Below are 56,048 nucleotides of genomic sequence, written 5' to 3'. Positions count from 1 at the left end.
TATATTACGCTTTCCTCCTGCAGAGTCAACCTCTATTTCAGAAGTTTTTCTCCGGCGGCGCAGTCTCCTGTGCCTCTCAGCCCGTCATCCCGTTGCCGGTGTTCCGTGTCGATGGAGGCGCATTATAGGGAGTTTCCGCAGGCTGACAAGTGTTTCTTCGAATTAATTTACTGAGCGCATCTTTTTTAAACGAACGGCTTAAAAAGAGACGTTTCATGGCCGAATAACGCACAAAAACAGCGATCAAACGTTGTAAAGAGACCTGCCGTTGCAGATTACGGGTGCTATTATTTTGCTTCTTCTCGCAGGATAACCCCAGGAAGGACACTCAATGATAAAATCCTCGCGCAGCATGGCCGGTTTGCCATGGATAGCGGCTATGGCCTTTTTCATGCAGTCACTCGACGCCACTATACTGAATACCGCCCTGCCCGCTATCGCCACCAGCCTTGACCGTTCTCCCCTGGCCATGCAATCCGCCGTCATCAGTTACACCCTCACTGTCGCTATGCTGATTCCGGTCAGCGGCTGGCTCGCCGATCGCTTCGGCACGCGCAAGGTATTTATCATTGCGGTTTCGCTGTTCACCCTCGGCTCGCTGGCTTGTGCGCTCTCACCGACGCTTTCGGTGCTGGTCATATCGCGAATCGTACAGGGCGTGGGTGGCGCAATGATGATGCCGGTCGCACGCCTTGCGCTGCTACGCGCCTATCCGCGCAGTGAATTGCTGCCAGTACTCAATTTCGTCACCATGCCAGGATTAGTTGGCCCAATATTGGGCCCCATGCTGGGCGGTGTGCTGGTAACCTACGCGACGTGGCACTGGATCTTCCTGATTAATATCCCGATAGGCATTCTCGGCATTATCTACGCACGCAAATATATGCCGGACTTCACTACACCCAAGCGCCGCTTCGACTTTTTCGGCTTCATATTATTCGGGACTGGACTGGTGATGATTTCAATTGGGATTGAGCTGTTCGGTGAGCGGATTGTTTCTGCCTGGCTGGCGGGCGGGATATTACTCAGCGGGATCGTGCTTTTGCTCCTCTATATAGTACATGCCCGGAATCACCCTTCACCGTTGATCAATCTGCCGATGTTTAAAACCCGGACATTCTCAGTCGGCATCGTCGGCAATATTGCCTCTCGTCTCGGCACCGGCTGTGTGCCCTTTTTGATGCCGCTCATGTTGCAGGTCGGGTTTGGCTTTTCTGCGATTATCGCAGGCTGCATGATGGCGCCAACCGCCATTGGTTCAATACTGGCGAAGTCAACGGTGACACAACTGCTGCGCTGGCTGGGCTATCGCCGTCTGCTGGTCGGCATTACCGCCATTATCGGCATCCTGATCGCCAGCTTCTCTCTGCAGTCACCCGCTGAAAGCATCTTTGTACTCTTGCTTCCACTGTTTGTTCTCGGTATGGCGATGTCTACGCAGTTCACCGCCATGAACACCATTACTCTGGCCGATCTGGATGATGATAACGCCAGCGGGGGTAATAGCGTGCTGGCAGTGACGCAGCAGTTAGCGATCAGTTTTGGTGTGGCCGTCAGCGCGGCGGTGCTGCGCTTCTATCAGGAGTTTGAAACCAGCACCATTTCACAGTTCCATGCCACGTTTCTGACCATGGGTGTTGTTACCGTGCTTTCGGCACTGACTTTTATGCTGCTGAAAAACGGCGATGGACGTAATCTGATCAGTAATCGCGACAAGAAGAAAAAGCGCTAAACCGAACCTCGCACCACCAGTTCCGGCGTCAGCACCAGCGTTTGCTGGCTGGCGTCGGGATCGCTGAGACGATGAATTAATGTATCTATCGCCAGTTCGCCCAGTGCATCTTTGGGCTGATGAATAGTACTCAGTGGCGGAGTGAGATAGCGCGCCAGTTCAATATCGTCATACCCCATGACCGCCATTTGCTGCGGAACCTGCATGCCAGCCTGATAGAGGGCATGATAAACGCCGACAGCCATCGCATCGTTACTGGTGAATACCGCTTCCGGCAGCGTTTCCAGCGCCAGCAACTCGATCATCCCGTTGTAGCCACCCTGGAATTCAAAGTCACCATTCACGATATAGCCAGGCAAAATCTCCAGCCCACTCTTAGTCATGGCGTTGCGATAACCTTCGAGCCGCATACGGGCCGGAGTTTTATCCTGAGGACCGGCTATACAGGCGATACGGGTATAACCGCTGTCGATAAGATGCTGAGTGGCCAGCTCGCCGCCCAGCAGCGCATTATCCTGAATGATGTCACCGCGCCCCTCAAATGGTGCCCAGTCCATCATCACCGCAGGTATAGAGGGATAACGATTCAGGATGTCTGCCGACGGCAGATGACTTTCAGTACACATGATCAGCAAACCATCGACACGCTTCTGCATCAGCGTTTCCAGGCTGCGATTCATCCGCTCCTCATCTCCCGCCGTATTACAGAGAATCAGGCTGTAGCCACGCTGATAGCAGCTCTCCTCCACGCCCCGCACCACTTCGGCATAAAAAGGGTTACTGCTGGTAGTCAGCAGCATACCGATAGTGTGCGTCTGATTAATTTTCAGACTGCGTGCCAGTGCAGAAGGAGCATAGTTAAGATGACGTATAGCCTGCTCAACTTTTTCCCGCACGCCTTCACTGACAAAGCGATTGTTATTAATGACGTGCGAGACAGTGGAGGTAGAGACGCCCGCGAGCCGAGCGACATCTTTCATGGTACTCAAGCGCTTAACCCTGCTGCAGCAAAAATTCATCGATCTCCGCGCGCCACGGCACGGAGGGCTGTGCACCTGAACGCGTAACGGCAATCGCGGCGGCGGCATGGGCAAATCGCACCGCGTCATACATCGGCTTCTGTTCCAGTCTTGCGGTAATAAAGGCACCGTTAAAGGTGTCGCCTGCCGCAATGGTATCAATAGCTTTAACGCTGAAGCCTGCAATACGCTGACCGTCTCCCTGCTCGCTCAACCAGACACCGCGGCGACCCAGCGTAATCAGTACCGTGCCGATGCCTTTCGCATGCAGTGCTGCCGCCGCGCGGGCCGCATCTTCATCATTGTTAACCGCAATGCCGGTCAGACTCTCCGCTTCCGTTTCATTCGGAGTAATAATATCGATCAGCGCCAGCAACTCATCGGAGAGAGGGGTGGCAGGTGCCGGATTGAGAATAACCTGCGTCTGATGCTGTCGGGCAAATGTCGCGGCGGCCAGCACGCTCTCCAGCGGTGATTCCAGCTGCATTAAAAGTGCATCGGCACCGGCAATGACCGGCTGATGACGCGCCACGCAATCAGGCGTTAGCGCCGCGTTTGCACCGGAGTAGATGCCGATAGTGTTCTCACCGTCACCGTTGACGAAAATCATCGCCACACCGGTCGACTCGCCTTCAACCACTTCTACAGGCGTGGTATCAATATTGTCCTGTGTGAGCTGCTCACGAATACGTTCGCCAATGTCGTCAGCGCCCACACAGCCTATAAAGGCGATATCGGCACCCGCACGACCCGCGGCGACCGCCTGATTCGCGCCTTTACCGCCAAACGCAACCTGATAATTCTGCCCGATCACCGTTTCACCGGGACGAGGGAAGTGCGCCAGATTAAGGATGTGGTCAGCGTTAATGCTGCCAAGAACGGCCAGTTTTGCGTTTTTGCTCATTAGGGGAGTCCGGAATAAGTGCGCCACCGGGAGGGTGGCGCGGTGCCCTGCTTTTCTTTGAGTTATTGAGTGACCAGCTTCAGGTCGACCGGATTGATCGCCTTCACTTTTTCACCCTTCAGCACTTTATCAGCGGTGTCCACGCCGATCATGCCAATTTTGTCTGGCATCTGTGCCACGGTCGCAGACAGTTTGCCAGCTTCTACGGCTTTCACGCCATCAGCAGTGCCGTCAAAACCAACCACGATCACACCTGTTTTTCCGGCGGTCTGCAGCGCACGCAGTGCACCCAGCGCCATTTCGTCGTTCTGAGCGAATACCGCCTGAACATCCGGATGCGCCTGCAGCAGGTTCTGCATGACGTTCAGACCTTTGGTACGGTCAAAGTCAGCAGGCTGGCTGGCGAGGATCTGGAATTTATGCGCATCAGCGGCCTGTTTGAAGCCCTCGCCACGTTCGCGGGCAGCAGAGGTGCCGGCAATGCCCTGCAGCTCAATAATTTTGGCATTTTCGCCGACTTTTTTGGCGATAAAATCACCGGCCATTTTACCGCCGAAACGGTTATCGGAAGCGACGTGGCTGACCACGGTGCCCTGTGCCGCAACACGATCCAGCGTGATGACAGGAATGTTCGCCTGGTTAGCCATCTTGACTGCGTTACCTACGGCATCAGAGTCAGTCGGGTTGATCAGCAGTAGCTTAGTACCGCGAACGGTCAGATCCTGCACGTTCGCCAGCTCTTTAGCCGGGTTGTTCTGTGAATCCAGCACCACCAGGTTATAACCCAGTTTGTCCGCTTCTTTCTGAGCACCCTCTTTCAGAGAAACAAAGAACGGGTTGTTCAGGGTTGAAACCACCAGCGCGATGGTATCTTTTGCCATAGCGCTGGTACTGAGCGTTGCGCCGAGGATCATGGCCAGTGCGGTTAACTTTTTCATCTTATTATCCTGTGTAAGGTCAGAGTTATTTACTGCTTTTATTATCCACCAGCACCGCCAGCAGGATGACTACCGCTTTAACGATCATCTGGTAGTACGAAGAGACGCCCATCAGGTTCAGGCCGTTGTTCAGGAAGCCGAGGATCAGCGCGCCAATCAGGGTGCCGAAAATACGGCCTTTACCGCCAGCCAGACTGGTTCCGCCTAACACGACCGCAGCAATCGCATCCAGCTCATAGCCGGTACCCGCCGTCGGCTGTGCTGATGAGAGACGCGCCACTTCAATGGTGCCCGCCAGCGCCGCCAGCATGCCGCTCAGTGAATAGACGATGATTTTGACGCGATTCACATTGATGCCTGAGAGACGCGTTGCCGCTTCGTTACCGCCAAGCGCATAGATATAGCGACCCAGACGCGTGTGCTGCAGCATGTACCAGGCGGCGACAAAGACCAGCGCCATCAGCCAGACCGGCGCAGGGATACCCAGCGGGCGACCAATACCAAACCAGCCCAGCAGATCGGCATTGGCACTGAAGCCGGTGTTAATCGGGCTGCCGTCGGTGTAGACCATGGTGACACCGCGCAGCAGCAGCATCATGACTAGCGTGGCGATAAAGGCCTGAACCTTACCGCGCGCCACAATGGTGCCGGTCAGGGCACCGATTGCCGCACCCAGCGCCAGCGAAGCCGCTACCGCGACCAGTGCATTGACTTCCATGCCCACCAGCGATGCACCGACCGCACCGGTCAGGGCCAGCAGCGATCCCACAGAGAGGTCAATACCGGAAGTCAGGATCACCAGCGTCATCCCGACCGCCATAATGGCGTTGACCGAGGTCTGCTGCAGAATGTTGAACAGGTTCGCCACGGTAAAGAAGTTCGGGCTCTGGCTGGCCACTACGGCAATCAGCACCACCAGCGCAATCAGCGACTTCTGTTCCAGTAGCCAGCTTTTGCTAAACCAGCGACGGCTGGCCGGTAAAGTTTGGGTCGTCATACCACTAAATCCTCGCTGTGTTGCTTGCCTACGGCGGCTGCCATCAGGCTCTCCTGAGTGGCGTCTTCTCGGGTAAATTCGCCGCTGATACGGCCTTCATGCATCACCAGAATCCTGTCGCTCATACCCAGCACTTCCGGCATTTCCGAGGAGACCAGGATGATGCTCAGCCCTTCGGCTTTAAACTGGTTAATCAGTTGGTAGATCTCTTTCTTCGCACCGACATCCACACCGCGGGTCGGTTCGTCCAGAATCAGCACGTTAGGGCGGGTCATCAGACCGCGGGCAATCGCCACTTTCTGCTGGTTGCCGCCTGAAAGCAGGCCAATCGGCTGCTCCATAGAAGGGGTTTTCACGTTGAACAGCCGGATAAAATCGCCTACCGCCAGCTGCTCTGCTGCATGTTTCAGCGTGCCGCTGCCGTGACTGAAATAGCCTAACGCCGTCAGCGACATGTTCTCTTTCACTGACATGCCCAGCACCAGACCATCACGCTTACGATCTTCCGAGATATAGACGATACCGTTAGCCAGTCCATCCTGTGGCGAACGCGTCACCACTTCCCGGCCATTGAGCCACATTGCGCCTTCACGACGCGGCAGGGCGCCGTAGAGTACCTTCATCAGTTCAGTACGGCCTGCGCCCATCAGGCCCGAAATGCCAAGGATTTCACCTTTGCGCAGAGTGAAGCTGACGTTCTCCACGCCCGGCCCGCTGACGTTTTCCACTTTGAGCCGCACGTCGCCGGGCGCCTGATTAAGATGTGGATATTGATCTTCCAGCTTGCGTCCGACCATCATCTCGATCAGGCTCTCTTCGGTCAGCTCGCTGACCGGACGTTCAGCAATAAACTGACCGTCGCGGAATACGGTGACGTCATCGCAGATCTCAAAGATCTCTTTCATGCGATGCGAGATATAGACGATGCCGCAGCCCTGCGCTTTCAGTTCGTTGATCACCCGGAACAGCGACAGCGTTTCGGTATCCGTCAGCGCATCGGTCGGCTCATCCATGATGATGACCTGCGACTCAAAGCTCAGCACTTTGGCGATTTCGACCATCTGCTGATCGCCAATCGACAAATCGCCAACCAGCTTGTGGCTGTTGAAGCGCAGATTGAGCCTTTTAAGCAGCGCATCGGCTTCGGCATACATACGCGGCCACTGGATACGGCCAAAACGACCCACATATTCGCGACCGAGAAAAATATTTTCCGCCACGGTTAACTGAGGGATCAGGTTCAGCTCCTGATGGATGATGCCAATACCCGCTTCCTGAGACGCTTTCGGTCCACTGAAACGGGTCTCTTTACCGAGCCAGCGCAGCGTACCGGCATCATATTGATAGATCCCGGTCAGCACTTTCATCATGGTGGACTTGCCTGCGCCGTTCTCGCCCACCAGCGCCATCACGCGTCCTGCACGGACATTCAGCGACGCACCCTTCAGGGCTTTCACGCCCGGAAAGGATTTTTCAATGCCGTCGAGTTGCAGTAAAGGTTGCATAGCGGCCTCAGAAGGTCACACCGGCGCTGAGGATGACATTCGCAAATGGAGAGCACTCTCCGCTGCGAATGACCGCCTGACTACGCTGCGTTTGTTGTTTGAATTTTTCATGACTGGTGTAGCTGATGGTGATGCTATTCCCCTGGTGCTGTTGCAAGGCTTCGAGCACGGCGACGAGCGCGCTATGAAGGTGCGGATTATGCTGCTTAATCTCCTCCGCGATCAGGGCACTCTCTACCTGCATCTCCAGTGCGACAGCATTCACCACCTGCATAAAATCGGGCGTACCCGGCGTAAGCGCTAAGTCGATGCGTCGCGGTCCGGCCGGAATGGGCAAGCCAGCATCGGCAATCGTCAGCGTATCCGTGTGTCCCAGGCGGGCAATCACATGAGAGAGTTCTGCGTTTAAAAGGCGACCTTTTTTCATCTTTTCACTCCATAGCGAAACGTTTCGCTGTCTGAAGTGTATGAAAAGCCCCCATCAACTCAACCGGCAAAGAAGAAATCTGTGATCGCTATCGAAACGTTTCGCTCACGCGGGGAGAAATTTGCATTAAGGCGGGGAATGGGACGAAAAAAGGGCCGCGAATGCGGCCCTGAAGTAAACGATTAAGGCAGTTTCTTAACCTGCTTAACGTCCATCTCAATGCTGTTGAAATCTTTGTCCAGTTCACCCGTCAGCTCAACGTTATCTTTGGGCGTGATCGTCTGGCCGTTCCAGTGCTTGTGGTCAATTTCGACCTTCATGGTGCCGGTCTGGTCGCGGAACAGATAATCTTCCTTGCCGATCTGTTTTTCCAGCTTGCCGCGCACGGTGATCCAGCTGTCATCTTTCATCTCTTCAGCCTGCTTCACGGTCACCACACTGGTGTTATCGGCACTGAAGCCGCCCTGACCGGATGCTGACGGCGTCTGTGCGGCCGGCGCACTGGGATCAACAAATCCGCCCTGCTGTGCAGCGAAAACCGGGGCGGAAGCCAGCATAACGACGGCCAGAATTGCAGCGTGCTTTTTCATGGTGTACCCCTTTCTCAGTGGTGTTTTCGGTTTGAATACGCCCAGTTGACCACAGAGTTCTTAACAGCTTCTTAAGCGTGAAAAATAAGCCATTTTCGCCGAAATCAGCTGTACAGGGAGGAAGTTGCTTCGTATAAAGCGCTATCAGAACAGGGAGACGTAATGCGTATTTTACTGATTGAAGACGATCGCTTAATTGGCGACGGTATCAAAGCGGGACTGAGTAAACTGGGCTTCAGCGTTGACTGGTTTACCTCTGGTGAGTCGGGCTTTAACGCGCTGGAGGCCGCGCCCTGGGATGCGGTGATTCTGGACCTTTCTCTGCCTGAGCGGGATGGGCTCGATATCCTGCGGCAGTGGCGGCAGCTGGGCAAAGATGTACCGGTACTGATACTGACTGCCCGCGATGCGCTCGATCAGCGGGTTGAAGGCCTGCAGATGGGAGCCGATGATTATCTGTGTAAACCCTTTGCCTTAACCGAAGTGGCCGCGCGCTTACAGGCGCTGATCCGCCGCCGTCATGGTCAACTGCAGCCCGAACTCCGTCACGGTAACGTGGTGCTGATCCCCGGCAGCCATAGCGTCATGCGCGATGGCGAAGCGATCGAGTTAAAAAGCCGTGAACTGGCGCTGCTGGAACTCTTTATGCGCAACCCAGGACGGGTGCTGACGCGCAGCCAGCTGGAAGAGAAGCTCTACAACTGGGACGCCGATGTCTCCAGCAATGCGGTAGAGGTCCACATTCATCATCTGCGTAAAAAACTGGGCAGCGCGTTTATCCGCACGCTGCACGGCGTCGGCTATACCCTGGGAGCCGCTGAATGCGATCAATGAGCCTGTTTCTGCGGCTGGGTATCGGTTTTGTGCTGCTGCTCGGGCTCTGCTGGGCCAGCGCCAGCCTGAGTGCCTGGCATCAGACCCGTGAAACCCTTGATGAGCTGTTTGATACCCAGCAGATGCTGCTGGCCAAGCGCCTGCTGACGCTTGATTTCTCTTCGCTGGATAACACCACGCTGCCCCGAACCAAAGCGATGCTGCGCCACCATCGTGGGGAGCAGGATGACGATGCCCTGGCCTTTGCTGTTTTTACCCGTGACGGCAGGCAGGTGATGAATGATGGCGATAATGGCCGCTATCTGCCGTTTGAGGCGGACTATCAGGGATTTCATGAGGGTCAGCTCACCAATGATGACGATCGCTGGCGGTTTGTCTGGCTGACCACGCCGGATCAGAAATTCCGGGTAGTCGTCGGTCAGGAGTCGGAATACCGCGACGACATGACGCAGGATCTGATGAAAGCCAGTATGCTGCCCTGGCTGATCGCACTGCCGTTTATGCTGCTGTTGCTCATCGGCCTGGTCTGGTCTGAACTGCGGCCATTGAAAACGCTGGCACAGCAGCTGGCGCAGCGCGCGCCCGATGACGATACGCCGCTGCAGGCAGACCGCGTGCCGAAAGAGGTACAGCCGCTGATGATTGCGCTTAATGGCCTTTTCAGCCGTATCAGCGCCATGATGCAGCGTGAACGGCGCTTTACCTCCGATGCCGCGCATGAGCTGCGCAGTCCGCTGGCCGCGCTGCAGGTGCAAAGCGAAGTGATCCAGCTGACTGCGGATGACGAAGTGATGCGAACCCATGCGCTGCAACAACTGGATGCCGGCATTGTCCGCGCCACGCGGCTGGTGGATCAACTGCTGACGCTCTCGCGGGTTGAAGCTGATGATGCACGCAGCGCCTTCGAACCGGTGGCGCTGAAACGCACGGTGCAGGAGACACTCGCCGCACAATTGCCGCTGGCGGATAAAACCGGTGTCACGTTGCGGCTGCACGCTGAGGCCGATCCACAAATTCAGGGCCATCCGCTGTTGCTGTCGCTGCTGGTGCGGAATCTGCTGGATAACGCCATTCGCTATACGCCTGCGGGCAGCGAAGTCGATGTGCGACTACAGGCAAACAGCCTGTCGGTGGAGGATAACGGCGAGGGTCTGAGTGCTGCCGACCTGCAACGGCTCGGTGAGCGTTTCTGGCGACCGCCAGGTCAGGAGAAGAGTGGGAGCGGGCTGGGATTATCGATAGTGCGTAATATTGCCCAACTGCACGGGATGCAGATTACGTTCAGCCAGCGACCCGGTGGCGGCTTGTGCGTCACGCTACGCTGGGCAGCGCCCACCCCGTAAGGCGGGCGCTGCCGATCAAATCTCGACCTGAGTGCCCAGCTCAATAACCCGGTTTGGCGGGATCTCAAACTGGTCTGGCGCACGGAGCGCATTGCGCTGCAGCGCCAGGAAGAGTTTGCCGCGCAGGCGCAGATACCACGGCCGCTTGCCGATGATCAGCGACTCATGCGACATAAAGAACGAGGTCTCCATCATGCGACAGTTGAGTCCTTCCAGCCCGCAACGATGGAAGATCTCCTCAACGTTTGGCGTTTCACGCCAGCCGTAGCTTGCCACCACCCGCCAGAAGGTCGGCGACAGCTGCTCAATAGTGACACGACGCACGTTGTGCACGTAAGGCGCATCTTCAGTGCGCAACGTCAACAGCACGACCCGCTCATGCAACACTTTGTTATGCTTAAGGTTGTGCAGCATGGCAAACGGAATCACATTCAGGGCACGCGACATATAGACCGCTGTGCCCGGTACGCGAACCGGCGGCGATTTCTCCAGCGACGCGATCATTGCCTCCAGGGAGTTACCATGTTCGTGCATGCGGCGCAGCAGACGGAAACGTTCGCTTTTCCACGTCGTCATAATGATAAACATCACCAGGCCGAGACAGAGCGGCAGCCAGCCACCAGAGAAAATTTTCACCAAATTGGCGGTAAACAACGGCACGTCAATGCAAAGCATCAGCACCAGGATGACGGCGACCGCCAGCTTATTCCAGTGCCAGTTTTTAACCGCCACGGTGCAGGAGAGCATCGCCGTCAGCACCATAGTGCCGGTCACCGCAATACCGTAAGCCGCAGCCAGATTGCTTGAATGCTCAAAGCTGATAATCACAATCAGCACGGCGAAATAGAGCACCCAGTTGATCACCGGAATATAGATCTGGCCCGATTCGCGCTCAGAAGTGTGGATGATACGCATCCCCGGCAGATAGCCCAGTCGCACCGCCTGACGCGTCAGCGAGAAGACGCCAGAGATGACCGCCTGTGAAGCGATAACGGTGGCCAGCGTTGCCAGAATCAGCATCGGGATCAGCGCCCAGTCCGGGGCCAGCAGGAAGAAGGGGTTTTTAATTGCTTTAGGATCGCTGAGTAACAGCGCGCCCTGGCCAAAGTAGTTCAGCACCAGCGACGGCAGCACCACTGAGAACCAGGCCAGTCGAATCGGCACTTTACCAAAGTGACCCATATCGGCATAGAGCGCCTCAACCCCGGTAATCGCCAGCACGACTGCACCGAGGGCGAAGAACGAAACAGACTTATAGTGCAGGAAGAATTCAACCGCATAGGCAGGATTCAGCGCATGCAGCACGTCCGGGTTTCGCATGATGCCCATAACCCCCAGGATCGCCAGCACCAGAAACCAGACCAGCATTACCGGCGCGAAGAGTTTACCCACCATACCGGTGCCATGCTTCTGAATGGCAAACAGCAGCGTCAGTACGGCAATCGACATCGGCACAATAAAGGGATCCAGCGACGGCGCAGCAATCTCAAGGCCCTCAATGGCGGACATCACCGAAATGGCTGGCGTGATCACCACCTCTCCATAGAAGAAGCTGCCGCCAATCAGGCCCATGATCACCAGCACCGCCGTGGCGCGTGCACCGGTATGGCGGCCAGCCAGCGACATCAGGGTCAGTATTCCGCCTTCCCCGGCGTTGTCGGCGCGCATCACATAACTGATGTACTTCAGTGAGACCACCAGCACCAGCAGCCAGAAAATCAGCGACAGAAAGCCAAATACCGCTTCCCGCTCAACGCCGAAACCAAACTGTCCGGAGAGACATTCACGCAAGGTATACAGCGGACTGGTGCCGATATCCCCGTAAACAACACCAATAGCGGCCAGCGTTAATCCGCGAAGTGACTGCTTATTATCCGAGCTCATAGAGTTATCTTTTGTTGGAGTCTAAGAGGTGCAAAAACCCCTCGCTCAGGCCATCAAAAAGCGCACAGTATGCACGGTTTAACAGAAATTCCTATACCCGCTTCGCCTCGCGGTCAGGGTAACGGGGTCATTTCAAGACGATAAATTGTCATCCAGCACCACTTTTAAAACAGGCAAACCTTCTGAAACAAAAAAGCTGACAGCTATCAACGCTTTCACGCATGATGATCTATAGAGTAAGGCGCTTGCTTAAGCGCGGCGGCCCGACGATCGTAAGGACATTGATGTGATTATGGCTCAACCCCATCTTTTGGCAGAAAGAATTTCTCGCCTTAGCAATACGTTAGAAAAAGGATTATATGAACGGCACCATGCCATTCGCCTTTGCCTGCTGGCGGCGCTGAGCGGTGAAAGCGTGTTCCTGCTGGGACCGCCGGGCATCGCCAAGAGCCTGATTGCCCGCCGCCTTAAATATGCCTTTCAGCACGCCCGCGCCTTTGAATATCTGATGACCCGTTTCTCCACGCCGGAAGAGGTGTTTGGCCCGCTCTCCATTCAGGCACTCAAAGATGAAGGACGCTACCAGCGCCTCACTAAAGGGTATCTGCCCGACGCCGAGATTGTTTTTCTGGATGAGATCTGGAAAGCCGGTCCGGCGATTCTGAATACCCTGCTGACCGCTATCAATGAACGCCGTTTCCGCAATGGTGACAGCGAAGAGACCATCCCGATGCGGCTGCTGGTTACCGCTTCCAACGAACTGCCGGAAGCGGATAGCGGCCTTGAAGCGCTTTATGATCGAATGCTGATCCGCCTGTGGCTGGATAACGTGCATGAGAAGCAGAATTTTCGCAGCATGCTGACCCACCAGCAGGATGAACATACCAATCCCGTCGCGGAATCCCTGCGCATCAGTGATGAAGAGTATGCGCAGTGGCAGCTCGGCATCAGCCAGGTCAGCCTGCCCGATGCCGTCTTTGAGCTGATTTATCAGCTGCGTCAGCAACTGGAGAGCCAGCCTGCTGCACCTTATATTTCCGATCGTCGCTGGAAAAAAGCCATTCATCTGCTGCAGGCCAGCGCTTTCTACAGCGGTCGCAATACCATTGCCCCGATAGATCTGATCCTGCTGAAAGATTGCCTCTGGCACGACGTCGCGTCCATGCAGCTGCTGGAGCGAGAAATCGATCAGCTGATGACGCAGCATGCCTGGCAGCAGCAGCCGATGCTGCTGAAACTGCAGCAGATCAAAGCGCGTCGCCTGGCTCTGCAGCAACAGCAGAGCATCGCGCAGGCGATCACCCTGGAAAAACACAGCGGCATGTTCAGCCGCAAACCCCATTACGATCTGCCGGAAAGCTTTACCGATGAGCAACTGACGCTGATGCTGCAAAAGCCGCTGATGCTGCACGACATGCAGGTGACCCACCTGGTGATTGCGCGTGATGCCCTGAATCAGTGGCTACAGAAAGGCGGCGAGGTTCGCGGCAAGCTTAATGGGATTGGCTTTGCGCAAAGCCTGGATTTACAGGTGGATGCGCAGCACTGCCTGACTATCCGTGATGTCAGCCTGCAATCGTCGCGTCTGACCCTGCCTGGCCTCAGCAACAGCGAGCCGTTGCCCGGTGAGATCACCGATGCGCTGGATGCACTGGAGAGTGAACTGCGGTCACAGCGTCATCTGTTCAGCCAGCACCAGCGTTGCCTGTTTATCAGTGATGACTGGCTGGCGCGCATTGAAATCAGCCTGCAGGATGTGGCGGAACAGCTGAAACAGGCGCGTAAATGATCCCACTGGAGACGCTCAGCACACTGCTCTCCGTGGGTGAAACCGAACTGATTGAAGAGCTGATTATTGCCCTGCTGGCGTCTCCACAGCTGGCGCTGTTTTTTGAAAAGTTTCCCGGGCTGAAAAAAGCGCTGTTGCGCGAGGTGCCACGCTGGCGAGCGGAGATCAACGCTGAGCTCAAAACCACACCGGTTCCGGCCACGCTGGCCGAAGAGTTTCAGCTGTTCCAGCGGGTGCAACTTCTCAGCGATCGTGAATTCAGCCACCAGCTGAATGCCACGCTTCAGGCGCTTGAAAGCCTGCCTTCCCCTTTTCTGGATGAAGCCAACCGGCTACTGCTGCACACCGATACCAGCCATCTCAGCAGCGCGCAGCACCAGCTTTTTCTACAACGCTGGCGGCTCAGCCTGACCTTACAGACGCTGACGCTGAATCAGGATTTGCTGGAGCAGCAGCGCGAACGCCTGCTGGCGGAACTGCAGCAGCGCATGGCGCTGAGCGGTCAGCTGGCACCCATTCTCGGTGACGATGATGAAGCCGCCGCTGGCCGGCTGTGGGACATGAGCAAAGCGTCACTGCAGCCTGGTGACTATCAGCTGATGCTGCAATATGGCGACTTTCTGGCGCAGCAACCGGAGCTACTGAAGCTGGCCCAGCAACTGGGTCGCAGTCGCGAAGCAAAATCGGTGCCGTCAAAGGATGCCCCAATGGAAGCTTTTCATCATCTGGTGCAGGAGCCTGCCTCCGTGCCGGAGGAGGTCAGCGGCATTCATCAGAGCGATGACGTGCTGCGTCTGCTGCCACCGGAGTTAGCTGCGCTGAGTATCAGTGAACTGGAGCTGGAGTTTTACCGGCGGCTGGTAGAGAAACGGCTGCTGACCTACAAGCTGCAGGGCGATGCCTGGCATGAAAAGGTCACTATGCGTCCGGCCAGCCACCAGCAGCATGAAGAGCAGCCGCGCGGGCCGTTTATCGTCTGCGTCGATACCTCCGGTTCGATGGGGGGCTTCAACGAGCGCTGCGCCAAAGCATTCTGTCTGGCACTGCTGAAAGTTGCACTGGCCGATCGCCGTCGCTGCTACATCATGCTGTTTGCGCATGAGGTGATTGGCTATGAGCTGACCGGTGATGACGGACTGGAACAGGCGATTCGCTTTCTGAGCCAGCGTTTCCGTGGCGGCACCGATCTGGCCGCCTGCCTCTCTTCCGTTGTGACCCGAATGGAAGGCGCACTGTGGGAGGAAGCCGATGCGGTGATCGTTTCCGATTTTATTGCCCAGCGTCTGCCGGAAGAGGTGATCGGGACCATCAAAACGCGTCAGCGAAATAATCAGCAACGTTTTCACGCCGTGGCGATGTCGGCCCACGGGAAACCAGGCATTCTGCGCATCTTCGACCATATCTGGCGTTTCGATACCGGCATGAAAAGCCGTCTGCTGCGTCACTGGCGGCGTTAAGTCATCGGGCAGAAATGCACATTTGCTATAGTGAATTACCGTTTCACTTACTCAGCAATCTGGAGCTCCCTGTGACGCTTGCTCAACCTCATCGCGATCTGCCTGCGCCGACGCGAACGCTACTGCTCTCCGGCCATAACATTGAACAAAAACGTGCCGAATTGCTGGCCTATTTTCAGCAGACCTGGGAACAGTATGAAAGTCTGTTTACCTGTCTGGCCGATCCCCAGGCCTGGTTTACCAAAGCCATTCCGCTGCGCCATCCTTTAATCTTCTATTTTGGCCACACCGCTACCTTCTACATCAATAAGCTGATGGCCGGACGCCTTATCGACGCGCGTCTGGACGATCGTATCGAAGCGATGATGGCGATTGGTGTGGATGAGATGAGCTGGGACGATCTCAACGACAGCCACTATGACTGGCCCACTGTTGAAGAAGTCCGCGAATACCGCGGGCGCGTTAAAGCGCTGGTCAGCGATCTGATCCAGACCCTGCCGCTGACTCTGCCGATCACCTGGGAGAGTCCGGCCTGGGTGATCCTGATGGGCATTGAGCATGAGCGTATTCATCTGGAAACGTCCAGCGTGCTCATCCGCCAGTTACCGGTTGAATGGGTCAGACCGCAGGCCGCATGGCCGGTCTGTCCGATGGCGCGCCACCAGCGCGAAGCTGTTCCGGCCAATGCCCTGCTGCCGATGCCAGGCGGCACCGTCACGCTGGGTAAAACCGACGATACCTACGGCTGGGATAATGAATATGGCCGTCAGCAGATCGCGCTGCAGCCGTTCAAGGCGAGCAAAATGCTGGTCAGCAACGCAGAATTTCTGGCGTTCGTTGAGGCGGGCGGTTATCAGGATGCCCGCTGGTGGGATGATGAAGGCTGGGGCTGGTGTCAGTTTGCCAAAGCGGAGATGCCCACCTTCTGGGTCGGCACGCCAGCGATGCCCGATCAGCTTAAACTGCGTCTGATGTGTGAAGAAGTGGCGATGCCGTGGGACTGGCCTGCCGAGGTCAATCAGCTTGAAGCGGCGGCCTTCTGCCGCTGGAAAGCGGAACAGACCGGCATGAGCGTTCAGCTCCCGTGTGAAGCGGAGTGGGCTCAGCTGCGCGAGCAGGTTGCGGGCGATCAGCCGGACTGGGAGCAGACACCGGGCAACATTAACCTGGCGTACTGGGCGTCCTCTTCACCGGTCGATCTCTTCGCCCAGGGCGACTTCTTCGATATCGTCGGTAACGTCTGGCAGTGGACGACCACGCCGACCAACGGCTTTGAAGGTTTTAAAGTCCACCCGCTTTACGATGATTTCTCTACCCCGACCTTTGATGGCAAACATTCGCTGATCAAAGGCGGTAGCTGGATATCGACCGGCAACGAAGCGCTGAAATCGGCACGCTATGCGTTCCGCCGCCACTTCTTCCAGCATGCCGGTTTCCGCTACGTGGTTTCCAGCCATCAGGAAACCATGGCGCTGAACCCGTATGAATCTGACGCCATGGTGTCGCAATACCTCGACTTCCAGTATGGCCCGCGCTATTTCGGCGTGGATAACTATGCCGAAAGCCTGGTAAACCTCGCGCTGAACTACACCACGGCACGCGGCGAGGCACTGGATATTGGCTGTGCCACCGGACGCGCCAGTTTTGAACTGGCTCGCCACTTTGAACGTGTCACCGGCATGGACTACTCGGCGCGCTTCATTGATGTAGCGCTTCAGCTGGCCAGCGGCGAAGACTTCCGTTATCTCCTGCCACAGGAAGGCGAGCTGGTGGAGTATCGCCAGGTTCGCCTGAAAGATTTCGCGCTGGAGAGCGAACTGGCGCAGCGGATTCAGTTTGTTCAGGGCGACGCCTGTAACCTGAAGCCACAGCCTGGCCGATACGATCTGGTGCTCGCCTCCAACCTGATTGATCGCCTGCGTCAGCCCGCGCGCTTCCTGCGGGATGTCACGCCGATGCTGCGTCAGGGCGGCATCCTGCTGCTCTCATCGCCTTATACCTGGCTTGAAGATTTCACGCCGAAGGAGAACTGGCTGGGCGGCGTGCGTGAGAATGGTGAGGCACTGACGACGCTGCAGGCACTGCAACGTCTGCTGGCAGCCGACTTCGAGCTGGTCGATGATCCACAGGATAAACCCTTTGTGATCCGCGAAACGGCCCGCAAGTTCCAGCACACACTGGCGCAGGTTACCGTCTGGCGTAAACGCTAAGTGAACCGGCAGCGGCGTCCGTCGCTGCCGGTAGTTGCCTGAACCGTTATTTTGCTGCACATTCACCCTTGTTTACTTAAAGCAGACCAATAACGAGGATGGCCATGGCCGAACATCTGCAGCTCGATAACCTGGATCGCGGCATTCTGAATGCCCTGCTCGACAATGCGCGCACTGCTTACGCCGAGCTGGCAAAACAGTTTAACGTCAGCCCCGGCACCATTCATGTCCGCGTGGAGAAGATGAAGCAGGCGGGCATTATCCTGGGCACCCGGGTTGATATCGATCCGCGCCAGCTGGGGTTTGATGTCTGCTGTTTTATCGGCATTATCCTTAAAAGCGCGCGTGACTATCCGGCTGCGCTGAGCAAACTGGATGCGCTGGATGAAGTGGTTGAAGCCTGGTACACCACCGGCCACTACAGCATCTTTATTAAGGTGATGTGCCGATCCATTGATGCCCTGCAACAGGTGCTGATCAACAAGATCCAGACCATCGATGAAATTCAGTCGACGGAAACGCTGATCTCGTTGCAAAACCCCATCATGCGCACTATCAAGCCCTGATCCTTCTCCGCCTTGTGCATAATCTTATCCCTGACGAATGTGGCGGCTGGCAACGGCTGCGTTCGCTTCTCTTAATCTATTAACCCTGTTGTCCACAGGTGGATCACCGCTTGATCACAGCGTACAATGCTCGCCTTAATGTCCGGGAGAGCAAGATGGCCGATATCACCTTAATCAGTGGCAGTACTCTGGGTAGCGCAGAGTATGTGGCTGAACATCTGGAAGAAAAATTACAGGAAGCGGGTTTCTCAACGCAGATGCTGCATGGCCCGGAGCTGGATGAAGTGCCACATGAGGGTATCTGGCTGGTGGTCTGTTCAACTCATGGTGCAGGCGATATTCCCGATAACCTGCTGCCGCTGTTCGAAGCCATCCGTGACAGCCAGCCCGATCTCTCTCAGGTTCGTTTTGGGGCAATAGGCCTCGGCAATCATGAATATGATCTCTTTTGTGGTGCGATCCGCCAGATTGAAGCACAACTGATTGCTCTGGGAGCCCAGCAGATCGGCGATCGTCTGGAGATTGACGTGCTGGAGCATGAGATCCCTGAAGATCCGGCGGAAGCCTGGCTGGAAAGCTGGAAAAAGGCGATCTGAAGGGGGCTGGGGATCGCGAAATAGTGATGATCCCCAGTGGAAGATGCTGATTTTATCCTTTTCCGCTCGTTTATTTTGTGGATAACTACCCTATTTTACTGCGTATAACCGGTAGTTATCCAAGGAATAACCGTAGAACGATTTTTGAGCTGTGGATAACGTGCCATTTTGATCCCAGCTTATACGGATCAGGATCACCGATCACTCACAGCTAGTGATCCTCGTCATCCTGTTGTTTCTGTTCTGCTTCTGGCACATATCCACAGACAGGCGGGATCCTAATAAGAGATCTAACAGAAAGATCATATACAGATCTAAGATCCTTTCTTTTAAAACCGGACGATCCCGCGACTTTCACCCCAGACGGAATTTGAGTAGAATCCACGCCCCAGGACGACGATCCTGCAAGTTCATCAACCGAGGTACCACTTCATGTTTTATCAGGATCCTTTTGACGTCATCGTAATTGGTGGTGGTCATGCGGGCACCGAAGCCGCAATGGCGGCAGCCCGAATGGGTCAGCAAACCCTGTTACTCACCCATAACATTGATACGCTTGGACAAATGTCCTGTAACCCGGCGATTGGTGGGATTGGCAAAGGACATTTGGTGAAGGAAGTGGATGCCCTGGGTGGTCTGATGGCCAGTGCGATTGACCAGGCGGGTATCCAGTTCAGGATACTAAACGCCAGCAAAGGTCCGGCAGTACGGGCCACCCGTGCTCAGGCAGATCGCGTGCTTTATCGGCAGGCGGTGCGTACGGCACTGGAGAATCAGCCTAATCTGATGATCTTCCAGCAGGCGGTCGACGATCTTATCGTGGAAAACGATCGTGTGGTGGGTGCCGTCACCCAGATGGGACTGAAGTTCCGCGCGAAAACCGTCGTGCTTACCGTCGGCACTTTCCTTGACGGCAAAATTCATATCGGTCTGGATAATTACAGTGGCGGTCGCGCTGGCGATCCCCCGTCCATTCCGCTGGCAAAACGACTGCGTGCGCTGCCGCTGCGGGTAAACCGCCTCAAGACCGGTACGCCACCGCGTATCGATGCGCGCACCATCGATTTTTCAGTGCTTAGCCCGCAGCACGGTGATCACCCGATGCCGGTTTTCTCGTTTATGGGTAATGCGTCTCAGCATCCGCAGCAGGTACCGTGCTGGATCACGCATACCAACGAGAAAACCCATGAGGTTATCCGTAATAACCTGGATCGCAGCCCGATGTATGCCGGGATCATCGAGGGGATCGGTCCACGCTACTGCCCGTCGATCGAAGACAAAGTGATGCGCTTTGCCGATCGTAACTCGCATCAGATCTTCCTGGAGCCGGAAGGGCTGACCAGTAATGAGATCTACCCGAACGGTATCTCGACCAGTCTGCCATTTGACGTACAGATTCAGATCGTCCGTTCCATGCAGGGCATGGAGAATGCGAAGATCGTGCGTCCGGGCTATGCCATCGAGTATGACTTCTTCGATCCACGCGATCTCAAACCGACGCTGGAGAGCAAATTTATTCACGGCCTGTTCTTTGCCGGCCAGATCAACGGCACAACCGGCTACGAAGAAGCGGCTGCGCAGGGGATGCTGGCAGGGCTGAACGCCGCCCGTCAGTCTGCCGATAAAGAGGGCTGGGCACCGCGTCGTGACCAGGCTTATCTGGGCGTGCTGGTGGATGATCTCTGCACACTCGGTACCAAAGAGCCGTACCGGATGTTTACCTCCCGTGCTGAATACCGCCTGATGCTGCGCGAAGACAATGCCGACCTGCGTCTGACCGAAACTGGTCGTGAACTGGGTCTGGTGGATGATGCGCGCTGGGCGCGTTTCAATCAGAAGCTGGAAGCGATTGAACAGGAGCGTCAGCGCCTGCGCGATATCTGGGTTCATCCGAAGTCAGAGCATGTGACGGAAGTGAACACGGTACTCAGCGCACCGCTGACGAAAGAAGCGAGCGGCGAAGATTTGCTGCGCCGTCCTGAGCTGACCTATCTGAAGCTGATGACGCTGGATGCCTTTGGTCCGGCACTGGCTGATGAGCAGGCCGCTGAGCAGGTTGAGATTCAGGTTAAATATGAAGGTTATATCGCGCGTCAGCAGGAAGAGATCGATCGCCAGCTGCGTAACGAGAACACACTGTTACCGGTGGAGCTTGATTATCGCCAGGTGAACGGCCTCTCAAATGAGGTGATCGCCAAGCTGAACGATCACAAACCGAGTTCGATTGGTCAGGCGACGCGTATCTCCGGCATCACCCCGGCGGCCATCTCAATTCTGCTTATCTATCTGAAAAAACAGGGTCTGCTGCGTAAAAGCGCCTGATCTGAAATGGGGCGAGGTGACTTGCCCCCGCTGAATGGACTTATGCTGTGATTAACTCACTCACGTCGCTGCTAAAGGCAGCCGGTATTTCCCTCTCCGATCAACAAAAACAGCAGCTGGTTGCCTATGTCGGCCTGCTGGATAAGTGGAACAAAGCCTACAATCTGACATCCGTGCGCGATCCGCAGCAGATGCTGGTTCGCCATATCCTCGACAGCATCGTGGTGGCGCCGCATCTGAAAGGCTCGCGTTTCATTGATGTGGGAACCGGGCCAGGACTGCCTGGCATTCCGCTGGCTATCGTGATGCCCGACGCGCACTTTACGCTGCTCGACAGCCTGGGCAAGCGGGTACGTTTCCTGCGTCAGGTTCAGCATGAGTTAGGACTCACTAACATTGCTCCGGTCCAGAGCCGGGTTGAGGCGTTTCCGGCTGAGCCGCCGTTTGATGGTGTCGTCAGCCGTGCATTTGCCTCGCTGACCGACATGGTGAACTGGTGTCACCATCTGCCTGGCGGGGAAGGGCGCTTTTATGCGCTCAAAGGTGTCCGCCCGGACGATGAAATAGCTGAGTTACCGGCCGGCTATGTCTCCGATGCAGTGATAAAGCTGCAGGTGCCTCAGCTGGAAGGTGACCGTCATCTGGTCATTATTCGTCATCAGTAGCCCTCTGGTTTGCAGGGATTTAACGTTTCTCTGCCAGGGTTTTAATCAGGGTGTAGATGAAAAAAGTGCAGATGATGCGTTATCAATAAAAGATTTTGATTAAGCCCAGGCTGAGCGAAGGTTAAAAACGGAGACGGAAATTATCCGAAAAGCTCTGTTACATTTAACGTTTAATTCACATTCGGTTATCAGAAATATCACTTGTATAGGCGGGTTGTGGAATAAAAGTAGTCACGCCGGAAAATATATCGTGGTAATAACTTTGCGTACGTAATATCAATTTCACGATTCTCATGCACAGTTCGATGTCAATAGCGTGTTTTCTGTGAAAATAGTCCTGCCTGCCCATTTTTGTAATTTTAATTTTATGATTTTAAAGGTTTAATTTTTTTTGCAGATTGTTCTTAAATAGGCCACAGATAAAACTCAATGTCGTGTAAGTGCTTATTATGTGATCTAAAGCACGCTTTAAAAGCAAGATGCGAGTGAATTTTCAGTCAGATTCGGGTGAATCTCTGCAGGGTAATCTTTGGAAAAATAGCCCTTCGGAAAGAAATTTAAATAATTGTTCACCTTTTCGCTACTTACCGATTGAAATCGCAGGTGCGGCCCGTATAATTTGCACGGCTTTTGCTGCTTGACTCAACTGCGCAAAGGCAGTCTTATACGACACGCGACATACCCCTAACGGGGCAGGAGAGTATCAGCGTCATGTCAGTGTCTCTTTACAGTGTAAAATTCGCCCGAACGGTGCTGATGATTCAGCTGGTGACGATAGTCATCATCGGCGGACTCTTTGCTGTTAAAGATGTCACCTGGGGTGTCTCTGCTCTTGCTGGCGGAGCGGCAGCCTGGCTGCCAAACGTATTGTTTTTGTTTTTAGCCTGGCGCCTGCAGGGGCAACCCCCCGCTTCGGGACGAGTCGCGTGGAGCTTCGCTTTAGGTGAAATTGCTAAAGTGTTTGCGACCATCATTTTGCTCATTGTGGCGTTGGGTCTGTTCGGGGCGGTCTTCTGGCCGGTCGGAATAACCTGGTTATCGGTGCTGGTGGTTCAAATGCTGGCACCGGCGGTAATTAACAACAAAGGGTAAGAGGCATCATGGCTGCAGGAGAAATCTCTACTCCGCAAGAGTACATTGGTCACCACCTGACTCATCTTCAGTTGGACCTGCGTACCTTCGAGTTAGTGAATCCGCACGACGTTCCCGCGACGTTCTGGGTATTAAATATCGATTCCATGTTTTTCTCTATGGTGCTGGGAATCATCTTCCTGGTGTTGTTCCGTAGCGTGGCGAAGTCTGCTACCAGCGGTGTACCAGGGAAAATGCAGGCGGCTATCGAACTGGTTGTCGGTTTCGTTGATAGTAACGTGCGCGACATGTATCACGGTAAGAGCAAACTTATCGCCCCGCTGGCTCTGACAATTTTTGTCTGGGTCTTCCTGATGAACTTCATGGATCTGCTGCCAATCGACCTGCTGCCATATATTGGTGAGCACGTATTGGGGTTACCGGCGCTGCGCGTCGTACCATCTGCAGACGTGAACATCACGCTATCTATGGCGTTGGGCGTATTTATTTTGATTCTGTTCTACAGCATCAAAATGAAAGGCATTGGCGGCTTCACGAAAGAGCTGACGCTGCAGCCTTTTAACCACCCGATCTTCATCCCGATCAACCTGATTCTGGAAGGTGTAAGCCTTCTGTCTAAGCCTGTGTCACTGGGTTTACGACTGTTCGGTAACATGTATGCGGGTGAACTGATCTTTATCCTTATTGCCGGTCTGTTGCCGTGGTGGTCGCAGTGGGTGCTGAATGTGCCGTGGGCCATTTTCCACATCCTGATCATTTCGCTACAGGCTTTCATTTTCATGGTCCTCACGATTGTCTATCTGTCGATGGCATCTGAAGAGCATTGATTTTTTTCTCAACACTACTTTCCCTCTTGATTCCGGGTTGCAGCGTACTCCGCTGAAGCCCGGAAGATGAAGGGAGCATTTAACTGAAACAAACTGGAGACTGTCATGGAAAACCTGAATATGGATCTGCTGTACATGGCTGCCGCTGTGATGATGGGCCTGGCGGCAATCGGTGCTGCGATCGGTATCGGCATCCTCGGAGGAAAATTCCTGGAAGGCGCTGCTCGTCAGCCTGACCTGATTCCTCTGCTGCGTACGCAGTTCTTTGTTGTAATGGGTCTGGTGGATGCAATCCCGATGATCGCTGTTGGTCTGGGTCTGTACGTGATGTTTGCTGTCGCCTAAAGCCCTGTGTTCACTCAGCGCACAATGTGCAGGGGTGAACGGATTCTGCCGCTTATCACAACGATAACGGCAGAAAAGTTAAATACTCAATCTAGAGGCATTGTGCTGTGAACATTAATGCAACAATCCTCGGCCAGGCTATCGCGTTCATCCTGTTTGTCGCGTTCTGCATGAAGTACGTATGGCCGCCGCTCATGGCTGCTATCGAAAAGCGCCAGAAAGAAATTGCTGAAGGCCTTGCTTCTGCTGAACGTGCAAAGAAAGATTTGGATCTCGCGCAGGCTAATGCGACCGACCAGCTGAAAAAAGCCAAAGAAGACGCTCAGGTCATTATCGAGCAAGCGAACAAGCGTCGCGCGCAGATTCTGGACGAAGCGAAAACCGAAGCTGAAAACGAACGTAATCGCATCGTGACACAAGCGCAGGCTGAAATTGATGCCGAACGTAAACGTGCACGTGAAGAACTGCGTAAGCAGGTTGCGTTGCTGGCTATGGCTGGCGCCGAGAAGATCATCGAACGCTCCGTGGATGAAGCTGCTAACAGCGACATCGTTGATAAACTGGTCGCTGAACTGTAAGGAGGGAGGGGCTGATGTCTGATCTGATTACTGTAGCTCGCCCCTACGCCAAAGCAGCTTTTGACTTTGCTGTTGAGCATCAAAGTATAGAACGCTGGCAACAGATGCTGGCGTTTGCCGCAGAAGTGGCTCGCAATGAACAGATGGCTGATCTTCTCTCCGGTGCATTAGCACCTGAAGCGCTGGCAGCGTCGTTTAACGCAGTCTGTGGTGATCAACTGGATGAACCCGCGCAGAACCTGATTAAGGTGATGGCGGAAAACGGACGTTTGACAGCGCTTCCGGCTGTACTGGCCCAATACATCGAACTGCGTGACGCTCATGAAGCCACCGCTGAAGTTGATGTTATCTCCGCCAGTACGCTGAGTGACGACCAGCTGAATAAAATCAGCGCCGCGATGGAAAAACGTCTGTCACGCAAAGTTAAGCTGAATTGCAAAATTGATAAGTCTGTGATGGCAGGCGTGATCATCCGTTCGGGTGATCTGGTTATTGATGGCAGCGTACGCGGCCGTCTTGACCGTCTGGCTGACGTCTTGCAGTCTTAAGGGGACTGGAGCATATGCAACTGAATTCCACCGAAATCAGCGAACTGATCAAGCAGCGCATTGCTCAGTTCAATGTCGTGAGTGAAGCTCACAACGAAGGTACGATTGTTTCTGTAAGTGACGGTATCATCCGCGTACACGGCCTGGCCGATGTCATGCAGGGTGAGATGATTGCCCTGCCGGGTAACCGTTACGCTATCGCCCTGAACCTCGAGCGTGACTCGGTTGGTGCAGTGGTGATGGGTCCTTACGCTGACCTCGCCGAAGGCATGAAGGTTAAGTGTACTGGCCGCATTCTTGAAGTACCGGTAGGCCGCGGCCTGCTGGGCCGCGTTGTGAACACCCTGGGTGCGCCAATCGACGGTAAAGGCGCAATCGACAACGACGGTTTCTCACCAGTCGAAGTGATTGCACCTGGCGTTATCGATCGTCAGTCAGTCGACCAGCCGGTTCAGACCGGTTATAAGTCGGTCGATGCGATGATTCCAATCGGCCGTGGCCAGCGTGAGCTGATCATCGGTGACCGTCAGACCGGTAAAACCGCGATGGCGATCGATGCGATCATCAACCAGCGCGATTCAGGCATCAAGTGTGTCTACGTTGCGATTGGTCAGAAAGCCTCAACCATCTCTAACGTGGTTCGTAAGCTGGAAGAGCATGGCGCACTGCAGAACACCATCGTTGTTGTGGCGTCTGCTTCTGAATCAGCTGCACTGCAGTATCTCTCTCCGTACGCAGGTTGTGCGATGGGCGAATACTTCCGTGACCGTGGTGAAGATGCGCTGATCGTATACGATGACCTCTCCAAACAGGCTATCGCTTACCGTCAAATCTCTCTGCTGCTGCGCCGTCCACCAGGCCGTGAAGCGTTCCCTGGCGACGTGTTCTATCTCCACTCCCGTCTGCTGGAACGTGCATCACGCGTAAGCGCTGATTATGTAGAACGTTTCACTAATGGCGCAGTGACAGGTAAAACCGGTTCACTGACCGCGCTGCCGATCATCGAAACTCAGGCGGGCGACGTTTCTGCGTTCGTTCCGACCAACGTAATCTCGATTACTGATGGTCAGATCTTCCTGGAATCGAACCTGTTTAACTCCGGTATTCGTCCGGCCGTTAACCCAGGTATTTCGGTATCCCGCGTAGGTGGTGCTGCACAGACCAAGATCATCAAGAAACTGTCCGGTGGTATCCGTACCGCGCTGGCACAGTATCGTGAACTGGCGGCGTTCTCGCAGTTCGCCTCTGATCTGGATGATGCTACCCGCAAACAGCTGAGCCACGGTCAGAAAGTGACCGAGCTGCTGAAGCAGAAACAGTATGCGCCGATGTCTGTCGCGCAGCAGGGTCTGGTTCTGTTCGCTGCAGAGCGTGGCTACCTGAACGACGTTGAACTGGCAAAAATTGGCAGCTTCGAAGCTGCACTGCTGGCCTTCGCCGATCGCGACCACGCTGAGCTGATGGCTGAAATCAACCAGTCGGGTAACTTTAACAACGATATCGAAGCGAAGCTGAAAGGCCTGATCGATACGTTTAAAGCAACCCAGTCCTGGTAATGTCTGGCGGCTTGTCTGAAAAGGCAGGCCGCAAGGCTTTGAGGAGAAGCTAATGGCCGGCGCAAAAGAGATACGAAGCAAGATTGGAAGCGTGAAAAACACGCAGAAGATCACCAAAGCGATGGAAATGGTCGCCGCCTCCAAGATGCGTAAAACGCAGGAACGCATGGCGGCCAGCCGTCCGTATGCAGACACCATGCGCAAAGTGATTGGTCACCTTGCGTTGGGTAATCTGGAATACAAGCACCCTTACCTGGAACAGCGCGACGTCAAGCGCGTCGGCTACCTGGTCGTTTCTACAGACCGCGGGCTTTGTGGTGGTTTGAACATTAACCTGTTCAAAAAATTACTGGCGGATATGAAGTCCTGGTCCGATAAAGGCGTGCAGAGCGATCTGTCGATTATCGGTTCAAAAGGGGCGTCATTCTTCAGTGCTGTGGGTGGCAACATTGTGGCGCAAGTCAGCGGCATGGGCGATAAACCTGCCCTGTCTGATCTGATTGGCCCGGTAAAAGTGATGTTGCAGGCTTATGATGAAGGCCGCATCGACAAACTGATGATCGTCAGTAACAAATTCAATAACACCATGTCTCAGACTCCGACCATCACCCAACTGCTGCCGTTAGCGCCAGCGGAAGGTGAAGAAGAGATGAAGGCGAAGACCTGGGATTACCTGTACGAACCCGATCCGAAAGCGCTGCTGGATACCCTGCTGCGCCGTTATGTCGAATCGCAGGTTTATCAGGGTGTGGTGGAAAATCTGGCCAGTGAGCAGGCTGCACGTATGGTGGCGATGAAAGCCGCAACCGACAACGGCGGAAATCTGATCAAAGAGCTGCAGTTGGTATACAACAAAGCTCGTCAGGCCAGCATCACCCAGGAACTTACCGAGATCGTCTCGGGGGCCTCCGCGGTTTAACCAGGTTTGGAATTAGGTAGAGGATTCAAGATGGCAACTGGAAAGATTGTCCAGATTATCGGCGCCGTTGTTGACGTCGAATTCCCTCAGGACGCGGTACCGCAAGTGTACAGCGCCCTCGAGGTAATGAATGGTGATGCGCGTCTGGTGTTGGAAGTACAGCAGCAGCTCGGCGGCGGCGTAGTGCGTACCATCGCAATGGGTACGTCTGACGGCCTGAAGCGTGGTCTGAATGTCAACGACCTGCAGAAACCGATTCAGGTTCCGGTCGGTAAAGCGACCCTGGGCCGTATCATGAACGTTCTCGGCGAGCCTATCGACATGAAAGGCGAGCTGAAAGAAGAAGATGGCAGCGCAGTAGAGATCGCCTCTATTCACCGCGCAGCGCCTTCTTATGAAGATCAGTCTAACTCGCAGGAACTGCTGGAAACCGGTATCAAGGTTATCGACCTGATGTGTCCGTTTGCCAAAGGCGGTAAAGTGGGTCTGTTCGGTGGTGCGGGTGTCGGTAAAACCGTCAACATGATGGAACTGATCCGTAACATCGCAGCTGAACACTCAGGTTACTCTGTGTTTGCTGGTGTGGGTGAGCGTACTCGTGAGGGTAACGACTTCTACCACGAAATGACTGACTCAAACGTTATCGATAAAGTTGCTCTGGTCTATGGCCAGATGAACGAGCCGCCGGGTAACCGTCTGCGCGTCGCACTGACCGGTCTGACCATGGCGGAAAAATTCCGTGATGAAGGCCGCGACGTTCTGCTGTTCATCGATAACATCTACCGTTACACCCTGGCCGGTACAGAAGTTTCTGCACTGCTGGGTCGTATGCCATCTGCGGTAGGTTACCAGCCAACGCTGGCAGAAGAGATGGGTGTGTTGCAGGAGCGTATTACCTCCACCAAGACCGGTTCAATCACTTCCGTACAGGCCGTTTACGTCCCTGCGGATGACCTGACTGACCCGTCACCAGCAACCACCTTTGCGCACTTAGACTCAACGGTAACGCTGAGCCGTCAGATCGCCTCTCTGGGTATCTACCCGGCCGTTGACCCGCTGGACTCTACCAGCCGTCAGCTGGATCCGCTGGTTGTCGGTCAGGAGCACTATGATGTTGCACGTGGCGTTCAGTCACTGCTGCAGCGTTATCAGGAACTGAAAGACATCATCGCCATCCTCGGTATGGATGAGCTGTCTGAAGAAGACAAACTGCTGGTGGCACGTGCGCGTAAGATTCAGCGCTTCCTGTCTCAGCCGTTCTTCGTTGCGGAAGTATTCACCGGTTCACCGGGTAAATACGTTACGCTGAAAGACACTATCCGTGGCTTTAAAGGCATCATGGAAGGTGAGTTTGACCACCTGCCAGAGCAGGCCTTCTACATGGTTGGTGCCATCGAAGAAGCCGTGGAAAAAGCGAAGAAACTGTAATAACGGTTTCCCGGGAGGAAGATTATGGCTATGACTTATCACCTGGATGTGGTCAGCGCAGAGGAGCAGTTGTTCTCTGGTCTGGTACAGAAAATTCAGGTGTCAGGTAGCGAAGGTGAACTGGGGATTTTCCCTGGCCATGCGCCGCTGCTGACTGCCATTAAGCCTGGAATGATCCGTATCGTGAAACAGCACGGCGAAGAGGAGTATATCTACCTCTCTGGCGGCGTGCTGGAAGTGCAACCGGGCAGCAGCACCGTTCTGGCCGATACCGCGATTCGCGGTACCGATCTGGACGAAGCGCGTGCTCTGGAAGCAAAACGCAAAGCAGAAGAGCACATGAACAGCAGCCACGGCGACGTGGACTACGCTCAGGCCTCTGCCGAGCTGGCGAAAGCCATTGCTAAACTGCGCGTGATCGAACTGACCAAAAAAGCGATGTAATCCAGCTTTATGCGTCACGAAATGCCAGCCCTCGGGCTGGCATTTTTTTTGCCTGTGGCGGCCAATCTGTCCGTCCGCCTAATTTCGGCCTGAGAAAAATGTAGTAATCTCAACCCCAAACCGTTTTACTTTCACCCGTAAAAATTCACTCAGGATAGTTATGTCTAACAGTGCGATGAGTGTGGTGATTCTTGCTGCTGGCAAGGGCACCCGTATGTATTCCGATCTGCCTAAAGTTCTGCATACGCTGGCAGGCAAACCGATGGTTCAGCACGTCATTGATGCCGCCAAAGGGCTGGGCGCACAGCAGGTACATCTGGTTTATGGTCACGGTGGCGACCGCCTGAAAGCGACCCTTACCGACAGCACGCTTAACTGGGTGCTGCAGGCTGAGCAGCTCGGCACCGGCCATGCGATGCAGCAGGCCGCGCCTGCCTTCGCCGATGATGAAGATATCATGATGCTCTATGGCGACGTGCCGCTAATCACTCAGGCGACATTACAGCGTCTGCGTGAAGCAAAACCGCAGGGCGGCATTGGCTTACTCACCGTGGTACTGGATGACCCGACCGGCTATGGCCGCATTGTGCGCGAGAACGACACCATCACCGGCATTATCGAACAGAAAGATGCCACCCCGGCGCAGCTCACCATTAAAGAGATCAACACTGGTATTCTGATCGCCAACGGCGGCGATTTAAAACGCTGGCTGTCACAGCTCACCAACAACAATGCACAGGGTGAGTATTACATCACCGATATTATCGCGCTGGCGCATCAGGAAGGTCGGGTAATCAACGCAGTCCATCCGGCACGCATCAGCGAAACCGATGGCGTAAATAACCGTCTGCAGCTGGCGACATTAGAACGCACTTACCAGGCTGAACAGGCGGAAAAACTGCTGCTGGCCGGCGTGATGCTGCGCGATCCGGCACGGTTTGATTTACGCGGGACGCTGACGCATGGACGGGATGTCGAAATCGACACCAACGTCATTATTGAAGGCCAGGTCACGCTAGGCTCGCGCGTCAAAATCGGCGCGGGCTGCATTATCAGAAACAGCGTGATTGGCGATGACTGTGAAATCAGCCCCTATACGGTGATCGAGGATGCTCATCTTTCCACCGCCTGCACCGTCGGACCCTTTGCCCGTCTGCGTCCTGGCAGCGAGCTGGCGCACGCCGCTCACGTGGGAAACTTCGTCGAAATGAAGAAAGCGCGTCTCGGCAAGGGATCGAAAGCGGGTCACCTCTCTTATCTGGGTGATGCGGAGATTGGCGACAACGTGAACATCGGTGCAGGCACGATTACCTGCAACTATGATGGCGCGAATAAATTCAAAACCGTGATTGGCGATGACGTATTTGTCGGCTCAGATACGCAGCTGGTGGCCCCGGTCAGCGTCGCGGCAGGCGCTACCATTGCGGCAGGCACCACCCTCATGAAAGATGTGACCGAAGCCGGTCTGGTCTATAACCGTAAAGAACAGAATCACAAAGCGGACTGGCAGCGTCCGGTGAAGAAAAAATAAATTTTTAACGGCCCGCTTTATGCGGGCCGATGCAGTGCAGTGCCAAAACTATAATCCCCACTCTCTACAAGGCTCGGGGAACCGGCAAAGCCGGATATCAGGTCGCATGACAACAGAAGTGGCGAAAAGCCATGTAGTCAGGAAAACATCATTATGTGTGGAATTGTTGGTGCAGTAGCACAACGCGATATCGCAGAGATTCTGCTGGAAGGTCTGCGTCGTCTTGAATATCGCGGATATGATTCGGCCGGTCTGGCCGTGGTCGATCGTCAGGGGCACGTCACGCGCCTGCGGCGGTTAGGGAAAGTGCAGAAACTGGCGGAAGCTGCTGAACAGCAGCCGCTGATTGGTGGCACCGGTATCGCGCACACGCGCTGGGCAACCCATGGCGAGCCGTCGGAAGCGAATGCGCATCCGCACGTCTCAGAGCACATCATCATCGTGCACAACGGCATCATTGAAAACCATGAGCCGCTGCGCGCTGAGCTGATTGAACGCGGCTACGTCTTTGTCTCTGAAACCGACACCGAAGTGGTGGCGCATCTGGTTCACTGGGAGCAGAAGCAGGGCGGTTCGCTGCGCGAAGTCGTATTGCGCGTAATCCCACAGCTGCGCGGTGCCTATGGCATGGTCATCATGGACAGCCGCGATCCGTCACTGCTGGTGGCCGCCCGTTCCGGCAGCCCGCTGGTGATTGGCCGTGGCATGGGTGAAAACTTTATCGCCTCAGATCAGCTGGCTCTGCTGCCGGTGACCCGCCGGTTCATCTATCTGGAAGAGGGTGATATCGCCGAGATCAGCCGTCGTGATGTCACGGTAATCGACCGTGAAGGCAACACCGTGACGCGTGCTGAAATCGAGTCGAACCTGCAATATGATGCCGGTGACAAAGGCATTTACCGTCATTACATGCAGAAAGAGATCTACGAACAGCCGATGGCGCTGAAAAGCACTCTGAGCGGTCGGTTCAGCCAGGGACAGGTTGACCTCAGCGAGCTGGGCGCGGGCGCTGAAGCGATGCTGAGTCAGGTGGAGCATATCCAGATTATCGCCTGCGGCACCTCTTATAATTCCGGCATGGTGTCACGCTACTGGTTTGAGTCGCTGGCAAATATCCCCTGTGACGTGGAGATCGCCTCTGAGTTCCGCTATCGCAAGTCAGCGGTGCGCAAAAACAGCCTGCTGATCACCCTGTCGCAGTCGGGTGAAACGGCGGATACCCTGGCAGCACTGCGTCTCTCGAAAGAGCTGGGCTACCTGGGGTCGCTGGCCGTCTGTAACGTGGCGGGTTCGTCACTGGTGCGGGAATCTGACCTGGCACTGATGACCAAAGCGGGCACCGAAATCGGCGTCGCCTCTACCAAAGCGTTTACCACCCAGTTAGCGGTGCTGCTGATGCTGGTGGCGAAACTGGGACGTCTGAAAGGCATGTCTGTTGAGACTGAGCATGAGATCGTTCATGCCCTGCAGGCGTTGCCGAACCGGATTGAGCAGATGCTGGCGCAGGATAAGCTGATTGAGAATCTGGCAGAAGGCTTCTCTGACAAGCATCACGCGCTGTTCCTGGGTCGTGGCGATCAATACCCGATTGCCATGGAAGGGGCGCTGAAGCTCAAGGAGATCTCCTACATTCATGCGGAGGCTTACGCCGCAGGCGAGCTGAAACATGGCCCGCTGGCGCTGATTGATGCGGACATGCCGGTGATCGTAGTGGCACCTAACAACGAACTGCTGGAGAAGCTCAAATCCAACATCGAAGAGGTGCGTGCACGCGGCGGTCTGCTCTATGTGTTCGCCGATCAGGATGCAGGCTTTAGCGACAGTGACGGGATGAAGATTATCCCGTTGCCGCATGTCGAAGAGGTGATTGCGCCGATCTTCTACACCGTGCCGTTGCAGTTACTCTCCTATCATGTCGCCCTGATCAAAGGCACCGACGTCGATCAGCCACGCAACCTGGCAAAATCGGTTACCGTGGAATAACCTGGTGGGCCCCGTCGCGGGCCCACTTCATTCTGGCCATCTGTCATATAACTGTCACATTTCGTACATTTCACTGTCATCAAACTGTCCTATTTTCCCTCCTGCAGCAATCACAGACTCTTACTAAAACGGCCCCTAGCCTGACTTTTCTCCCCTGGAGGGAATATGACACTGATGCGTAGCACCGTAGCCCGAATCCTCGCCACCACCTTCGCTGTAAGCGCGGTATCTGCTTTTGCGGCCACCGATCTCACTGGTGCAGGCGGGACGTTCCCGGCGCCGGTTTATGCCAAGTGGGCAGCAGAATATCAGCAAGCCACCGGTAGCAAAATTAACTACCAGGGCATCGGTTCATCTGGCGGCGTAAAACAGATCATCGCCAAAACCGTTGATTTCGGTGCGTCCGATGCGCCAATGAAAGATGAAGATCTGCAGAAAAATGGCCTTTTCCAGTTCCCTACCGTGATCGGTGGTGTGGTACTGGCGGTTAACCTGCCAGGCATCAAGTCAGGCCAGCTGACGCTGGATGGTAAAACCGTCGGTGATATCTACCTCGGCACCATCAAAAAGTGGAACGACCCGGCGATCGCCAGACTCAACCCGGGCGTAAAACTGCCAGAGACCAACATCAACGTGGTGCGTCGTGCTGATGGTTCAGGCACCTCATTCGTCTTCACCAGTTACCTGGCGAAAGTGAACCCGGACTGGAACAGCAAAATTGGTAAAGGTAATACCGTTAACTGGCCGGTGGGTCTGGGCGGTAAAGGCAACGACGGCGTCGCCGCGTTTGTTCAGCGTCTGCCGGGTTCTATCGGCTACGTGGAATATGCCTACGCCAAACAGAACAACCTGACCTACACCAAACTGGTCGATGCCGATGGTAAAGCGGTTGCACCAAGCGAGACCAGCTTCAGTAATGCCGCGAAAGGCGCTGACTGGAGCAAGTCTTTTGCGCAGGATCTGACCTTCCAGAAGGGCGCGGATGCCTGGCCAATCTCCTCAACCACCTTCATTCTGATCTATAAAGATCAGGCGAATGCGGCTAAGGGCGCTGAAGTGCTGAAGTTCTTCGACTGGGCTTACAAAAGCGGCAGCAAAACCGCCACAGCGCTGGATTATGCTGCGCTGCCAGAGAGCGTGACCGAGCAGATTCGCGCCGCCTGGAAAGCCAATATCAAAGACAGTTCTGGTAAAGCGCTTTATCAGTAATTGACCGACCCTGGCCGGACAGCGGTCCGGTCAGACCCAGCGGGCGGCTCATGCCGCCCTGATAACTTCTGAAGACTGAGACTTCTATGGCTGCAACGAAGCCGGCATTCAAAGCCCCAGGCAAACAAGGTGACAGAATTTTTGGCGCGCTGGTCAGGCTGGCTGCGCTGATTGTGCTGTTACTGATGGGCGGCATTATTGTCTCCCTGATCATCTCCTCGTGGCCCAGCATCCAGAAGTTTGGTTTCGCCTTTTTGTGGACCAAAACCTGGGATGCGCCCAACGAACAATTTGGCGCACTGGTTCCGATTTACGGCACCCTTGTGACCTCCATCATCGCCCTGATTATCGCCGTGCCAGTGAGTTTTGGTATTGCGCTGTTCCTGACTGAACTCGCGCCAGGCTGGCTGCGTCGCCCGCTGGGCACCGCCATTGAGCTACTGGCAGCTATCCCGAGTATCGTTTACGGCATGTGGGGCCTGTTTGTCTTCGCGCCACTGTTTGCCGAATATTTCCAGACGCCGGTTAACGACGTGATGTCGGGTATTCCGATTGTCGGCGAGCTCTTCTCCGGCCCCGCTTTCGGTATCGGTATCCTCGCGGCGGGAGTGATTCTGGCGATCATGATCATCCCGTACATTGCCTCGGTGATGCGCGACGTCTTTGAGCAGACCCCGGTGATGATGAAAGAGTCAGCCTACGGCATCGGCTGCACCACCTGGGAAGTGATCTGGCGCATCGTCCTGCCATTTACCAAAAATGGTGTGATTGGTGGCGTGATGCTGGGGCTGGGTCGTGCGCTGGGTGAGACCATGGCAGTGACCTTTATTATCGGCAACACCTACCAGCTCGACAGCCCATCGCTGTTTATGCCGGGTAACAGCATCACCTCGGCGCTGGCCAACGAGTTTGCGGAAGCGGAGTCGGGCGTGCATGTCGCCGCGCTGATGGAGCTGGGCCTGATCCTGTTTGTGATTACCTTTATCGTGCTGGCGATTTCAAAGCTGATGATTATGCGACTGCAGAAAAGTGAAGGAACGCGCTCATGACCACGATTGAAATTCAGGCGCGCGCCGAACTGGACGCATCACGTCGTAAAATGCAGTCCTGGCGCAGCACGAAAAATAAAATTGCGCTGACGCTGTCGCTGCTGACCATGGCGTTTGGTCTGTTCTGGCTGGTGTGGATACTGTTCACCACCGTCACGCGCGGTGTGGATGGACTCTCCTGGTCCCTGTTCACCGAATCAACGCCACCGCCAAATACCGCAGGCGGCGGTCTGGCGAACGCCCTGGCCGGCAGTGGATTGCTGATTTTCTGGTCGACCTTTTTCGGCACACCGCTGGGCATCATGGCTGGGATCTATCTGGCGGAATATGGGCGCAAGTCTGCCCTGTCAGAAGTGATCCGCTTTATTAACGACATTCTGCTTTCAGCCCCCTCTATTGTGGTCGGCCTGTTCGTCTACACCCTGGTGGTGTCGCAGATGCAGCACTTCTCCGGCTGGGCCGGGGTGATTGCGCTGGCACTGCTGCAGGTGCCGATTGTGATTCGTACCACCGAAAATATGCTGCGGCTGGTGCCAGATAGCATGCGTGAAGCGGCTTATGCGCTTGGCACACCGAAGTGGAAGATGATCTCGGCCATCACCCTGAAAGCCTCGGTCTCCGGCATCATCACCGGCGTGCTGCTGGCGATTGCCCGCATCGCAGGGGAAACGGCGCCGTTGCTGTTTACGGCGCTGTCGAACCAGTTCTGGAGCACCGACATGATGCAGCCGCTGGCAAATCTGCCGGTCACCATCTTTAAGTTTGCCATGAGCCCGTTCGCCGAATGGCAGAGCCTGGCCTGGGCAGGTGTGCTGATCATTACCCTCTGCGTGCTGCTGCTGAACATTGTGGCGCGGGTGATTTTCGCCAAAGGTAAACACGGTTAACTTCCGGCGCGGCCCTGAGCGGCGCCGTATAAGAGAGATGAATGATGAGTATCGCGACAGCAACAGCCGATAAAATTCAGGTTCGTAATCTGAACTTCTATTACGGTAAGTTTCATGCGCTAAAGAACATTAACCTGGATATCGCTAAGAATCAGGTCACCGCGTTTATCGGCCCGTCGGGCTGTGGTAAGTCGACCCTGCTGCGTACCTTCAATAAGATGTACTCGCTCTATCCAGAGCAGCGGGCCGAAGGGGACATTCTGCTGGATGGTGAAAACATTCTGGCGACACAGCAGGATATCGCGCTGCTGCGCGCGCGCGTCGGCATGGTATTCCAGAAGCCTACGCCGTTCCCGATGTCAATTTATGACAATATCGCCTTTGGCGTGCGCCTGTTTGAAAAGCTATCGCGTGCCGATATGGATGAGCGCGTACAGTGGGCGCTGACCAAAGCAGCGCTGTGGAATGAAACCAAAGACAAGCTGCATCAGAGCGGTTACAGTCTCTCCGGCGGCCAGCAGCAGCGTCTGTGCATTGCGCGTGGCATCGCGATTCGGCCGGAAGTCTTACTGCTTGATGAGCCCTGCTCCGCACTGGATCCCATTTCCACCGGCCGCATTGAAGAGCTGATCACCGAGCTGAAGCAGGACTATACCGTGGTGATCGTGACGCACAATATGCAGCAGGCGGCACGCTGCTCTGACCATACTGCTTTCATGTATCTGGGCGAACTGATTGAGTTCAGCGACACCGACACGCTGTTCACCAAGCCCGCGCAGAAGCAAACCGAAGACTACATTACTGGCCGCTACGGCTGATCTGACAGGAGATCGACATGGATAATCTGAATCTGAATAAGCACATCTCTGGTCAGTTCAATGCCGAACTGGAGCATATCCGAACCCAGGTAATGATCATGGGCGGCATGGTCGAGCAGCAGCTGACCGATGCGATTACCGCCATGCATAATCTGGATGGTGAACTGGCGCAGCGGGTGATCGACGGCGACCAGAAGGTCAATATGATGGAAGTGGAGATTGATGAAGCCTGCGTGCGCATCATCGCCAAACGTCAGCCAACCGCGATCGATTTGCGGCTGGTGATGGCGATTATCAAAACCATTTCCGAGCTGGAGCGCATTGGCGACGTGGCAGAGAAGATCAGCCGCACGGCGCTGGAGAAATTTGGTCAGCAGCATCTTCCGCTGCTGGTGAGCCTTGAGTCGCTGGGTCGTCACACCGTGCAGATGCTGCATGATGTGCTGGACGCTTTCGCGCGGATGGATCTCAATGAGGCGATCACCATCTACCGCGAAGACAAAAAGGTGGATAAAGAGTACGAAGGTATTGTGCGCCAGTTGATGACCTACATGATGGAAGATCCGCGCACCATTCCCAGCGTGCTGACAGCATTGTTCTGCGCCCGCGCGATTGAGCGTATTGGCGATCGCTGCCAGAACATCTGCGAAATTATCTTCTATTTCGTCAAAGGTCAGGATTTCCGTCACGTTGGTGGAGACCGGCTCGATGAATTATTGTCAGGTGACGATGGCAGCAACCGCCCTTCCTGAGTAATCTTATCCCTGTGCCTGAGTGGCGCAGGGATACGCCTTTTCAATTGGTCACATCCTGAACTCTCCTTATAATTGCGGCACTTTTCTTTATGAGGTGCGCAACGATGTCCCCTTCTCCCCAATCTAAGCCGGGCGTCACGCCGGGCAAAGCGATGCTGGCTGCGGTCAGCGGTTATGCCATGGATGGATTTGACCTGCTGATACTCGGCTTTATGCTGCCGGCGATCAGTGTTTCGCTGGCGCTCAATCCCTCACAGGCGGGATCGCTGGTGACCTGGACGCTGATTGGCGCGGTTATCGGTGGCATCGTATTTGGTCATCTCAGCGACCGCTATGGTCGCATCCGCATGCTCACCGTCACGATTCTGGTCTTCTCGGTCTTTACCGGGCTGTGCGCGGTGGCGCAGGGCTACTGGGACCTGCTCGCCTGGCGAACGCTGGCGGGTGTGGGCCTGGGTGGCGAATTCGGTATTGGCATGGCGCTGATTGCCGAAGCCTGGCCTGCTGAGAAGCGTAACCGCGCATCAGCGTGGGTCGGTATCGGCTGGCAGCTCGGCGTGCTGATGGCAGCCTTTATCACGCCGCCGCTGCTGAATATCATCGGCTGGCGCGGCATGTTCCTGGTCGGATTATTACCGGCGCTGGTCTCGTTTGCTATTCGTCGCGGAATGGGCGAACCAGAGGCGTTTCAACGGCAGGTTAAACATGTGCCGTCGCTCTCGTTTCCGGCGCGCCTGAAGCTGCTGGTGCGCGACCGCGCGACCGCCAAAGCCAGTCTCGGTATTTTTATCCTTTGTTCCGTGCAGAACTTTGGTTACTACGGGCTGATGATCTGGATGCCGAGCTACCTCTCCTCCAGCTTTGGCTTCAGTCTGACGAAATCCGGCCTCTGGACTGCGGTAACGGTGGTCGGGATGACCTTTGGCATCTGGCTGTTTGGCGTGCTGGCCGACCGCTTTGCGCGCTGGAAAATCTTCCTGCTCTATCAGTTTGGCGCAGTAGTGATGGTGGTGGTGTATGCGCAGCTGCGCGACCCGAACATCATGTTATTTACCGGCGCGATCATGGGGATGTTTGTTAACGGTATGATTGGCGGCTATGGTGCGCTGATTTCCGATACCTTTCCGCCGCAGGTGCGTGCCACCGCGCAAAACGTCCTGTTCAACCTTGGCCGCGGTGTGGGCGGCTTCGGCCCGGTGGTGATTGGTCTGCTGGCGAGCCAGTTCTCGTTTACGGCGGCGATTACCCTGCTGGCGCTGATTTATCTGCTGGATATTGCGGCGACGCTGTTCCTGCTGCCGAAGAAACAGGGTCAGGAAGATACGCTGGGCGCGATTGGCTGATGCTGCCTGGAAGGTATGGCTGAGTTAGTGTCATCCCGGCCACGCCGGGTCAGTAATACCGATCATCTTTTCTGCATTAATCAACCCCCTGGCTTTTAACACCAGGGATTGATTAACAGGCGCTTTAAATTCAGAACGCCCTCGTTGTTACTTCATCAATGGCTGAAGCTGCTGATACAGAGTCGCAAAGGTCGCCCGACGCGACTGGTAATGCGCCAGCCTGACCGGATCCGGCTGGTGTCGCTGCACCAGAACCGGGGTCGGCACGGTGACCTCTGCATCCAGCGCCTGCTGTGCCAGCCTGGCGGCCCCCAGCGCCGGACCCACTTCACCGCCGTGGCAGTAATCCAGCGTCTGGCCACTGATGTCTGCCAGCATCTGACGCCACAGTGCACTGCGTGCGCCACCGCCGATCAGCATAATGCTCTCTGGCTGCACGCCACAGTCGTGCAGCGCGTCCATGCCCTCCGCCAGCGCAAACCCTACGCCTTCCAGCACCGCTCGTGCCAGCTCGGGACGACCATGCTGGTGGGTAAAGCCAAAGAAAGCGCCCCGGGCACTGGGATTGTTATGCGGCGTGCGTTCTCCGGAAAGATAGGGCAGAAACCACAGCGCGGGCACGTCATCGCGCGCGCGCTCCGCTTCAGCCAGCAGCTCAGGAACATCTTTACATCCGGTCAGCGTGGCTGCCCAGTCGAGACATGAAGCCGCACTGAGCATCACCGACATCAGATGCCAGCGCTGCGGTAACGCATGACAGAAGCTGTGAACCGCACGTTCCGGATTGCTGAGATAGCCATCGCTCACCACGAAATAGACGCCCGAGGTGCCCAGCGACAGCATACCCTGGCCCGGTTCGGTCATGCCGACCCCAATAGCGCCCGCGGCATTGTCACCTCCGCCAGCGGCCAGCGGCACCGCGTTCATCTTCCAGCGCGTCGCCAGATCGGCATGTAATGTGCCGGTCAGGGCATTGCCTTCATAGAGTTGCGGCATCTGATCGCGGCTGAGATCGCAGGCTTGCAGCATCACATCGCTCCAGTCACGCTGCGCTACATCCAGCCACATCGTCCCTGCGGCATCGGACATATCGGTGGCGAAGTCGCCACTCAATCGCCAGCGCAGATAATCCTTGGGCAGCAGCACATGAGCAACCCGACTGAAGATGGCCGGTTCATGCTGCTGCACCCACAGCAGCTTGGGAGCCGTGAAGCCGGGCATCATCAGGTTGCCGGTAATCAAACGCGAATCCGGCACCGTCTGCTCCAGCTCGCGGCACTGCGCCTCGCTGCGCCCGTCATTCCAGAGCATGGCCGGACGTAAAATCTGGTCAGCGCTGTCGAGCAGCGTTGCACCATGCATCTGTCCACTCAGCCCGATAGCCTGAACCCTATGCAGGTCCTGCTGCGCGCTCAGGGCCTGCATGGCTGAATCCAGCGCCTGCCACCAGCTTTCAGGATCCTGCTCGCTCCATAAGGGCTGCGGACGCGAAACCTGCAGCGGCGATGTTTCTGTCGCCACCACGTTGCCCTGTGCATCCATCAGCACCACTTTGACGCCAGAGGTGCCTAAATCGATCCCGATAAACATGCGCTGCTCCTGAAGGGTTAGAAATCAAACAGGTAGTGATTCACCAGATTTTCCAGCTGCTCCTGACGTCCGCTCTGATGCTTCGGATTAAGCTGCTGCTGCTGAGCATGCGCCGCCAGTGCCTCGAGTGAAAACTCACCTTTCAAAATTTGCTGGCCGAACTCACCATTCCAGCCGCTGTAGCGCTGCGCCACACGCTTATCGAGTTCACCGTCACTGATCATGCGAGCCGCCACCTTCAGCGCCAGCGCCATGGTGTCCATCGCGCCAATATGACCGTAGAAGAGATCATATTTATCGGTGCTCTGACGACGCACTTTGGCATCAAAGTTTAAGCCGCCAGTGGTAAAGCCGCCCGCCTTAAGAATTTCGTACATCACCAGCGCGTTTTCTTCCACGCTGACCGGGAACTGATCGGTATCCCAGCCGCACTGCGGATCGCCGCGGTTGGCGTCCACGGAACCAAAAATGCCCAGCGCAATGGCGGTCGCGATTTCATGATGGAACGAGTGGCCAGCCAGCGTGGCATGGTTCGCCTCGACGTTAACCTTAATCTCTTTCTCCAGCCCGAACTGTTTCAGGAAGCCATAAACCGTGGCGACATCATAGTCATACTGATGTTTGGTCGGCTCCTGCGGTTTGGGTTCGATCAGCAGTGTTCCCTGGAAGCCAGTTTTGTGTTTGTGCTCAACCACCATCTGCATAAAGCGGCCAATCTGCTCGCGCTCCTGGCGCAGATCGGTATTCAACAGTGTTTCATAGCCTTCGCGTCCGCCCCACAACACATAGTTTTCGCCGCCCAGGGTTTTGGTCGCCTGCATTGCGCTACAGACCTGCGTCGCTGCCCAGGCAAAAACTTCAGGATCGGGATTGGTGGCTGCACCCGCACCGTAGCGTGGATGGGTGAAGCAGTTGGCTGTGCCCCAAAGCAGTTTCACGCCGGTTTCCTGCTGTTTCTCCAGCAGTTTATCGGTCATGGCGGCTAAGTTTTCTTTATAGCTGCGCAGCGAATCGCCTTCCGGTGAGACATCAACGTCATGGAAGCAGTACCACGGCACATTCAGCTTGTGGAAAAACTCAAAGGCGACATCCGCTTTCATTTTTGCCTGCTGCAGCGCATCCCCGTTTTTCTGCCACGGACGATCAAAGGCACCGACACCAAACATATCCGCGCCATTCCAGCAGAAGGTGTGCCAGTAACAGGCAGCAAAGCGCAGATGCCCGGCCATGGTCTTGCCGAGGATGACCTCATCGGGATTGTAGTGGCGGAAAGCGAGAGGATGCGTCGACTGGGTGCCTTCATAACGAACCCGATCGATCTGATCGAAATAAGCGTGCATGGTTTGCTCCTTAGCATCAGTACCCGGATGGTCTGCGTTGAAGCAATATTCAATATGGGCTGTAATCTCAGCTCAATTACGATATTTCATTACGGGTGTCAGATAATTGTTATTTGTGCGCTGGCTCGCAAAATATTGTTATTCACCTGCCTTTTTATCATTGTCACTCTTTTGTCCGAAAAAGATGAAACCTCGATCGCGCTCATAAAAAATGAAATAAACCAAAAAACGTAATAGCCGGATAAAAATCAGTAATTGCTGTGACCGGAAAATAAGGGCAACAATTCATCCGCCTGGTTTATCGGCCTGAGATAACAATAGCCTCCACCTACAGGATGATCACAATGAAGATGAAATATGCACTGTTTGCCGCCTGCGCGGCGCTGGCGCTCTTCAGCCAGACCAGCGTGGCAAAAGAAGTGAAGATCGGCATGGCAATTGACGATTTGCGCCTCGAGCGCTGGCAGAAAGACCGCGATATTTTCGTTAAACAGGCGGAGACGCTGGGCGCTAAGGTGTTTGTTCAGTCGGCGAACGGCAACGAGGAAACACAGATGTCGCAGATTGAAAATATGATCAATCGCGGTGTCGATGTGCTGGTGATTATTCCCTACAACGGTCAGGTGTTGAGTAATGTTGTCGCTGAAGCGAAACGTGAAGGCATTAAAGTGCTGGCCTATGACCGAATGATAAATAACGCCGATATCGATTTTTATATTTCGTTCGATAATGAAAAAGTGGGCGAGTTGCAGGCCGAAAGCATTGTGAAACAGGTGCCTAAGGGCAACTATTTTCTAATGGGCGGATCGCCGGTGGATAATAACGCCCGCCTGTTCCGCGCCGGACAGATGAAAGTGTTAAAACCTTATATCGATAACGGCAGCATTAAAATTGTCGGCGATCAATGGGTCGATGCCTGGCTGCCGGAAAACGCCCTGAAAATTATGGAAAATGCCCTGACTGCCAACGGCAACCATATTGATGCGGTGGTGGCCTCTAACGATGCCACTGCAGGCGGTGCGATTCAGGCCCTGAGTGCGCAGGGGCTGGCCGGAAAAGTGGCCATCTCCGGACAGGATGCCGATCTGGCCGCGATTAAGCGTATCAAAGCGGGCACCCAGACCATGACGGTGTACAAACCGATCACCGAGCTGGCCACTGAAGCGGCGAAAATTGCGGTCGAGCTGGGCGAGGGCAAAATGCCCGCCAGCAACAGCAAGCTGAATAATGGCCTGAAAGATGTACCGTCGCGACTGCTGAAGCCGATTCCGGTCAACAAAGACAATATCGAAAGCACCGTGGTGAAAGACGGTTTCCACAAACAGAGCGAACTCTGACCGCGCATAGCGTGAGGGAGAACAGTCGATGCTGCTGGAAATGAAAAACATCACCAAGCGTTTCGGTGCTGTGAAAGCGCTGAATGATGTCAGCCTGCAACTTGAGGCAGGTGAAGTGATGTCGCTGTGCGGTGAGAATGGATCGGGCAAATCGACGCTGATGAAAATCCTGTGCGGACTCTATCCGCACGGTGATTTTGAAGGGAAGATTCACTTCTCTGGCGACGAGATTCAGGCGCAGACCATTCGCGACACCGAACGTAAAGGCATTGTGATTATTCATCAGGAGCTGGCGCTGGTGCGGCAACTCACCGTGATGGAGAACATCTTCCTTGGTGCTGAACTGAGCCGTTTCGGCATGGTGGATGATGAAACCATGACCCTGCGCTGCCAGCAGCTGCTGGCGCGGGTCGGGCTGAACGTCTCTCCCGCGACCCGGGTCGGTGAGTTAGGCCTGGGCCAGCAGCAGCTGGTAGAGATCGCCCGCGCCCTCAACAAACAGGTCCGGCTATTGATTCTGGATGAGCCGACCTCATCGCTGACGGAGCAGGAGACGGATGTGCTGCTGGGTATCATCCGTAATCTGCGTGAACACGGCATCGCCTGCATCTACATCTCCCACAAGCTGAATGAGGTAAAGGCGATCTCTGACACCATCTGCGTGATCCGTGACGGCCAGCATATCGCGACCCGTCCGGCGGCGGGTCTGAGCGAAGATGACATCATCACCATGATGGTCGGACGCGAGCTGACCGCGCTCTATCCTCACGCGCCGCATCAGGTTGGCGATGTGATACTGAAAGTCGATAACCTCACCGCCTGGCATCCGGTTAACCGCCACATCCGCCGCGTTAACAATGTCTCGTTCACGCTCAGACGCGGTGAGATTCTGGGTATCGCCGGGCTGGTGGGCGCAGGCAGGACCGAAACGGTGCAGTGTCTGTTTGGCGTCTGGCCAGGACGCTGGCAGGGTGATATCTGGATCAATGGCCAGCAGGTCAGCATCACCGATTGCCGCGCTGCCATTGCGCACGGTATCGCGATGGTGCCCGAAGATCGCAAAAAGGATGGCATCGTGCCGCTGATGGCGGTGGGCAAAAATATCACCCTGGCGGCGCTGGACCAGTTCAGCCACCGACTCTCAACGCTGGATGAAGCGCAGGAGCAGCAGGCGATCAACGACGCGATCACCCGCCTGCGGGTGAAAACCTCCTCATCAGAACTGCCGATTGGCCGTTTAAGCGGCGGCAACCAGCAGAAAGCAATTCTGGCGAAATGTCTGCTGCTCAATCCAAAAATCCTGATCCTCGATGAACCGACGCGCGGCATTGATGTGGGCGCACGTCAGGAGATCTACCTGCTGATCAATGCGCTGGTTCAGCAGGGTATCGCGGTGATTGTGATTTCCTCTGAGCTGCCGGAAGTGCTGGGCCTGAGCGATCGGGTGCTGGTGATGCATGAAGGGCAGATCAAAGCCGACTTGATTAACGATAACCTGACTCAGGAGCAGGTGATGGAAGCTGCCCTGCGGAGTGAACATTATGCTTAAAAGTGAACGTACCCAAAGCCGCCTCTCCGGCACGCCGGGCAAACCGTCACCGGGCAGGTTCACACTGCCTAATCTGCAGGTTCTGGTGATGCTGGGCGCGATTGTGCTGATTGCGCTGTTCTTTACCTGGACCACCGACGGCGCGTGGCTCAGCGCGCGTAACGTTTCTAACCTGCTGCGTCAGACCGCCATTACCGGCATCCTGGCGGTGGGCATGGTGTTTGTGATTATCTCGGCGGAGATCGACCTGTCAGTCGGCTCCATGATGGGGCTACTGGGCGGCGCGGCGGCGATATTCGACGTCTGGCTCGGCTGGCCGTTGCCCCTGACCATCGTGGTGACGCTGGTGATGGGGCTATTGCTCGGTACCTGGAATGGCTGGTGGGTGGCCTACCGTAAAGTGCCGTCGTTTATCGTCACGCTGGCGGGAATGCTGGCGTTCCGCGGCATTCTGGTCGGAATTACCGACGGCACTACGGTTGCGCCCATCACGCCGGGCATGTCGCAGATTGGACAGAGTTATCTGCCGGGCGGCGTCGGTTTCGGCTTTGGCGTTGCCGGTCTGGCGCTGTTTATGCTGTGGCAGTGGCGTCTGCGTCTGCGTCGTCAGCAGCTCGGACTGCCGCAGGGCCCAGCCAGCAGCACCGTAGGGCGTCAGGCGATCACCGCCATCTTAGTGCTCGGTGCTATCTGGTTGCTCAACGACTATCGCGGCGTACCGACGCCGGTGTTACTGCTGGCCGTACTGTTGCTGGCGGGCATGTTCATGGCCACCCGCACCGCATTTGGCCGTCGTATCTACGCCATCGGGGGCAACATTGATGCTGCGCGGCTGTCAGGCATTAACGTGGCGCGCACCAAACTGGCGGTGTTTGCCATCAACGGTGTGATGGTGGCGATTGCCGGGCTGATCCTGAGTTCAAGGCTGGGCGCCGGTTCGCCATCGGCGGGTAACATCGCAGAACTCGACGCGATTGCCGCCTGCGTGATCGGCGGCACCAGCCTGGCGGGTGGTGTGGGGTCGGTGGCGGGCGCGGTAATGGGTGCCTTTATCATGGCCTCGCTGGATAACGGCATGAGCATGATGGATGTGCCGACTTTCTGGCAGTACATCGTTAAAGGCGCGATTCTGCTGCTGGCGGTGTGGATGGATACCGCAACGCGGCGTCGGGTGTAATCGCGCGGGCGATCACATTGTGGCGCAAACAATTTTTTTGCCCCTTTCAGCCGTGTTATGCAATGCGCTGAGGATTTAAGGGAACGCGCCACCATGCATGATAAACGCTATCGCATTACACTGCTGTTTAACGCCAATAAAGTGTATGACCGCCAGGTTGTTGAGGGCGTCGGAGAGTATCTGCAGGCGTCGCAGACTGACTGGGATATCTTCATTGAAGAAGATTTCCGCTGTCGCATCGACAATATCCGTGAGTGGCTGGGCGATGGCGTGATCGCCGATTATGACGATCGCTCCATCGAAAGCCTGCTGTCGAATGTCTCTGTGCCGATTGTCGGCGTTGGCGGTTCTTACCATCGGCAGGAGGATTATCCACCCGTGCATTACATCGCCACGGATAACGCCGCACTGGTGGAGAAAGCCTTTCTGCATCTGAAAGAGAAGGGCATTAACCGCTTTGCCTTTTATGGTTTACCGGCCTCCAGTGGCAAGCGCTGGGCACAGGAGCGGGAACAGGCTTTCCGTCAGCTGGTGGGGCGCGAGCGTTATCAGGGCGTAGTCTATCAGGGCATGGAAACCGCGCCGGAAAACTGGCAGCACGCCCAGAACCGTCTCGCCGACTGGCTGCAGACGCTGCCGCCGCAAACCGGCATTATCGCCGTCACGGATTCACGGGCGCGACACCTGCTTCAGGCGTGCGAACATCTGAAAATACCGGTGCCGGAGAAGCTTACGGTGATCGGGATTGATAATGAGGAGCTGACCCGCTATCTGTCACGCGTGGCGCTCTCGTCCGTGGCACAGGGCTCACGACAGATGGGCTATCAGGCGGCCAAACTGCTGCATCGGCTGCTGGATAAGCAGCCCCTGCCACTACAGCGCATTCTGGTGCCGCCCGTAAAAGTCATCGCCCGGCGCTCGACTGACTTCCGTTCTCTGCGCGATCCGGCAGTGATTCAGGCGATGCACTACATCCGTTTCAACGCCTGTAAGGGAATTAAAGTGGAGCAGGTGCTGGATGCGGTCGGGCTGTCACGCTCTAATCTTGAAAAACGCTTCAGGGATGAGACCGGCGACACCCTTCATGCAATGATCCATCGCGAAAAGCTGGAAAAAGCCCGCGAACTGCTGGCTTCCTCGTCGCTCAACATCAACGAGATCTCGCAGATGTGCGGCTATCCTTCGTTGCAATACTTCTACTCAGTCTTCCGCAAAAGCTACGACACCACGCCGAAAGAATATCGGCAGCACTTTGGGGAAAACCTGCTTTAACGACAGACCGGAGTAAAGAACGCCCGGATTTTCATGTAATGGGCAGGATGAAAATTATATTTCATCCTGATGCCTCGCTGTCAGTTCAGAGGCCATCTTCGCAGGCTTAATCTGCCAGCCGGAACGGCCCAGCCTCATTAGATTTAGAGCTTAAAAATCAGCATTTAAGGCAGAGGGCTGGCGGGATATTTTATCAGTCCCAGACGGACCGCTTCAGACGATATTTCTTCTGTCATCAGGTATTTACCCTTGATGGAAAAACCTCATCGCCCGGGTTATCTTTTACCTCATTGATTAATATGATCTTTATTAAGGATTATCACTCAGCAAGTTTATAATTTTTTCCAACCTGCCTCACACTTTCGAAAGAATTAATCCAAATTTCCCCATTTAGAAAATATATTTCACGGGTGTCTGCTCGCTGAAATTCCTGAACCTCTGACCTGTCACGCCTCCTGTTACTGAACCGATGCGGTTCAGGCAGTAGAGAAAAGGAGCCTGTAAAAATGGAAACCCGGCAAAAACGTTACAACATGAAATATGTCCTGCTCTGTTGCACCGTCGCCGCTTTTGGTGGCCTGCTGATGGGCTATGACTCGTCGATTATCTCTGGCGCTATTGAGCCGCTTAGTGACTATTTCCAGCTGACCCCGGCAGAAACCGGCTGGGCAGTGTCTAATATCCTGCTTGGCAGTCTGGTTGGCTGCTTTATTGCGCCAAAGCTGAGCGATAAATTTGGCCGCAAAAAATCGCTCGCTATCACGGCGCTATTGTTTACTGCCTCGGTGGTGGGGACTGCCATCGCCCATAACTTCTTCACCTTTGTCGCCTTTCGTATTCTTGGCGGATTAGCCATTGGGCTGGCCTCGGTGATCTCGCCAATCTATCTGGCGGAGCTTTCACCGTCGAAGTATCGCGGTCGCACCAGCGCGCTCTATGCGGTGTGCTGCGTCGGTGGGCAATCAGTGGTTCTGCTCACCAACTACTATATTAATAAATCGATGCTGCCAGAGATGATGGTCGATACAGGCTGGCGCTATATCCTGGCAACCGCGCTGGTGCCCTGTGCGCTGTTTATCTTTTTCATTGCTTTTATACCAGAATCACCGCGCTGGAACGTTCTGAAAGGCAAAGACAAAGAAGCACTGGATACGCTGAGCAAAATCTCTGACCCGGTCCATGCCCGCACCGTTTTCAATGAAATTAAACACTCTTTCTCTGATGAGGCGGCGACTCGCCATAAATCCCGATTCCGCCTGAACAAAACCACGGTGCCGTTGCTCATCATTGGTGTCGGACTGGCCGTCGGCAATCAGATTAGCGGCATCAATGTGATTCAGTATTTCGGGCCAACGTTGTTGAAAAATGTGTCCGGCAGCACGGATTCGGCGCTGCTCCAGACCTTCTGGCTTTCCGTATGTCAGTTTGCGGGTGTGCTGATGGGTATGGCGCTGATTGATAAAGTCGGGCGCCGTAAGCTGTTACTGCTGGGGGCGATTACCTCTGCCGTTTTCCTTGCCTATACCTTTATTGCTTTCTATTACCGTTTGCCCGGCTTGCTGGCGGTGGTGGGACTGTTTGCCTATATGGTTTTCTTTGGCATGACCTGGGGACAGATTGTCTGGACCGTATTGGGCGAGCTGTTTCCGACAGAAATCCGCTCAATCTGTGTCGGCATCTCCATTTGCGCCATGTCGATGGCCAATTTTGTCATCAGCACCACATTCCCGATTCTGAACAGTAATGCTTTTCTGCTTGAGATTTTCCACGGTGGCTTCCCGCTGTTACTGTTTGCGCTTTTTTCACTGGCTATGTACTTCTTCACTTTCCGCTATCTGCCGGAAACGGCTGGGATGCCGCTGGAGAAAATTCACGCGCGTGTGCTGGAGAAGTTTAATGTTGACCCGCGTGAGGTGGGCGAACGGACAGATGCACCGGTCAGTGAGACGCGATCATAAAGAAGAGGGCAGTCTGTGGGGGCACGCTCACCCCACCCGCTGCTCACTCTGTTCCAGCACCGCCAGCGCCAGCCCGTTAGCCGGGTCAATCCGGGTTTCCGGGAAGTGCAGCTGAGTGTGCGCGGCGGTAAAGGCCAGCGCGTTGCCGTGTGCTGTATCGCGCACCGCCTTGCAGAAGCGCTCACTGACGTTCCACGGACAATCAATGATGATGGTGGCGGGATTGAGCAGCAGCATAATCTGACTCAGCGCCGCGCCAAGATAGCCACCCGCCTGCGTCATCACCTCATCCACCACGCGCGGAGCGCTGTCGCGGTTCTGCCAGCTCAGGCCCGGCTGACGCTGCGCCAGCTGCTGATTCACCGTGGGCTTGCTGACCAGCGCTTCCAGACACCCCCGGCGGCCGCAGCTGCAGCGTGGCCCTTCAGGCTGGACAACCAGATGTCCTGCTTCGCCCGCCGTCCAGCTATGTCCGGTAAATACCTGCCCCTGTTGTACCAGAGCGCCGCCAATCCCCTCGGAAATACGCAGATAAAAATGACCGCTCTCCGGCGATAATCCACTTTGCTCGACAGCCAGTAGCGCAGCAGCTTTAACATTATTCATAATGAGGATGGGCAGACGGACGTGCTTGCGCAACGTGGTCAGCAGGTCAACATCCTGCCATTCCAGCGGCAATGAAATATGCATCCAGCCGCGCCGGGGATCGACGATGCCGGGGAAGCCAAGGCCAATACCGAGCAGGTCGGGATAACGTTCTGTGAGTTCCCGGCACAGCATAGCCAGTTCAGCCAGCAGGCGAGTCGGGTGACTGGTATCGGTGCGCAGCGTCGCTTCTGCCAGCACCTGTGAAAAGTAGTCGCAGACGCGCCAGTGGATTACGTTGCGTTCCACCATGACGCCTGCGCTCTTAAGCTTTTCCGGCCGCAGGGTGATCCCGATTTTAGGCCGTCCGGCGGCTGCGGCGCTGACCGGCCCCAGTTCCTCTATCAGACCCTGCTCCAGCAGGTCATCAATGATTAATGAGACCGTGTTTTTGCTGAGGGTCAGCGCCTCCGCCAGATCCTGACGGGACGTCACGCGCAGCTTACGCAGCTGAGCCATCACCCGTTTCTGGTTATTGAGTCGCAATAGTGCGGGGCCTTTGCCGTTCGTTTTCATCACGGATTCACCCAACAGAGGAGTTAGAATTGAGTGTATCAGCCCCGGCGTATTCTTCATGCCACACTTTTGCGGGCTGTTTCACACAACCCGATCGGATGTGGCTGAGATCGTGACGGCGATCAGATCGCCGGATTAACGCCGGGTTTTCTGCTGTACCGGCGGCCTCATTAGCGCAATGACCCGGCGTAGCCTCTGTTTAATACTCGTCGCCGCGCACCCGACTGCGATAGCTTTCCCAGTCGAAACGCACCCACAGGCTGTTGCCCAGGCGCATACGGTCCATGACGCGCTCGCCCAGCAGCGCATTCATGCCTGCATGGTCGAGGTTGGATAACATGCCGGTCGGGCGTTTCGATGAAGAACGGCGATCGACAATCTGGTTGATAATCACTTTTTCGTAGCGTGACTCGCTCTGCATACCGATCTCATCAATCACCAGCAGATCAACACTGCTGAGATCCTGAATCAGTCGCTCTTCGGTAATGCCGCTGCTGCCACTGAAGGTGCCCTTCATGCTCGACATCAGATCGGCGACCGTCACGATCAGCACGCTTTTACCGCGCAGGATCAGGTCATTACCAATCGCAGCGGCCAGGTGGTTTTTACCGGTGCCAGGACGCCCGGAAAAGACAAAACTGGCGATGTTGCCATCAAACTCAGCGGCGTACTGACGTGCCAGCTCCAGCGCTTTGCGCTGTCCCTCGTTCTCGACCCGGTAATTATCAAACGAGCAGTTCATGTGCAGCTCGCGAATGCCGGAACGGCCCATCACGCGCTGCATCTTCATTGCGCGGTTCTCACGCACAATGGCCTCTGACCGCAGACGACCCTGCTCCTGATTCCACGCCAGCAGCTCTTCGCCATTGGCAAATTTAGGACGGGTGCCCGCAGGCATCATTCTTTTCAGACGGTTAAAGAGATCATCTGGCGTTTTCATCATTCACCTCGGAAACCATCGGGAATGGTACGGTCTGGATCAGGCAACTGCGTGATATCACGCTTCGGTTGCCCGCCGTTTGCGGCGCGGTTCATCTGAATGCTGCGCGCCAGCTTCTGTTGCCACTGCACATGATGGAACATCCGGCCTTCCGCCTGCCAGTAGGCCACAAAGGCCGCCAGCTCGCCGGGCGTCACCGGTTCACTCAGCGCCACGCCCCAGATGGCGGCCTGACGCGTAAAGTCGGCATCCGGCTGCCAGCCCGGATACATGACAAATTTACCTGCTGGCGTGTGGATTGCGGCGGGCGCATCGTCATAGAGGCTGTCATCCAGTGCGACATCATTCGGCTGACGGGCGGCGGCTTCCAGCGCCAGCAGTTCAGCCAGACGCGCCGGCGTGATGGCGTACATCACCGGCGCATAATTATCTAACACCGCCAGCGTGCCCTTTTCCGCCTGCTGCAGGGCAGTCAGCGGATCCTGTCGGAAGGCATCCAGGCCAATGAGCGTTGAAGTTAAGATTTTAGCTGACATGAAAAGACCTGAGGTTAACGAACACCTTGCGCCGGGAACCTGTCGCCGACGCAGAAGTGTTTATTGTACCTGTTTTGAGGGTGCGGATCGCTTAAAAAGCAAGAGTGCGGATCAGTGCGAGGTGACCGGAGAAGTGGCGTGGCGGGCCGATGCAGATTCAGTGGCGCGCACGCTGACGGCAGCGGCGGCCGGACGGGTCTGCCATAAATAGCGCACCGAGGCGAGCCAGCAGAGGCTGTATCCCAGAAGCTCGGTCCCCTCTTCGGCCATGTTTTTCACCACGCGGTTGTAATCGCCCAGCATCAGGTGCTGCCACAACGCATGAATACCAAACAGTCGTGAGAAGACCAGCACCACTAAAAAGCCGGAGGCCATCACCGGCCAGCTGCGGTGTTGCAGCAGCCTGGCCAGCGCATGCAGGGTTTTTTTCGGCGTCCGCAGCGCGACGGCCAGGCAACCGGCCGTCACCGCCAGGGCGAACCAGATCCAGCTGCCATGCTGGATGGCATCAAACACAAAGTCGAGCTCACGGATCAGCATACAGCTATAGAAGCCCGCCACTAAGGTCAGCGCGCCGCGCTGAGCCGGACGGCGCTGGGCCGCAATAAAGAACAGGGCGGCAATCACCGCCAGCATGATTTCCTGGGTGGTTTCAGTAAAAGAAGTTTCATGCAGCGCATCATTCATCCAGGCCACATCAATATAGATGGGCAATATCATCAGAGCGAGGAAGAGTGCTGCCAGTATGAAGACCGTCATTTCACGGCCAATAATAGTCAAATCGTTGCGCATTTTGTTACCAGTATAATGATTAGCGGACTCATTATATTTTAAACGCCCGATTCTCTTTCTCTTTTCATGCCCCGCTAGAAGCTGGCGCTAAAGCCAAAGGTGTAAAGTTGCTGCTCGTCGTTGTTCAGCGCTTCGCTTTGTGAAAATGACGCGAAAGCCGCCAGTTTATCGTTCAGTGGCATTTGTGCACCGATGCTTAAATCAATACCGTCAGACTGATCCGAGCCATTCGCCGCCTCGCGCCGGGGGGTCTGCGGCGTATCCGCCATCAGATAGTGGTAACTCAGTTGCGCCCAGGGCGATATCCATCCCTGCTGCGAATCAATGCGCCATCCGACGCTGGCGCTCTGCTCACGGCTCTGCTGATCGCTGTAGTCACATTGCAGACAGTTCATCTGCTGGGGATCGACCGCATACTGCGCCACCGGACCGGTGGTGAATGACGGCGCAATCGGCAGGTTAACGCCCGCCCGATAGCGTTTACCCAGCGGCGTAGTGCCTACGCTACCGGTTTCACTGTGCAGAGCGATGGGGGAAGCAGTGGGAGAATTAATCGCAGCTTCAAACAGGGCGCGGCTCTCATCGCTGAAAGCAAGTGGCGTCAGGGCGATCTTCTCCGCCAGAATTGTGTCGTAGTCGGGCAGAAAGTCAGCATGCTGAGGCGCAGAAATGCCGCCGCGGGCAAACGTCGGTTGCGTTAACATTAACAGCCCTACAGCACAGCAGGTCCGCAGACCTTTCCAACCGCTTCTCGGCAACATCGCATCTCCAGGCCAGGCTGAAGTTATTATCCGGCGTCTTAATGAATTTTTCGGGCCGTCTCTGTTATTTAACCGGTGATCGTTTAACTATCAACCGATTAATTCTAAGATCAAGCGGACCGCTAAAATATTCTCGTTATAAAGGAACAAAACGATGCAACGATGTGGCTGGGTAACGCAGGATCCCCTCTATCTGGCGTATCACGACAGGGAATGGGGTGTGGCGCAGAGAGACACGCGTGCACTGTTTGAGATGCTTTGTCTGGAAGGACAACAGGCGGGACTCTCATGGATTACCGTGCTGAAAAAGCGTGAAAATTATCGGGCAGCGTTTCATCAGTTTGATCCGCAGGCTATTGCGCAGATGGATGCTGCCGACATCGACGCGCTGATGCTCAACAGCGGCATTATCCGGCACCCTGGCAAAATCGCCGCCATTATCGCTAACGCTCGCGCTTTTCTTGAGATGAAAGCGAAAGGCGAGCATTTCAGCGACTTCGTCTGGCAGTTTGTCGATAACGTGCAAATTGTTCACCATTATCCTGATTACAGTCAGGCACCCACCACGTCAGAGCAGGCTATTGCGCTCTCGAAGGCGCTGAAGCAGCGTGGTTTCAAATTCATCGGCCCTACAATTTGCTACTCCTTTATGCAGGCCTGTGGGCTGATAAACGATCATCAGAGCAACTGTTTTTGCCATCCTGCCAATCAAAAGGCGTGATTCCCGGTAAATCAGGATTTTTCCGCACTACATTCTCTGTCACCAGACGGCATAATCGTGCCACTTATGGGAAAGGTTTTCCCCTGTGTGTCAAATGTAAGGGAACAAAAATGCAGAAGAAATTAATCGCCATCACCTTGTTATTAAGCGGCAGTCTGGCCCTGCCAGGTTGTACCACCAATCCTTACACTGGCGAATCTCAGGCGGGTAAGTCAGGCGTGGGCGCGGGCCTTGGCGCATTAGTCGGTGCCGGTGTTGGCGTGCTCTCATCGTCGAAGAAAGATCGTCGTAAAGGTGCGCTGATTGGTGCCGCAGGCGGCGCGGCCCTGGGCGGTGGCGTGGGTTACTACATGGACGTGCAGGAAGCGAAACTGCGTGACAAGATGCGCGGGACCGGCGTCAGCGTGACCCGCAACGGCGATAACATCGTCCTGAATATGCCAAACAATGTCACCTTCGACTCCAGCAGCAGTAATCTGAAACCTGCCGGTGCCAACACTCTGACCGGTGTTTCAATGGTGCTGAAAGAGTATCCGAAAACCGCGGTAAACGTCGTGGGTTACACCGACAGTACTGGCAGTCGCGCGCTGAACATGCGTCTGTCACAGCAGCGTGCTGAAAGTGTTGCCAGTGCGTTAATCGGACAGGGTGTTGCCAGCGATCGCCTGCGCACACAGGGTGCAGGCCCGGATAACCCGGTTGCCACCAACAGCACCGAAGCAGGCAAAGCACAAAACCGTCGCGTTGAAATCACGCTCACCCCGCTGGGATAGTCGCGGTCGCCCCCGACCGGGGGCGCACCTTTTCTGTAAAGCATCACGTTAAAAGCACCAGTAATGTGTCTGCGGATAGAGCCAGCAGAGGCCTTATGGTAGTCTGATCAAAAATTGATCAGTGGATTTGCCCCATGTCTCTTAAAGCCATCGCTGCAGTTTTAGGTCTTTCCGTTACGACTGTCAGCCGCGCCCTTAATGGTTATCAGGATGTCGCTCAGGAGACGCGTAAACGCATTGAAGAGGAAGCGCAGCGGCGCGGCTACCGACCTAATGCGGCGGCCCGGCGGCTGAAAACCGGCCGTGCTAATGCAGTAGGGCTCGTTTATCCGGTCATTGAATCTTCGCTGAGTGGTAGCGACTTCAGCGATATGCTGCTGGCACTGGATCATCATCTTGCCCGGCATGAAATTAACCTGCTGTTGCTGGCGGATAAACAGCAGCAGAGTCACTCAACCCTGACGCGCCTGCTGCGCAGTGGGGCCGCCGATGCCCTGATCGTCGGCCATACCACGCCAGATGACAGCCGACTGAATGCGCTAATGCAGACCAGTTTTCGCTTTCTGGCGCTGGGCCGCAGCGATCTGCCAGCCACCTATGCCTGGTTTGATGTTGATCACCTTGCCGGTTCACAACTGGCGGTGGGCTGGTCGCTGGCGCAGGGACGGCAGCGGATAGCCTGGCTCGGCAGCAATGAAAACAGCACGCGGGTACGTGACCGGCGTCAGGGTTATCTGACGGCGCTGGGTGACGTTGCGCCTTATGCGATGGCGGCAGTCGCACCGTCGCGCCGTGCAGGTTATCACCAGACGCGTGAGTGGCTGGCAGAGGACCCCGCGCCGGAAGTGATTATCACCGACTGCGCTGCGCTGGCTGAAGGCGCAGCCCTGGCGCTGCAGCAGGCTGGTCGGGCTGCGGGCGAAGACGCCATTCTGCTTGCAGGCTGGGAAGGATTACCGCGTGATGCGATTCTCGATCATCCCATTGCTGCGATTTGCCAGGCAACGCCGCATCAGGCGGGTGAACAGGTGGCTGACATGGTTATCAGGCT

At 55.5% G+C, this 56,048-nt stretch carries 50 protein-coding genes (1 of these 50 cut by a window edge); 35 read left to right on the top strand and 15 right to left on the bottom strand.

Annotated elements, in window-relative coordinates; genetic code table 11:
* Positions 1–331 precede the first annotated feature (331 nt).
* Entirely contained in the window at positions 332–1,732 is a 1,401-nt protein-coding gene (mdtD, locus tag N1689_RS18245) for a multidrug transporter subunit MdtD (RefSeq protein ID WP_161733343.1), read from the top strand.
* Here the strand turns inward: mdtD and rbsR are convergent.
* The 7 genes from rbsR to N1689_RS18210 all read right to left on the bottom strand — a co-directional run bounded on the left by rbsR (position 1,729) and on the right by N1689_RS18210 (position 8,112).
* Positions 1,729–2,712 (bottom strand): ribose operon transcriptional repressor RbsR, encoded by a 984-nt coding sequence (gene rbsR / locus N1689_RS18240; protein ID WP_161733341.1) that lies wholly within the window; start codon positions 2,710–2,712, stop codon positions 1,729–1,731. The genes mdtD and rbsR overlap by 4 nt on opposite strands.
* Positions 2,713–2,725: 13 nt before the next feature.
* Entirely contained in the window at positions 2,726–3,655 is a 930-nt protein-coding gene (gene rbsK, locus N1689_RS18235) for a ribokinase (RefSeq protein WP_253420530.1), read from the bottom strand.
* 62 nt (positions 3,656–3,717) lie between these two features.
* Positions 3,718–4,593: a ribose ABC transporter substrate-binding protein RbsB gene (rbsB, locus tag N1689_RS18230; RefSeq protein ID WP_098051971.1), complete on the bottom strand. Its 876-nt coding sequence runs from the start codon at positions 4,591–4,593 to the stop codon at positions 3,718–3,720.
* A gap of 25 nt (positions 4,594–4,618) precedes the next feature.
* Positions 4,619–5,590, bottom strand: a complete 972-nt coding sequence (rbsC, locus tag N1689_RS18225) for a ribose ABC transporter permease (RefSeq protein ID WP_161733336.1) — start codon at positions 5,588–5,590, stop codon at positions 4,619–4,621.
* On the bottom strand, positions 5,587–7,095 hold the full coding sequence (gene rbsA / locus N1689_RS18220; RefSeq protein WP_260059677.1) for a ribose ABC transporter ATP-binding protein RbsA: 1,509 nt from the start codon (positions 7,093–7,095) through the stop codon (positions 5,587–5,589). The genes rbsC and rbsA overlap by 4 nt, the downstream gene beginning before the upstream one ends.
* A 7-nt stretch (positions 7,096–7,102) precedes the next feature.
* Positions 7,103–7,522 (bottom strand): D-ribose pyranase, encoded by a 420-nt coding sequence (gene rbsD, locus N1689_RS18215; RefSeq protein ID WP_161733332.1) that lies wholly within the window; start codon positions 7,520–7,522, stop codon positions 7,103–7,105.
* 182 nt (positions 7,523–7,704) lie between these two features.
* Positions 7,705–8,112 (bottom strand): YgiW/YdeI family stress tolerance OB fold protein, encoded by a 408-nt coding sequence (locus N1689_RS18210; RefSeq protein ID WP_161733330.1) that lies wholly within the window; start codon positions 8,110–8,112, stop codon positions 7,705–7,707.
* 162 nt (positions 8,113–8,274) lie between these two features.
* Between N1689_RS18210 and qseB the strand changes: the two genes are divergently transcribed.
* Both qseB and qseC read left to right on the top strand, forming a co-directional pair.
* Positions 8,275–8,946, top strand: coding sequence for a quorum sensing response regulator transcription factor QseB (gene qseB, locus N1689_RS18205; RefSeq protein ID WP_222924815.1), 672 nt, complete (start codon positions 8,275–8,277; stop codon positions 8,944–8,946).
* The gene (gene qseC, locus N1689_RS18200; RefSeq protein WP_161733326.1) at positions 8,934–10,289 is read left to right on the top strand and encodes a quorum sensing histidine kinase QseC; all 1,356 of its coding nucleotides are present in this window, start codon (positions 8,934–8,936) and stop codon (positions 10,287–10,289) included. The genes qseB and qseC overlap by 13 nt, the downstream gene beginning before the upstream one ends.
* 15 nt (positions 10,290–10,304) lie before the next feature.
* Here the strand turns inward: qseC and kup are convergent, their stop codons facing one another.
* The gene (gene kup, locus N1689_RS18195) at positions 10,305–12,173 is read right to left on the bottom strand and encodes a low affinity potassium transporter Kup (RefSeq protein WP_013359553.1); all 1,869 of its coding nucleotides are present in this window, start codon (positions 12,171–12,173) and stop codon (positions 10,305–10,307) included.
* Positions 12,174–12,465: 292 nt separating this feature from the next.
* Between kup and ravA the strand changes: the two genes are divergently transcribed.
* From ravA to N1689_RS18075, 24 genes are all read left to right on the top strand, one after another.
* A complete protein-coding gene (gene ravA, locus N1689_RS18190) occupies positions 12,466–13,962 on the top strand; it encodes an ATPase RavA (protein ID WP_260059675.1) in 1,497 nt (498 codons plus the stop codon).
* A complete protein-coding gene (gene viaA / locus N1689_RS18185; protein WP_161733312.1) occupies positions 13,959–15,419 on the top strand; it encodes an ATPase RavA stimulator ViaA in 1,461 nt (486 codons plus the stop codon). Before ravA ends, viaA begins: the two co-directional genes overlap by 4 nt.
* 71 nt (positions 15,420–15,490) lie before the next feature.
* Positions 15,491–17,629, top strand: coding sequence for a 5-histidylcysteine sulfoxide synthase (gene ovoA, locus N1689_RS18180; protein WP_260059671.1), 2,139 nt, complete (start codon positions 15,491–15,493; stop codon positions 17,627–17,629).
* 104 nt (positions 17,630–17,733) lie between these two features.
* Positions 17,734–18,195 (top strand): transcriptional regulator AsnC, encoded by a 462-nt coding sequence (gene asnC, locus N1689_RS18175; RefSeq protein WP_003849496.1) that lies wholly within the window; start codon positions 17,734–17,736, stop codon positions 18,193–18,195.
* A 155-nt stretch (positions 18,196–18,350) separates the two neighbouring features.
* Positions 18,351–18,791 (top strand): FMN-binding protein MioC, encoded by a 441-nt coding sequence (gene mioC, locus N1689_RS18170; protein ID WP_161733308.1) that lies wholly within the window; start codon positions 18,351–18,353, stop codon positions 18,789–18,791.
* 432 nt (positions 18,792–19,223) lie between these two features.
* Positions 19,224–21,113 carry a tRNA uridine-5-carboxymethylaminomethyl(34) synthesis enzyme MnmG gene (mnmG, locus tag N1689_RS18165; protein WP_161733306.1) on the top strand — a complete coding sequence of 630 codons (1,890 nt, stop codon included), beginning with the start codon at positions 19,224–19,226 and terminating at the stop codon, positions 21,111–21,113.
* Positions 21,114–21,160: 47 nt separating this feature from the next.
* On the top strand, positions 21,161–21,778 hold the full coding sequence (gene rsmG, locus N1689_RS18160; protein WP_222924812.1) for a 16S rRNA (guanine(527)-N(7))-methyltransferase RsmG: 618 nt from the start codon (positions 21,161–21,163) through the stop codon (positions 21,776–21,778).
* Positions 21,779–22,489: 711 nt separating this feature from the next.
* Complete coding sequence (atpI, locus tag N1689_RS18155; RefSeq protein WP_013359561.1) at positions 22,490–22,870, top strand: F0F1 ATP synthase subunit I; 381 nt, start codon at positions 22,490–22,492, stop codon at positions 22,868–22,870.
* Positions 22,871–22,878: 8 nt separating this feature from the next.
* A complete protein-coding gene (gene atpB / locus N1689_RS18150) occupies positions 22,879–23,697 on the top strand; it encodes a F0F1 ATP synthase subunit A (RefSeq protein WP_161733302.1) in 819 nt (272 codons plus the stop codon).
* A gap of 105 nt (positions 23,698–23,802) precedes the next feature.
* On the top strand, positions 23,803–24,042 hold the full coding sequence (gene atpE / locus N1689_RS18145) for a F0F1 ATP synthase subunit C (RefSeq protein WP_003849523.1): 240 nt from the start codon (positions 23,803–23,805) through the stop codon (positions 24,040–24,042).
* 107 nt (positions 24,043–24,149) lie between these two features.
* On the top strand, positions 24,150–24,620 hold the full coding sequence (atpF, locus tag N1689_RS18140) for a F0F1 ATP synthase subunit B (RefSeq protein WP_003849528.1): 471 nt from the start codon (positions 24,150–24,152) through the stop codon (positions 24,618–24,620).
* Positions 24,621–24,634: 14 nt separating this feature from the next.
* Complete coding sequence (atpH, locus tag N1689_RS18135) at positions 24,635–25,168, top strand: F0F1 ATP synthase subunit delta (protein ID WP_003849530.1); 534 nt, start codon at positions 24,635–24,637, stop codon at positions 25,166–25,168.
* A gap of 14 nt (positions 25,169–25,182) precedes the next feature.
* The gene (gene atpA / locus N1689_RS18130; RefSeq protein WP_003849532.1) at positions 25,183–26,724 is read left to right on the top strand and encodes a F0F1 ATP synthase subunit alpha; all 1,542 of its coding nucleotides are present in this window, start codon (positions 25,183–25,185) and stop codon (positions 26,722–26,724) included.
* Between the two features lie 52 nt (positions 26,725–26,776).
* Positions 26,777–27,643 (top strand): F0F1 ATP synthase subunit gamma, encoded by an 867-nt coding sequence (gene atpG, locus N1689_RS18125; RefSeq protein ID WP_003849534.1) that lies wholly within the window; start codon positions 26,777–26,779, stop codon positions 27,641–27,643.
* A gap of 30 nt (positions 27,644–27,673) precedes the next feature.
* Entirely contained in the window at positions 27,674–29,071 is a 1,398-nt protein-coding gene (gene atpD / locus N1689_RS18120; RefSeq protein ID WP_008926373.1) for a F0F1 ATP synthase subunit beta, read from the top strand.
* Positions 29,072–29,095: 24 nt separating this feature from the next.
* The gene (locus tag N1689_RS18115; protein ID WP_008926374.1) at positions 29,096–29,515 is read left to right on the top strand and encodes a F0F1 ATP synthase subunit epsilon; all 420 of its coding nucleotides are present in this window, start codon (positions 29,096–29,098) and stop codon (positions 29,513–29,515) included.
* A gap of 160 nt (positions 29,516–29,675) precedes the next feature.
* On the top strand, positions 29,676–31,046 hold the full coding sequence (gene glmU / locus N1689_RS18110; RefSeq protein ID WP_161733299.1) for a bifunctional UDP-N-acetylglucosamine diphosphorylase/glucosamine-1-phosphate N-acetyltransferase GlmU: 1,371 nt from the start codon (positions 29,676–29,678) through the stop codon (positions 31,044–31,046).
* 153 nt (positions 31,047–31,199) lie between these two features.
* Entirely contained in the window at positions 31,200–33,029 is a 1,830-nt protein-coding gene (glmS, locus tag N1689_RS18105) for a glutamine--fructose-6-phosphate transaminase (isomerizing) (RefSeq protein ID WP_260059658.1), read from the top strand.
* Between the two features lie 165 nt (positions 33,030–33,194).
* Positions 33,195–34,238, top strand: a complete 1,044-nt coding sequence (gene pstS / locus N1689_RS18100) for a phosphate ABC transporter substrate-binding protein PstS (protein WP_260059656.1) — start codon at positions 33,195–33,197, stop codon at positions 34,236–34,238.
* A gap of 86 nt (positions 34,239–34,324) precedes the next feature.
* Entirely contained in the window at positions 34,325–35,287 is a 963-nt protein-coding gene (gene pstC, locus N1689_RS18095; protein WP_222924810.1) for a phosphate ABC transporter permease PstC, read from the top strand.
* A complete protein-coding gene (pstA, locus tag N1689_RS18090; RefSeq protein ID WP_161733293.1) occupies positions 35,284–36,174 on the top strand; it encodes a phosphate ABC transporter permease PstA in 891 nt (296 codons plus the stop codon). Before pstC ends, pstA begins: the two co-directional genes overlap by 4 nt.
* Positions 36,175–36,218: 44 nt before the next feature.
* Positions 36,219–36,992 carry a phosphate ABC transporter ATP-binding protein PstB gene (gene pstB, locus N1689_RS18085; RefSeq protein ID WP_013359568.1) on the top strand — a complete coding sequence of 258 codons (774 nt, stop codon included), beginning with the start codon at positions 36,219–36,221 and terminating at the stop codon, positions 36,990–36,992.
* A gap of 17 nt (positions 36,993–37,009) precedes the next feature.
* Positions 37,010–37,744 (top strand): phosphate signaling complex protein PhoU, encoded by a 735-nt coding sequence (phoU, locus tag N1689_RS18080; RefSeq protein WP_009088225.1) that lies wholly within the window; start codon positions 37,010–37,012, stop codon positions 37,742–37,744.
* A 107-nt stretch (positions 37,745–37,851) separates the two neighbouring features.
* Positions 37,852–39,090: an MFS transporter gene (locus tag N1689_RS18075; RefSeq protein ID WP_161733291.1), complete on the top strand. Its 1,239-nt coding sequence runs from the start codon at positions 37,852–37,854 to the stop codon at positions 39,088–39,090.
* A 147-nt stretch (positions 39,091–39,237) separates the two neighbouring features.
* Here the strand turns inward: N1689_RS18075 and xylB are convergent, their stop codons facing one another.
* Both xylB and xylA read right to left on the bottom strand, forming a co-directional pair.
* Positions 39,238–40,680: a xylulokinase gene (xylB, locus tag N1689_RS18070; protein ID WP_260059649.1), complete on the bottom strand. Its 1,443-nt coding sequence runs from the start codon at positions 40,678–40,680 to the stop codon at positions 39,238–39,240.
* Between the two features lie 17 nt (positions 40,681–40,697).
* Positions 40,698–42,020: a xylose isomerase gene (gene xylA / locus N1689_RS18065; protein ID WP_161733287.1), complete on the bottom strand. Its 1,323-nt coding sequence runs from the start codon at positions 42,018–42,020 to the stop codon at positions 40,698–40,700.
* A gap of 344 nt (positions 42,021–42,364) precedes the next feature.
* On the opposite strand from xylA, the gene xylF reads away from it, so the two are divergent.
* The 5 genes from xylF to N1689_RS18040 all read left to right on the top strand — a co-directional run bounded on the left by xylF (position 42,365) and on the right by N1689_RS18040 (position 49,313).
* Positions 42,365–43,357: a D-xylose ABC transporter substrate-binding protein gene (gene xylF / locus N1689_RS18060; protein WP_161733285.1), complete on the top strand. Its 993-nt coding sequence runs from the start codon at positions 42,365–42,367 to the stop codon at positions 43,355–43,357.
* A gap of 28 nt (positions 43,358–43,385) precedes the next feature.
* Positions 43,386–44,906 (top strand): xylose ABC transporter ATP-binding protein, encoded by a 1,521-nt coding sequence (locus N1689_RS18055; protein ID WP_161733283.1) that lies wholly within the window; start codon positions 43,386–43,388, stop codon positions 44,904–44,906.
* Complete coding sequence (gene xylH / locus N1689_RS18050; protein ID WP_222924807.1) at positions 44,899–46,083, top strand: xylose ABC transporter permease XylH; 1,185 nt, start codon at positions 44,899–44,901, stop codon at positions 46,081–46,083. Before N1689_RS18055 ends, xylH begins: the two co-directional genes overlap by 8 nt.
* Positions 46,084–46,176: 93 nt before the next feature.
* Positions 46,177–47,355, top strand: coding sequence for a D-xylose utilization transcriptional activator XylR (xylR, locus tag N1689_RS18045; protein WP_161733279.1), 1,179 nt, complete (start codon positions 46,177–46,179; stop codon positions 47,353–47,355).
* A gap of 506 nt (positions 47,356–47,861) precedes the next feature.
* Positions 47,862–49,313 carry a sugar porter family MFS transporter gene (locus N1689_RS18040; RefSeq protein ID WP_253420571.1) on the top strand — a complete coding sequence of 484 codons (1,452 nt, stop codon included), beginning with the start codon at positions 47,862–47,864 and terminating at the stop codon, positions 49,311–49,313.
* A gap of 27 nt (positions 49,314–49,340) precedes the next feature.
* Here the strand turns inward: N1689_RS18040 and N1689_RS18035 are convergent, their stop codons facing one another.
* The 5 genes from N1689_RS18035 to N1689_RS18015 form a co-directional block, all read right to left on the bottom strand.
* Complete coding sequence (locus N1689_RS18035) at positions 49,341–50,474, bottom strand: ROK family transcriptional regulator (RefSeq protein WP_161733277.1); 1,134 nt, start codon at positions 50,472–50,474, stop codon at positions 49,341–49,343.
* A 199-nt stretch (positions 50,475–50,673) separates the two neighbouring features.
* The gene (gene dnaC / locus N1689_RS18030) at positions 50,674–51,414 is read right to left on the bottom strand and encodes a DNA replication protein DnaC (protein WP_222925442.1); all 741 of its coding nucleotides are present in this window, start codon (positions 51,412–51,414) and stop codon (positions 50,674–50,676) included.
* Positions 51,414–51,950 (bottom strand): primosomal protein DnaT, encoded by a 537-nt coding sequence (gene dnaT / locus N1689_RS18025; RefSeq protein WP_135907382.1) that lies wholly within the window; start codon positions 51,948–51,950, stop codon positions 51,414–51,416. Before dnaT ends, dnaC begins: the two co-directional genes overlap by 1 nt.
* Positions 51,951–52,061: 111 nt before the next feature.
* Positions 52,062–52,742 carry a hypothetical protein gene (locus N1689_RS18020; protein ID WP_161733273.1) on the bottom strand — a complete coding sequence of 227 codons (681 nt, stop codon included), beginning with the start codon at positions 52,740–52,742 and terminating at the stop codon, positions 52,062–52,064.
* A 74-nt stretch (positions 52,743–52,816) separates the two neighbouring features.
* Positions 52,817–53,446, bottom strand: a complete 630-nt coding sequence (locus tag N1689_RS18015; RefSeq protein WP_237566694.1) for an autotransporter — start codon at positions 53,444–53,446, stop codon at positions 52,817–52,819.
* 211 nt (positions 53,447–53,657) lie between these two features.
* Here N1689_RS18015 and N1689_RS18010 point away from each other — a divergent pair, with 211 nt between their 5' ends.
* The 3 genes from N1689_RS18010 to N1689_RS18000 form a co-directional block, all read left to right on the top strand.
* The gene (locus tag N1689_RS18010) at positions 53,658–54,224 is read left to right on the top strand and encodes a DNA-3-methyladenine glycosylase I (protein WP_161733269.1); all 567 of its coding nucleotides are present in this window, start codon (positions 53,658–53,660) and stop codon (positions 54,222–54,224) included.
* 110 nt (positions 54,225–54,334) lie between these two features.
* Complete coding sequence (locus N1689_RS18005; protein ID WP_161733267.1) at positions 54,335–54,997, top strand: OmpA family lipoprotein; 663 nt, start codon at positions 54,335–54,337, stop codon at positions 54,995–54,997.
* 134 nt (positions 54,998–55,131) lie between these two features.
* Positions 55,132–56,048, top strand: partial view of a LacI family DNA-binding transcriptional regulator gene (locus N1689_RS18000; RefSeq protein ID WP_161733265.1) — the 5' portion only. It continues 67 nt past the right edge of the window; only the first 917 of its 984 coding nucleotides appear in the window; its start codon is at positions 55,132–55,134; its stop codon lies beyond the right edge, outside the window.

The sequence above is a fragment of the Pantoea sp. XY16 genome (assembly GCF_025153065.1).
GTDB classification, from domain to species: domain Bacteria; phylum Pseudomonadota; class Gammaproteobacteria; order Enterobacterales; family Enterobacteriaceae; genus Pantoea; species Pantoea alfalfae.
The sequence above is the reverse complement of the archived record's forward strand: the minus strand, read 5'-3'. Positions and strand labels throughout refer to the sequence as shown.

Coding starts and splice junctions, on each gene's coding strand:
- pstB (WP_013359568.1), top strand. CDS start 36,219: ATGAGTATCGCGACAGCAACAGCCGATAAAATTCAGGTTCGTAATCTG.
- atpD (WP_008926373.1), top strand. CDS start 27,674: ATGGCAACTGGAAAGATTGTCCAGATTATCGGCGCCGTTGTTGACGTC.
- rbsC (WP_161733336.1), bottom strand. CDS start 5,590: ATGACGACCCAAACTTTACCGGCCAGCCGTCGCTGGTTTAGCAAAAGC.
- glmU (WP_161733299.1), top strand. CDS start 29,676: ATGTCTAACAGTGCGATGAGTGTGGTGATTCTTGCTGCTGGCAAGGGC.
- ravA (WP_260059675.1), top strand. CDS start 12,466: ATGGCTCAACCCCATCTTTTGGCAGAAAGAATTTCTCGCCTTAGCAAT.
- atpE (WP_003849523.1), top strand. CDS start 23,803: ATGGAAAACCTGAATATGGATCTGCTGTACATGGCTGCCGCTGTGATG.
- N1689_RS18005 (WP_161733267.1), top strand. CDS start 54,335: ATGCAGAAGAAATTAATCGCCATCACCTTGTTATTAAGCGGCAGTCTG.
- pstC (WP_222924810.1), top strand. CDS start 34,325: ATGGCTGCAACGAAGCCGGCATTCAAAGCCCCAGGCAAACAAGGTGAC.
- N1689_RS18010 (WP_161733269.1), top strand. CDS start 53,658: ATGCAACGATGTGGCTGGGTAACGCAGGATCCCCTCTATCTGGCGTAT.
- qseB (WP_222924815.1), top strand. CDS start 8,275: ATGCGTATTTTACTGATTGAAGACGATCGCTTAATTGGCGACGGTATC.
- N1689_RS18020 (WP_161733273.1), bottom strand. CDS start 52,742: ATGCGCAACGATTTGACTATTATTGGCCGTGAAATGACGGTCTTCATA.
- mnmG (WP_161733306.1), top strand. CDS start 19,224: ATGTTTTATCAGGATCCTTTTGACGTCATCGTAATTGGTGGTGGTCAT.
- mdtD (WP_161733343.1), top strand. CDS start 332: ATGATAAAATCCTCGCGCAGCATGGCCGGTTTGCCATGGATAGCGGCT.
- xylH (WP_222924807.1), top strand. CDS start 44,899: ATGCTTAAAAGTGAACGTACCCAAAGCCGCCTCTCCGGCACGCCGGGC.
- mioC (WP_161733308.1), top strand. CDS start 18,351: ATGGCCGATATCACCTTAATCAGTGGCAGTACTCTGGGTAGCGCAGAG.
- rbsR (WP_161733341.1), bottom strand. CDS start 2,712: ATGAAAGATGTCGCTCGGCTCGCGGGCGTCTCTACCTCCACTGTCTCG.
- xylR (WP_161733279.1), top strand. CDS start 46,177: ATGCATGATAAACGCTATCGCATTACACTGCTGTTTAACGCCAATAAA.
- kup (WP_013359553.1), bottom strand. CDS start 12,173: ATGAGCTCGGATAATAAGCAGTCACTTCGCGGATTAACGCTGGCCGCT.
- xylB (WP_260059649.1), bottom strand. CDS start 40,680: ATGTTTATCGGGATCGATTTAGGCACCTCTGGCGTCAAAGTGGTGCTG.
- qseC (WP_161733326.1), top strand. CDS start 8,934: ATGCGATCAATGAGCCTGTTTCTGCGGCTGGGTATCGGTTTTGTGCTG.
- asnC (WP_003849496.1), top strand. CDS start 17,734: ATGGCCGAACATCTGCAGCTCGATAACCTGGATCGCGGCATTCTGAAT.
- N1689_RS18055 (WP_161733283.1), top strand. CDS start 43,386: ATGCTGCTGGAAATGAAAAACATCACCAAGCGTTTCGGTGCTGTGAAA.
- rbsA (WP_260059677.1), bottom strand. CDS start 7,095: ATGCAACCTTTACTGCAACTCGACGGCATTGAAAAATCCTTTCCGGGC.
- xylA (WP_161733287.1), bottom strand. CDS start 42,020: ATGCACGCTTATTTCGATCAGATCGATCGGGTTCGTTATGAAGGCACC.
- pstS (WP_260059656.1), top strand. CDS start 33,195: ATGACACTGATGCGTAGCACCGTAGCCCGAATCCTCGCCACCACCTTC.
- dnaC (WP_222925442.1), bottom strand. CDS start 51,414: ATGAAAACGCCAGATGATCTCTTTAACCGTCTGAAAAGAATGATGCCT.
- atpA (WP_003849532.1), top strand. CDS start 25,183: ATGCAACTGAATTCCACCGAAATCAGCGAACTGATCAAGCAGCGCATT.
- xylF (WP_161733285.1), top strand. CDS start 42,365: ATGAAGATGAAATATGCACTGTTTGCCGCCTGCGCGGCGCTGGCGCTC.
- atpG (WP_003849534.1), top strand. CDS start 26,777: ATGGCCGGCGCAAAAGAGATACGAAGCAAGATTGGAAGCGTGAAAAAC.
- rbsB (WP_098051971.1), bottom strand. CDS start 4,593: ATGAAAAAGTTAACCGCACTGGCCATGATCCTCGGCGCAACGCTCAGT.
- phoU (WP_009088225.1), top strand. CDS start 37,010: ATGGATAATCTGAATCTGAATAAGCACATCTCTGGTCAGTTCAATGCC.
- N1689_RS18035 (WP_161733277.1), bottom strand. CDS start 50,474: ATGAAAACGAACGGCAAAGGCCCCGCACTATTGCGACTCAATAACCAG.
- N1689_RS18040 (WP_253420571.1), top strand. CDS start 47,862: ATGGAAACCCGGCAAAAACGTTACAACATGAAATATGTCCTGCTCTGT.
- atpB (WP_161733302.1), top strand. CDS start 22,879: ATGGCTGCAGGAGAAATCTCTACTCCGCAAGAGTACATTGGTCACCAC.
- N1689_RS18015 (WP_237566694.1), bottom strand. CDS start 53,446: ATGTTAACGCAACCGACGTTTGCCCGCGGCGGCATTTCTGCGCCTCAG.
- pstA (WP_161733293.1), top strand. CDS start 35,284: ATGACCACGATTGAAATTCAGGCGCGCGCCGAACTGGACGCATCACGT.
- atpI (WP_013359561.1), top strand. CDS start 22,490: ATGTCAGTGTCTCTTTACAGTGTAAAATTCGCCCGAACGGTGCTGATG.
- viaA (WP_161733312.1), top strand. CDS start 13,959: ATGATCCCACTGGAGACGCTCAGCACACTGCTCTCCGTGGGTGAAACC.
- rbsD (WP_161733332.1), bottom strand. CDS start 7,522: ATGAAAAAAGGTCGCCTTTTAAACGCAGAACTCTCTCATGTGATTGCC.
- atpH (WP_003849530.1), top strand. CDS start 24,635: ATGTCTGATCTGATTACTGTAGCTCGCCCCTACGCCAAAGCAGCTTTT.
- glmS (WP_260059658.1), top strand. CDS start 31,200: ATGTGTGGAATTGTTGGTGCAGTAGCACAACGCGATATCGCAGAGATT.
- rbsK (WP_253420530.1), bottom strand. CDS start 3,655: ATGAGCAAAAACGCAAAACTGGCCGTTCTTGGCAGCATTAACGCTGAC.
- N1689_RS18115 (WP_008926374.1), top strand. CDS start 29,096: ATGGCTATGACTTATCACCTGGATGTGGTCAGCGCAGAGGAGCAGTTG.
- N1689_RS18210 (WP_161733330.1), bottom strand. CDS start 8,112: ATGAAAAAGCACGCTGCAATTCTGGCCGTCGTTATGCTGGCTTCCGCC.
- dnaT (WP_135907382.1), bottom strand. CDS start 51,950: ATGTCAGCTAAAATCTTAACTTCAACGCTCATTGGCCTGGATGCCTTC.
- N1689_RS18075 (WP_161733291.1), top strand. CDS start 37,852: ATGTCCCCTTCTCCCCAATCTAAGCCGGGCGTCACGCCGGGCAAAGCG.